Annotated in this window: 47 protein-coding genes and 1 tRNA gene; 22 read left to right on the forward strand and 26 right to left on the reverse strand. The window is 73.2% G+C overall.

Annotated features, from left to right (window positions below; all coding sequences use genetic code 11):
• The 3 genes from E2C05_RS04830 to E2C05_RS04840 form a co-directional block, all read right to left on the reverse strand.
• Window positions 1-431: NADH-quinone oxidoreductase subunit NuoE family protein (locus tag E2C05_RS04830; protein ID WP_192912414.1), on the reverse strand; the 431-nt coding region annotated here is incomplete at its 3' end.
• 119 nt (window positions 432-550) lie between these two features.
• Window positions 551-883 (reverse strand): hypothetical protein, encoded by a 333-nt coding sequence (locus E2C05_RS04835; protein ID WP_133218475.1) that lies wholly within the window; start codon window positions 881-883, stop codon window positions 551-553.
• A complete protein-coding gene (locus E2C05_RS04840; protein ID WP_133218476.1) occupies window positions 880-1,548 on the reverse strand; it encodes a hypothetical protein in 669 nt (222 codons plus the stop codon). Before E2C05_RS04840 ends, E2C05_RS04835 begins: the two co-directional genes overlap by 4 nt.
• A gap of 326 nt (window positions 1,549-1,874) precedes the next feature.
• Between E2C05_RS04840 and E2C05_RS04845 the strand changes: the two genes are divergently transcribed.
• Genes E2C05_RS04845 through E2C05_RS04860 form a run of 4 tightly spaced genes read left to right on the forward strand, consistent with a single transcriptional unit; the run spans window position 1,875 to window position 5,453 of the window.
• Window positions 1,875-3,662 (forward strand): methanol/ethanol family PQQ-dependent dehydrogenase, encoded by a 1,788-nt coding sequence (locus E2C05_RS04845; protein WP_133218477.1) that lies wholly within the window; start codon window positions 1,875-1,877, stop codon window positions 3,660-3,662.
• A gap of 59 nt (window positions 3,663-3,721) precedes the next feature.
• Window positions 3,722-4,132 (forward strand): c-type cytochrome, encoded by a 411-nt coding sequence (locus E2C05_RS04850; RefSeq protein ID WP_133218478.1) that lies wholly within the window; start codon window positions 3,722-3,724, stop codon window positions 4,130-4,132.
• On the forward strand, window positions 4,129-4,971 hold the full coding sequence (locus E2C05_RS04855) for a substrate-binding domain-containing protein (RefSeq protein ID WP_133218479.1): 843 nt from the start codon (window positions 4,129-4,131) through the stop codon (window positions 4,969-4,971). The genes E2C05_RS04850 and E2C05_RS04855 overlap by 4 nt, the downstream gene beginning before the upstream one ends.
• Window positions 4,968-5,453 carry a rhodanese-like domain-containing protein gene (locus tag E2C05_RS04860; RefSeq protein WP_158291956.1) on the forward strand — a complete coding sequence of 162 codons (486 nt, stop codon included), beginning with the start codon at window positions 4,968-4,970 and terminating at the stop codon, window positions 5,451-5,453. The genes E2C05_RS04855 and E2C05_RS04860 overlap by 4 nt, the downstream gene beginning before the upstream one ends.
• Here E2C05_RS04860 and E2C05_RS04865 read toward each other — a convergent pair whose 3' ends face one another.
• From E2C05_RS04865 to E2C05_RS04875, 3 genes are read right to left on the reverse strand one after another with little or no spacing between them, the layout of a single operon-like run.
• Window positions 5,454-6,032, reverse strand: a complete 579-nt coding sequence (locus E2C05_RS04865; RefSeq protein ID WP_133218481.1) for a hypothetical protein — start codon at window positions 6,030-6,032, stop codon at window positions 5,454-5,456. It abuts the gene before it with no gap.
• The gene (locus E2C05_RS04870; RefSeq protein ID WP_133218482.1) at window positions 6,029-6,988 is read right to left on the reverse strand and encodes a PQQ-dependent catabolism-associated beta-propeller protein; all 960 of its coding nucleotides are present in this window, start codon (window positions 6,986-6,988) and stop codon (window positions 6,029-6,031) included. Before E2C05_RS04870 ends, E2C05_RS04865 begins: the two co-directional genes overlap by 4 nt.
• A complete protein-coding gene (locus E2C05_RS04875; RefSeq protein WP_133218483.1) occupies window positions 6,973-8,163 on the reverse strand; it encodes an ABC transporter substrate-binding protein in 1,191 nt (396 codons plus the stop codon). Before E2C05_RS04875 ends, E2C05_RS04870 begins: the two co-directional genes overlap by 16 nt.
• Window positions 8,164-8,243: 80 nt before the next feature.
• Here E2C05_RS04875 and E2C05_RS04880 point away from each other — a divergent pair, with 80 nt between their 5' ends.
• Window positions 8,244-8,771, forward strand: a complete 528-nt coding sequence (locus E2C05_RS04880) for a DUF3280 domain-containing protein (protein ID WP_133218484.1) — start codon at window positions 8,244-8,246, stop codon at window positions 8,769-8,771.
• Here the strand turns inward: E2C05_RS04880 and E2C05_RS04885 are convergent.
• Window positions 8,743-9,081 (reverse strand): c-type cytochrome, encoded by a 339-nt coding sequence (locus tag E2C05_RS04885; RefSeq protein WP_456306477.1) that lies wholly within the window; start codon window positions 9,079-9,081, stop codon window positions 8,743-8,745. The genes E2C05_RS04880 and E2C05_RS04885 overlap by 29 nt on opposite strands.
• Window positions 9,082-9,290: 209 nt before the next feature.
• Between E2C05_RS04885 and cysK the strand changes: the two genes are divergently transcribed.
• On the forward strand, window positions 9,291-10,205 hold the full coding sequence (gene cysK / locus E2C05_RS04890) for a cysteine synthase A (RefSeq protein ID WP_133218486.1): 915 nt from the start codon (window positions 9,291-9,293) through the stop codon (window positions 10,203-10,205).
• Between the two features lie 138 nt (window positions 10,206-10,343).
• Here cysK and E2C05_RS04895 read toward each other — a convergent pair whose 3' ends face one another.
• The 3 genes from E2C05_RS04895 to E2C05_RS04905 form a co-directional block, all read right to left on the reverse strand.
• Window positions 10,344-10,643: a DUF2312 domain-containing protein gene (locus tag E2C05_RS04895; RefSeq protein WP_133218487.1), complete on the reverse strand. Its 300-nt coding sequence runs from the start codon at window positions 10,641-10,643 to the stop codon at window positions 10,344-10,346.
• A gap of 209 nt (window positions 10,644-10,852) precedes the next feature.
• On the reverse strand, window positions 10,853-11,164 hold the full coding sequence (locus tag E2C05_RS04900) for a DUF1244 domain-containing protein (protein WP_133218488.1): 312 nt from the start codon (window positions 11,162-11,164) through the stop codon (window positions 10,853-10,855).
• A 163-nt stretch (window positions 11,165-11,327) separates the two neighbouring features.
• A complete protein-coding gene (locus E2C05_RS04905; RefSeq protein WP_240046574.1) occupies window positions 11,328-12,668 on the reverse strand; it encodes a nucleotide sugar dehydrogenase in 1,341 nt (446 codons plus the stop codon).
• A gap of 227 nt (window positions 12,669-12,895) precedes the next feature.
• Between E2C05_RS04905 and E2C05_RS04910 the strand changes: the two genes are divergently transcribed.
• The 7 genes from E2C05_RS04910 to E2C05_RS04940 all read left to right on the forward strand — a co-directional run bounded on the left by E2C05_RS04910 (window position 12,896) and on the right by E2C05_RS04940 (window position 23,213).
• Window positions 12,896-13,897 carry an NAD-dependent epimerase/dehydratase family protein gene (locus E2C05_RS04910; RefSeq protein ID WP_133218490.1) on the forward strand — a complete coding sequence of 334 codons (1,002 nt, stop codon included), beginning with the start codon at window positions 12,896-12,898 and terminating at the stop codon, window positions 13,895-13,897.
• A 238-nt stretch (window positions 13,898-14,135) separates the two neighbouring features.
• Window positions 14,136-16,367, forward strand: coding sequence for a glycosyltransferase (locus E2C05_RS04915; protein WP_133218491.1), 2,232 nt, complete (start codon window positions 14,136-14,138; stop codon window positions 16,365-16,367).
• A complete protein-coding gene (locus E2C05_RS04920; RefSeq protein ID WP_133218492.1) occupies window positions 16,367-17,623 on the forward strand; it encodes a glycosyltransferase family 4 protein in 1,257 nt (418 codons plus the stop codon). The genes E2C05_RS04915 and E2C05_RS04920 overlap by 1 nt, the downstream gene beginning before the upstream one ends.
• A 40-nt stretch (window positions 17,624-17,663) precedes the next feature.
• Window positions 17,664-18,371 (forward strand): hypothetical protein, encoded by a 708-nt coding sequence (locus E2C05_RS04925; RefSeq protein WP_158291957.1) that lies wholly within the window; start codon window positions 17,664-17,666, stop codon window positions 18,369-18,371.
• Between the two features lie 5 nt (window positions 18,372-18,376).
• Window positions 18,377-20,107 carry an ATP-binding cassette domain-containing protein gene (locus tag E2C05_RS04930; protein WP_133218494.1) on the forward strand — a complete coding sequence of 577 codons (1,731 nt, stop codon included), beginning with the start codon at window positions 18,377-18,379 and terminating at the stop codon, window positions 20,105-20,107.
• Complete coding sequence (locus E2C05_RS04935; RefSeq protein ID WP_133218495.1) at window positions 20,104-21,828, forward strand: ATP-binding cassette domain-containing protein; 1,725 nt, start codon at window positions 20,104-20,106, stop codon at window positions 21,826-21,828. Before E2C05_RS04930 ends, E2C05_RS04935 begins: the two co-directional genes overlap by 4 nt.
• Window positions 21,816-23,213, forward strand: coding sequence for an HlyD family type I secretion periplasmic adaptor subunit (locus E2C05_RS04940; protein ID WP_133218496.1), 1,398 nt, complete (start codon window positions 21,816-21,818; stop codon window positions 23,211-23,213). Before E2C05_RS04935 ends, E2C05_RS04940 begins: the two co-directional genes overlap by 13 nt.
• A 224-nt stretch (window positions 23,214-23,437) precedes the next feature.
• On the opposite strand, the gene E2C05_RS04945 is transcribed toward E2C05_RS04940, so the two are convergent.
• The gene (locus E2C05_RS04945; RefSeq protein ID WP_133218497.1) at window positions 23,438-24,526 is read right to left on the reverse strand and encodes a TRAP transporter substrate-binding protein; all 1,089 of its coding nucleotides are present in this window, start codon (window positions 24,524-24,526) and stop codon (window positions 23,438-23,440) included.
• A 161-nt stretch (window positions 24,527-24,687) separates the two neighbouring features.
• On the opposite strand from E2C05_RS04945, the gene E2C05_RS04950 reads away from it, so the two are divergent.
• Window positions 24,688-24,778, forward strand: a tRNA-Ser gene (locus E2C05_RS04950).
• 747 nt (window positions 24,779-25,525) lie between these two features.
• Here E2C05_RS04950 and E2C05_RS04955 read toward each other — a convergent pair.
• The 13 genes from E2C05_RS04955 to E2C05_RS05015 form a co-directional block, all read right to left on the reverse strand.
• On the reverse strand, window positions 25,526-27,502 hold the full coding sequence (locus tag E2C05_RS04955; RefSeq protein WP_133218498.1) for an alpha/beta fold hydrolase: 1,977 nt from the start codon (window positions 27,500-27,502) through the stop codon (window positions 25,526-25,528).
• 206 nt (window positions 27,503-27,708) lie between these two features.
• Complete coding sequence (locus E2C05_RS04960; RefSeq protein WP_133218499.1) at window positions 27,709-28,686, reverse strand: Bug family tripartite tricarboxylate transporter substrate binding protein; 978 nt, start codon at window positions 28,684-28,686, stop codon at window positions 27,709-27,711.
• A gap of 175 nt (window positions 28,687-28,861) precedes the next feature.
• On the reverse strand, window positions 28,862-30,634 hold the full coding sequence (locus E2C05_RS04965) for an ABC transporter substrate-binding protein (RefSeq protein WP_133218500.1): 1,773 nt from the start codon (window positions 30,632-30,634) through the stop codon (window positions 28,862-28,864).
• 51 nt (window positions 30,635-30,685) lie between these two features.
• Window positions 30,686-30,967 (reverse strand): DUF2160 domain-containing protein, encoded by a 282-nt coding sequence (locus E2C05_RS04970; RefSeq protein ID WP_133218501.1) that lies wholly within the window; start codon window positions 30,965-30,967, stop codon window positions 30,686-30,688.
• Window positions 30,968-31,075: 108 nt separating this feature from the next.
• Entirely contained in the window at window positions 31,076-31,942 is an 867-nt protein-coding gene (locus E2C05_RS04975; protein ID WP_133218502.1) for a carbohydrate ABC transporter permease, read from the reverse strand.
• Complete coding sequence (locus E2C05_RS04980) at window positions 31,939-32,826, reverse strand: carbohydrate ABC transporter permease (protein WP_133218503.1); 888 nt, start codon at window positions 32,824-32,826, stop codon at window positions 31,939-31,941. The genes E2C05_RS04975 and E2C05_RS04980 overlap by 4 nt, the downstream gene beginning before the upstream one ends.
• A gap of 5 nt (window positions 32,827-32,831) precedes the next feature.
• Window positions 32,832-33,887 carry an ABC transporter ATP-binding protein gene (locus E2C05_RS04985; protein ID WP_133218504.1) on the reverse strand — a complete coding sequence of 352 codons (1,056 nt, stop codon included), beginning with the start codon at window positions 33,885-33,887 and terminating at the stop codon, window positions 32,832-32,834.
• Window positions 33,887-34,966, reverse strand: coding sequence for an ABC transporter ATP-binding protein (locus E2C05_RS04990; RefSeq protein WP_192912417.1), 1,080 nt, complete (start codon window positions 34,964-34,966; stop codon window positions 33,887-33,889). The genes E2C05_RS04985 and E2C05_RS04990 overlap by 1 nt, the downstream gene beginning before the upstream one ends.
• Window positions 34,963-36,492 carry a glycerol-3-phosphate dehydrogenase gene (gene glpD / locus E2C05_RS04995; protein WP_133218506.1) on the reverse strand — a complete coding sequence of 510 codons (1,530 nt, stop codon included), beginning with the start codon at window positions 36,490-36,492 and terminating at the stop codon, window positions 34,963-34,965. The genes E2C05_RS04990 and glpD overlap by 4 nt, the downstream gene beginning before the upstream one ends.
• Window positions 36,493-36,744: 252 nt before the next feature.
• A complete protein-coding gene (locus tag E2C05_RS05000; RefSeq protein ID WP_133218507.1) occupies window positions 36,745-37,584 on the reverse strand; it encodes a DeoR/GlpR family DNA-binding transcription regulator in 840 nt (279 codons plus the stop codon).
• Between the two features lie 78 nt (window positions 37,585-37,662).
• The gene (locus E2C05_RS05005; RefSeq protein ID WP_158291958.1) at window positions 37,663-38,769 is read right to left on the reverse strand and encodes an HlyD family secretion protein; all 1,107 of its coding nucleotides are present in this window, start codon (window positions 38,767-38,769) and stop codon (window positions 37,663-37,665) included.
• A 22-nt stretch (window positions 38,770-38,791) separates the two neighbouring features.
• Window positions 38,792-40,075: a glycosyltransferase family 2 protein gene (locus E2C05_RS05010; protein ID WP_133218509.1), complete on the reverse strand. Its 1,284-nt coding sequence runs from the start codon at window positions 40,073-40,075 to the stop codon at window positions 38,792-38,794.
• Complete coding sequence (locus E2C05_RS05015; protein WP_133218510.1) at window positions 40,072-41,484, reverse strand: TackOD1 domain-containing metal-binding protein; 1,413 nt, start codon at window positions 41,482-41,484, stop codon at window positions 40,072-40,074. The genes E2C05_RS05010 and E2C05_RS05015 overlap by 4 nt, the downstream gene beginning before the upstream one ends.
• Window positions 41,485-41,770: 286 nt before the next feature.
• Between E2C05_RS05015 and E2C05_RS35100 the strand changes: the two genes are divergently transcribed.
• Window positions 41,771-43,531, forward strand: coding sequence for a flavin-containing monooxygenase (locus tag E2C05_RS35100; protein ID WP_133218520.1), 1,761 nt, complete (start codon window positions 41,771-41,773; stop codon window positions 43,529-43,531).
• Between the two features lie 23 nt (window positions 43,532-43,554).
• Here the strand turns inward: E2C05_RS35100 and E2C05_RS05025 are convergent, their stop codons facing one another.
• A complete protein-coding gene (locus E2C05_RS05025) occupies window positions 43,555-44,694 on the reverse strand; it encodes an NAD(P)H-dependent flavin oxidoreductase (protein WP_133218511.1) in 1,140 nt (379 codons plus the stop codon).
• A 286-nt stretch (window positions 44,695-44,980) separates the two neighbouring features.
• On the opposite strand from E2C05_RS05025, the gene E2C05_RS05030 reads away from it, so the two are divergent.
• Entirely contained in the window at window positions 44,981-45,931 is a 951-nt protein-coding gene (locus E2C05_RS05030) for an aspartate carbamoyltransferase catalytic subunit (RefSeq protein WP_133218512.1), read from the forward strand.
• Here the strand turns inward: E2C05_RS05030 and E2C05_RS05035 are convergent, their stop codons facing one another.
• Entirely contained in the window at window positions 45,932-47,050 is a 1,119-nt protein-coding gene (locus E2C05_RS05035; protein WP_133218513.1) for a hypothetical protein, read from the reverse strand.
• Between the two features lie 106 nt (window positions 47,051-47,156).
• On the opposite strand from E2C05_RS05035, the gene pyrC reads away from it, so the two are divergent.
• The 6 genes from pyrC to E2C05_RS05065 form a co-directional block, all read left to right on the forward strand.
• The gene (pyrC, locus tag E2C05_RS05040; RefSeq protein WP_133218514.1) at window positions 47,157-48,443 is read left to right on the forward strand and encodes a dihydroorotase; all 1,287 of its coding nucleotides are present in this window, start codon (window positions 47,157-47,159) and stop codon (window positions 48,441-48,443) included.
• Window positions 48,440-49,024 (forward strand): glycerol-3-phosphate 1-O-acyltransferase PlsY, encoded by a 585-nt coding sequence (plsY, locus tag E2C05_RS05045; RefSeq protein ID WP_133218515.1) that lies wholly within the window; start codon window positions 48,440-48,442, stop codon window positions 49,022-49,024. Before pyrC ends, plsY begins: the two co-directional genes overlap by 4 nt.
• 154 nt (window positions 49,025-49,178) lie before the next feature.
• Window positions 49,179-50,351: a DNA-processing protein DprA gene (dprA, locus tag E2C05_RS05050; protein WP_133218516.1), complete on the forward strand. Its 1,173-nt coding sequence runs from the start codon at window positions 49,179-49,181 to the stop codon at window positions 50,349-50,351.
• 78 nt (window positions 50,352-50,429) lie between these two features.
• Window positions 50,430-53,201 (forward strand): type I DNA topoisomerase, encoded by a 2,772-nt coding sequence (gene topA / locus E2C05_RS05055; RefSeq protein WP_133218517.1) that lies wholly within the window; start codon window positions 50,430-50,432, stop codon window positions 53,199-53,201.
• Between the two features lies 1 nt (window position 53,202).
• Complete coding sequence (gene rnr, locus E2C05_RS05060; RefSeq protein WP_133218518.1) at window positions 53,203-55,443, forward strand: ribonuclease R; 2,241 nt, start codon at window positions 53,203-53,205, stop codon at window positions 55,441-55,443.
• Between the two features lie 32 nt (window positions 55,444-55,475).
• On the forward strand, window positions 55,476-56,841 hold a 1,366-nt coding region (locus E2C05_RS05065), incomplete at its 3' end, for a S41 family peptidase (protein WP_133218519.1).

Raw genomic sequence — 56,841 nt, forward strand, 5'->3', positions numbered from 1 at the left:
CAGGCGCCCAGGCAGGGCGCCGCGACGACCCGCGCGCCGCCGGGCGGCGCGGCGCGCAGGGCATCCAGCAGACCCTGCGCGCCGGCCAGGGCACAGGGCAGGCTGCCGCAGACCCGGATGGTGGTCGGCGGCGCCGGCACCGCATCCTCCAGCACCTCGAAATGGTGGTAGAAGCTCGCCACCTCGAAGACCTCGACCGGGGCAAGCCGCAGCCACTCCGCCAGTGCCACCAGATGCCCCTTGCGCAGGCCGCCATGGCGGTCCTGCAGCGCGTGCAGATGCTCGATCAGCAGGTCGCGCCGCGGTTCCAGGCCGCCGAGCGCGTCCCGGATCGCCGCCCGCGCCGCCGGCTCCGTCCCGCGGCCGCGCGGCCCGGTCCGTGGGTGCCGCCGCCCCTGCCCCGGTCGTTCCGGCGCGAACCCGTCTGCCATCCGGCGTTTCCCCTGCCGCGCCCCTGCTTCCGGGCGGCCTTGCCGGCCCAGAGTGGCGACAAACCACGGCCGGCGAAAGCCGGCGCGACGGCCGGCCGCCGGTCAGGCCCGCGCCCGCCTCACGGGAAGCATTGCAGCGTCGCCTCGGCCTGGGCGCGCCGCAGGGCCTCCACCTCCGCCCGCACCTGCGGCGGGTCGCGGAAGGCCGCGCCGCGCTCGCCGAGATTGCCGGCCAGCATGCGCAGCGCGGTGTCCGCGGCCTCGTATCGCTCATAGGGCAACTGCGCCGCGATGGCGTCGATGGCGCAGGCGCAGCGTTCCAGCGCCAGCCGGGTGTTGCCGTTGGCGGCCATGCAACCCAACACGTAGTCGGCCCGCGCGACGGTCGGGTAGTCATGCGCCAGGGCCGCCGGGGCCGCGAGCAGCAGGGACAAGGCCAGCACCCGCCTCATCCCGCGCCCTCCGCCGCCGGCGACGCGCCGGCGAAGCGGATCTCCTCCCGCAGCCGGCCGCCCGCATCGTCCGCCGGCATGTCGGTGGCGATGCCCTGGATCCAGCCCGGCACCGCCTCGGCCAGCACGAAGCGGTAGCGGCGCTGGCGGAACAGCCGCGCCCGCGGCTCGTCGGCGAAAGGCTCCAGCAGGATCTCGCTGGCCGGCACCGCCCGCCCCGCCAGGTCCAGCATGACGCGGCGCGGCGGCGCCGCCTCGGCGAAGGCGCGGCGGAGATGGTTGCGGAACCAGCCAATGCTGCCGCCGGTCGCCGCGCTCATCTCCCGGGCGTCGCGGTCGAGGGCGAAGAGCAGCAGCGGGTTGCCGCGGAAGCCATGCGCCACCGGGTAGCGGATGGCGCGGGCGCCGGTGAGGAATTCCGGGCTCACGTCGAAGCGGCCCTCCGCCTCGCCCGCCGTGACCTGCAGGCGGATGCGGTCCCGCACCGGCTCGCGTCCCGGCTCGTCGCGGGTGAAGCCGTAGTCGAGGCGCAGCGGCGGCTGCAGGCCGGCGAGATGCGGCGTCTCGAACAGCAGGATCTGCGCCTCGGACAGCGGCGGCGGCGCATCCGCCGCGACCAGCAGCGGGGGTGTGGCCGCGAGGCCGAGCAGCGCACGGCGCCTCATGCACCCGGTTCCTTCCCTTGCCCACAGCGCGGCCACGCGCCGCGCCGCGATGCGCCGCTGCCGCTTGCGGTCGGCACTGCGCGGCGCGGCGCGGCGCGGCGCATGCCATGTGCGGCGCGGCGGGGCGGTCGCGCAATGCGTGTTGTCGAACTCGTGCGGCCGGCCCTGGTCGCGCTTGCTTGTGCCTGCGGCGCGCATGCCAATAGCTTCTTGCGGGCGAGTGCGGCTTCGTCGCAAGCCGGCTTCGCCGATCCGGCGGCGCGCGCCACCGGCACGAAGACCGATGCGAGGGCCTGCGGCCGCAAGGCCGATGGAGGAACGACAAGATGCTGAAACGCGCCGCCCTGGCGTTGACCCTGGCCGTCGCGGCCACGGGTGCCTCCGCCAATCCGGAATTGCTCCGCCTGCAGCGCGACCCGAACCAATGGGTCATCCCGAACGGCAATTACGCATCGCAACGCTACAGCGAGCTGAACCAGATCAACCGGGAGAACGTGAACCAGCTCCGCCCGGCCTGGCAGTTCTCCACCGGCGTGCTGCGCGGGCACGAAGGCGGGCCGCTGGTGGTCGGGGAGGTGATGTACATCCACACGCCCTTCCCCAACCGCGTCTTCGCGCTCGACCTCAACACCCCCGGCCGGGTGCTCTGGCGCTACGAGCCGACGCAGGATCCTTCCGTCATCGGCGTGATGTGCTGCGACACGGTGAACCGCGGCCCGGCCTATGCCGACGGCAAGATCATCCTCAGCCAGGCCGATACGACGCTGGTCGCGCTCGACGCCAGGACGGGCCGCGAGGTCTGGAAGGTGAAGAACGGCGATGCCGGCAAGGGCGAGACCTCGACCATGTCGCCGCTGGTGGTGGGCGACAAGGTGCTGGTCGGCATCTCCGGCGGCGAGTTCGGCATCCGCGGCCACATCACCGCCTACAACCTGGCGGATGGCAAGCAGGCCTGGCGCGCCTATTCCGTCGGCCCGGACAACGAGATCCTGTTCGACCCGCAGAAGACCACGGCCATGGGCCAGCCGGTCGGCGAGAACAGCTCGCTGCGGACCTGGGAAGGCGACCAGTGGAAGATCGGCGGCGGCGCCACCTGGGGCTGGATCAGCTACGACCCGGAGCTGAACCTGATCTACTACGGCTCCGGCAACCCCGGCACCTGGAACCCGGTGCAGCGGCCGGGCGACAACAAGTGGTCCATGACCATCTTCGCCCGCGACGCCAATACCGGCATGGCCCGCTGGGTCTACCAGATGACGCCGCATGACGAGTGGGACTACGACGGCGTCAACGAGATGATCCTGGCCGACAACATCCAAGTCGGCAACCAGCGCGTCGCCAAGGCCCTGGTGCATTTCGACCGGAACGGCTTCGGCTACACGCTGAACCGGGAAAATGGCCAGCTGCTGGTGGCGCAGAAATTCGACCCGGCGGTGAACTGGGCGACGCATGTGGACATGGAGACCGGCCGGCCGCAGGTGGTGCGCGAATTCTCCACGCGGCAGGGCGGCGAGGACCAGAACACCCAGAACATCTGCCCGGCCGCGCTGGGCAGCAAGGACCAGCAGCCGGCGGCCTATTCGCCGCGCAGCGGCATGTTCTACGTGCCGACCAACCATGTCTGCATGGACTACGAGCCCTTCCGCGTCTCCTACACCGCGGGGCAGCCCTATATCGGCGCGACGCTGTCCATGTATCCGCCCAAGGGGTCGGACCACATGGGCAATTTCATCGCCTGGGATGCCGGCCAGGGCCGGATCGTCTGGTCGAAGCCGGAACGCTTCTCCGTCTGGTCGGGGGCGCTGGCGACGGCGGGCGACATCGTCTTCTACGGCACGCTGGAAGGCTACCTGAAGGCGGTGGACCTGAAGGACGGCAAGGAGCTGTTCAGCTACCGCACGCCGTCCGGCATCATCGGCAACGTCAACACCTTCACCCACAAGGGCAAGCAGTATGTGGCGGTGCTGTCCGGCGTCGGCGGCTGGGCCGGCATCGGCATGGCGGCCGGCCTGCAGGGGGAAAGCGAGGGGCTGGGCGCGGTCGGCGCCTACAAGTCGCTGTCCGACTACACCCAGCTCGGCGGCGTGCTGACCGTCTTCGCCCTGCCGAACTGACCACCCGTCAACGGCGGACCGGCGCCAGGCGGCGCCGGTCCTGCGGGAGCTTTCGCCCGATGAAGATGCTGATGGCTTCGGCCCTGGTGCTCGCCGCATTGGGCGGCGCCGCCCTGGCCGAGGACAAGGACGAAAAACCCTACAAGGTCGTGGACGGCAAGGTGGACCAGGCGACCTTCAACGGCTATCGCCGCTACGGCAATTCCTGCCTGCAATGCCATGGCCCCGACGGCGCCGGCAGCAGCTACGCGCCGAACCTGACGGACTCGCTGAAGCACCTCAGCCAGGAGCAATTCGCCGAGACGGTGATCAACGGCCGGCAGAATGTCAGCAGCTCGCAGCAGAACGTCATGCCGTCCTTCGGCCATGTCGAGGATGTGGTGACCTATCTCGACGACATCTACGCCTATCTCAAGGCGCGCTCCGACGGCGCGCTGGGCCGCGGCCGGCCGGAGCGGATCGGGCGGTGAGGCGGCGCGCCGCCCTCGCCACGTCGCTGGCCGTGCTGCTGCTGGCGCTGCCGGTTGCGGCGCTGCTGCCGGCTCCGCCGGCGGGGGCGCAGACCGGCGACCTGGTGGCGACGGATGCGCTGCGCGTCTGCGCCGACCCGGCCAACCTGCCCTTCTCCAACGAGCGGCAGGAGGGGTTCGAGAACCGCATCGCCGCGCTGGTGGCGAAGGCACTGGACCGGCGGCTGGACTACGTGTTCTTCCCGCAGGTGCAGGGCTTCGTGCGCAACACCCTGCGCGCCGGCCGCTGCGACCTGGTGATGGGGACGGTGGCCGGCGACGAGCTGATGCAGAACACCAACCCCTACTACCACACCGCCTATGTCCTGGCGCACCGGACGGACCATCCGGTGCCGGAGAGCCTGGACGACCCGGCGATGAAGGCGCTGAAGCTCGGCGCCATCGCCCGCACGCCGCCGACCGACCTGCTGCTGCGGCACGGGCTGGTGGGCAACACCCGCTTCTTCCCGCTGGCGGTGGACACGCGGCATGACAGCCCCGGGGCGGAATTGCTGCAGGCGGTGGCCGACGGCACGCTGGACGCGGCGATGGTCTGGGGCCCGATCGCCGGCTACCAGGCCCGGGTGAAGGGCCTGCCGCTCGCGCTGCGGGCGCTGCCGAGCGAGCCGGGCGCGGCGCGCATGGATTTCCGCATCACCATGGGCGTGCGCGGGCAGGAAGCCGACTGGCGCCGCCGGATCAATGCGGTGATCCGCGAGCACCAGGCGGAGATCGACGGCATCCTGCGCGACTACGGCGTGCCGCTGCTGGACGCGGAAGGCCGGCTGCAGGCGCCGTGAGGCGGCGTGCCCTGCTGCTGGCCGCGCCGCTGCTGGCGGCGGCGGGGGAAGCCGCCGCCCCCGGCATCGGGACCATCGACACGGCGGCGGCCTGGCGGCTCTTCCAGGCCGGCGGCGCCGCCTGGATCGACGTGCTGGACGCGCCGCGACGGCCGGCGGGGCTGCCCGCCGACACGCTCTGGCGTCCCGCCCCGCGCTTCGGCATTCCCGGCAGCCTCTGGCTGCCCGGGGCGGGGCACGAGGTGCTCCCGCCGGAGGCGGAGGCGCGGTTCCTCGCGGCGCTGGAGCAGGCGACCGGCGGCGACCGCGACCGGCCCCTGGTCGTCTACTGCCTGATGGATTGCCGGCTGAGCCGGACCGCGGCGCAGCGCGCGGCCGGCTGGGGCTGGCGCCGCGTGCTGTGGTACCGCGAAGGCACGGATGGCTGGGAAGCCGCCGGCCTGCCGCTGGCGGCGGCGCAGCCGGCCGCGGGCTGGCGGTAGCTATTCGCCCGGCAGCGCCGCCCGCAGCGCCCGGGTCCAGGCGCCGAGGCGCGCCTCCAGCCTGACCGGCGCCTCGCAGGCATAGCGCAGCGTGCGCTCGGCATCCGAATAGGCCTTGGCGGCGAAGAAGTGGCGTTGGGTCAGCTCCTCCTGCGCCGCGGTCGGGGCGGCGCGCTGCTCCGCCTCCAGCCCGCGCACCCGCTCGGCCAGGTCGCGCTGGCGGCGGGCGAAGCGGCGCAGCTGCTCGATCACCTGGCCGCGCTGCGCATTGGTCTCCTCCAGCAGGCCGGCAAAGGCCAGCGGCAGCAGGCGCCGCCGCTGGTCCGGGCCGAGCGGCGCGGCGAAGCCCTCGATGGCGGCAAGGCCTTCGGCCTCCGCCACCCCGCGCGGCGCCAGGCGCCGCGCCAGCGCCGCGACCTCCGGCTCCGCGTGCCAGTCGCCCTCCCCCGCCTCGGGCCAGAGCGCGCCGGCGGCCACCACCGGCACCAGGCGCTGCACGCAGGGCCAGTCGGGGTCGCCCTTGGGCTGCGCCAGGGCGGCGGCGGGCAGCAGCGCGGCCAGCGCCAGCCAGGGCCTCATGGCTTCACCACCACGCCCCAGGGCGCCTGCCCCACCGGCACGCTGCGCGTCACCCGCATGGCGGCGATGTCCACCACCGACATGTCGTTGCTGACGCCGTTGGTGGTGTAGAGCCGCCCGCCATCGGCCGAGAGCGCCAGGTTCCAGACCCGCTGGCCGACCAGCAGCAGGCGCTCCACCCGCCGCGTCGCCACGTCGACCACCGCCACGCGGTTGGCCGGGCCCAGCGCGACGAAGAGCTTCGTGGCGTCGCGGGAGAACACCATGCCGACGGGCTGCACCGCCTCCGGCGGCACGCCGGGGATGGCGAAGGACACCTGCCCCAGCACCTTCCAGTCGTCGGCGCCGATCAGGGTCAGCGTGCCGCCGATCTCGGCCGAGACCCAGAAGCGCCGCCCGTCCGGCTCCCACAGCGCATAGCGCGGCCGGGCGCCGACCAGGACATTGGCCAGGATCCTCCCGCTATCGGCCTCGATCACATGCGCCATGTTCGTGGTCTCGGAGGTGTTGACCACGAAGCGGCCATCGGGGCTGAGCCCCATGCCCTCCGGCTCCACCCCCACCGGGATCTCCTGCAGCACCACCCCGCGCTCCACATCGACGACCGTCACCATGTTGTCGTCCTCGTTGGCGACGAAGAGGCGGCGGCCATCCGGGTGCAGCGCGGCGCGCTCGGGGTCCGACCCGCTCGGCAGGTGGCGCACGACGCGCCAGCTTTCCGTGTCCAGCACGTCGATGCGGTCGCTGTCGCCGGCGCAGACGAAGAGCAGGCGCCGGTCGCGCGAGAGCACGATGCCGCGCGGCCGCTCCCCCACCCGGACGGTGCGCAGCACCTGCAGCGTCCCGCCATCCAGGACGGTGACGGTGTTGTCCTTCTCGTTGGAGACCATGATGGTCTCCGCCCGCGCGAGCGTGGGCAGGAGGAGCGCGAGGAGGAGTGTCAGGAGGGTCGGCATGCGGTCTCCGGCCGGTCGGTGCCGAGGGTGTCGAGCTCCGAGACGCGGTGCTGGAAGCCCGGCTGCGGCGAGACGGCGACCAGCGCCCGCGGCCCGGCCAGCAGGATGGGCTGGCGCAACTGCCCGTCCCAGTCGCGGAAGGAGAGCCGGGCGCCCTTGAAGCCGGCCAGCTCGAATTCCGGGCTGCGGAGGTAGTTTATGACGCGGGCCGGGTCGGTGGACTGGCTGCGCGTCGCGCCTTCCCCGATCGCCCGCAGCGCCAGCCAGGCAGCGTGGTCCAGCGGCGTCATGGCGCGGCCGGCCTGGGCGCGGAAGCGGCGCTGCAGCTGCGTCGCGCCCCACTGCTCGTGCACCGGCGACCAGATCGTCGGCGTCAGGCCCTGGGTGCCGGCCACCGGACGCGGGTCGGTGGTCCGCCAGGCCAGGCTCTCCCCCCAGCCGCCGGCCTCGTCGCAGACCAGCAGGATGTCGTAGCCGGGCGCCCCCTGGGTGAAGCGCGCCGCTTCCGCCGCGATGGACATGTGGCCGGTATCGGTGCGCTGCGCCCCGGGCTCATGGGTCCAGGTCTTGTCCAGCACGACGCGAAGGCCGAATTTGCGCGCGGCGCGGCGCATCGCCTCGGCCAGCAGCTGGTCGCCCGGCGCCGGCCCGACCGCGAGGAAGAGGCTGCGCCACCGCTTCACCGCCAGGTACTGCGCCAGGGCATCGGCCAGCATGGCGCGGCTGGGCAGCACATGCAGGATGTTGCGGCGGCAATCGGCGTTGCGCAGCGCGTCGTCCGGCGCGCCGATGTTCAGCAGCAGCGCCCCCGGCTCGGCGGCGGCGGGCAGCAGCAGCTCGGCAGGCAGGTCCGCCACCACCAGGCGGAGGCCGGCGGCCAGCAACCCGCGCAACGCCTCCAGCGCCGCCTGCGGCTGCTCGGCGCGGCGCTCCTCCAATGCGAAGGCCTGGCCGGTGAAGCGGCCGGTGGTGGCGTTGTCCCGCAGGCCCAGCCGGGCGCCCTGCGCGCCCTCGTCGGCCGGCGGCGGCTCCAGCAGGGTCGCGGCCAGGGGCCGCGGCGGCCGCAGCGACAGGTAGCCGATGACGAGCGGGGACGCCTGCGCCCGCGCGGCCGAAGGCAGCAGCGCCGCGGCGGCGACCAGGGCGCGCCGGCTAAGAGCGGGCGATCCTGCCAAGCCGTCTCCTCCCGCGCACCGGCATCCTGCCGACGCGTCCCGTGTATCCTGTCCCGGGATCGGGGAGGTGCGGAGACGCGATGCGCTCAACACGCCGTGCGGCCTGGCTGCCGCTGCTGCTCGCGCTGGCGGCCCTGCCGGTCCGCGCTGCCGACCGCGTCGCCGTCTTCGACGCGGAATTGCTGGACAGTTCCGGCGAAGGCCCGAAGCCGGAGCAGCAGCAGCGCCTGGCGATGATCGCGGCGCAGCTGCGCGAGGCGCTCGCCGCCTCCGGCCGCTACGAGGTGGTGGAGGTCGAGCCGCAGCGCGCCCGCCTCGCCGAGGGGCCGGCGCTGCGGAACTGCGCCGGCTGCGCGGCGGAGGCGGCTGCTTCGCTCGGCGCCTCGCTCGCCCTGGTCACCACCGTGCAGAAGGTCAGCAACCTCATCCTCAACATCACCGTGGTGGTGCTGGAGGCGCCTTCGGCCCGGCCGCGCGCCACCTGGAGCGTCGACATCCGCGGCAACACCGACGAAAGCTGGCGGCACGGCATGCGCTGGCTGCTGCGCCACCGGCTGCTCGCGGCGCCGGAGCCCGGCGCTACTTCTGCGTCTCCAGATAGGCGATGATGTTCTGCCGCTCCGCCTCGTCCTTGATGCCAGCCAGGATCATGCGGTTGCCGGGCACATAGGCCTTGGGATCGTCGAGATAGGCGCTCAGCGCGGCCTCGTCCCAGGTCTTGCCGGAACCCTTCATGGCCGGCGAGTAGTTGAAATTCGCTACCTGCCCGGCCGGCCGGCCGACCACGCCATGCAGGCTGGGGCCGACCTTGTTCTGCCCCTCCGCCACCGCGTGGCAGACGCCGCAGCGGCGGCCGAAGGCGGTCTTCCCCGCCTCGGCGTCGCCGGCGGCCTGGCCGGCGACGGGCAGCAGCGGCACGGCAGCCATGATGACCGCAGCCATGATCAACCCTGGGCGCATCCGATTCCTCCCCTGTCCCGGCCGGGAGGACTGAGGCGGGACACCGCCAGCGGGTTCCCCGCGGTCACGCGAAGCTGTCCACGGCCCCGCCGCCGCCGCGTCGCCCTTCCCTGGAGGATGCGGGTGGATTATCCGTAAGGGATGCAAATTCCACGGAGCGACGTCGCATGAAGGCGAACAGCGTCCTCGATACCATCGGCGGCACGCCGCATATCCGCCTGTCCCGCCTTTTCCCAGATGCGGAAGTCTGGGTGAAGTCGGAGCGCGCCAATCCCGGCGGGTCCATCAAGGACCGCATCGGCCTGGCGATGATCGAGGCGGCGGAGCGCGACGGCAAGCTCAAGCCGGGCGGAACGATCATCGAACCGACCTCGGGCAATACCGGCATCGGCCTGGCCATGGCGGCGGCGGTGAAGGGCTACCGGCTGGTGCTGGTGATGCCGGAGAGCATGTCGATCGAGCGGCGCCGCCTGATGCAGGCCTATGGCGCAACCTTCGACCTGACGCCGCGGGAGAAGGGCATGAAGGGCGCCATCGCCCGGGCCGAGGAACTCGCCGCGCAGACGCCGGGCGCCTGGATCCCGCAGCAATTCGAGAACCCGGCGAATATCGAGGTGCATGTCCGCACCACGGCGCAGGAGATCCTGCAGGATTTCCCCGAGGGCGTGGACGTGCTGATCACCGGCGTCGGCACCGGCGGCCACATCACCGGCTGCGCCCAGGTGCTGAAGGAGGCCTGGCCGACGCTGCGGGTCTTCGCGGTGGAGCCCGCGGCCTCCCCGGTCATCTCCGGCGGCCAGCCCTCCCCGCATCCCATCCAGGGCATCGGCGCCGGCTTCGTGCCGGCCAACCTGCATACCGGGCTGCTGGACGGGGTGATCCAGGTCTCGGCCGACGACGCCCGTGAATTCGCCCGGCAATCGGCGACGAAGGAAGGGCTGCTGGTCGGCATCTCCTCCGGCGCCACGCTGGCGGCCATCGCGCAGAAGCTGCCGGACCTGCCGAAGGGCGCGCGGGTGCTGGGCTTCAACTACGACACCGGGGAGCGCTACCTCTCGGTGCCGGACTTCCTGCCGCAGTGACGCAGGGCTGCGGGCACGGCGACGCCTGCTCGCCGGTGCCGCGCGCCGGGCAGGATGACCGGGCCGGCCGGCGGCGATGCCGGCCGGCCTGAGGGGGCGGCCGGGGGCCAGGGCCCCCGGCCCGCTCCCCCGGCCAGGCTACATGCCGAGCGCGCGGCGATAGAGCTCGAGCAGGGTCTCCTGCTCCTCCACCTCCGCCGGTTCCTTGCGGCGGATGGAGATGAGCTGGCGAACGACCTTCACGTCGAAGCCAGCGCTCTTGGCCTCGGCGAAGATGTCCTTGATGTCGCTGGCGAGGGCCTTGCGCTCCTCCTCCAGCCGCTCGATCCGCTCGATGATGCTGCGCAGCCGGTCGGCGGCGATGCCACCCACCTCCGGGTCCGGGTCCGCCGCCTGGCGTGCCCGGCTCTCCCGGGCTTCCTCGTCCACGTCGCTCATGCTGACCGGTCCCCCAACCGAAGGGGGGCGGGTGTACCCGCCCCCCGGTCCCGGGGCAACGCCAAACTCCGGCCGGCGTGGATCGTGGCGCGGCGCGAAGGCCACGGCGCGTGACGCCGCCCGAGGATCCAGGTCCACCGGCGCCGCCGGGGGGTTCGCCTTGCCGCCCAACGGGCGCGGCCCGGAATGGCCAGCGCCCTCTCCGGCGGTCAGTGGCCCGGGTTGGCCGCGGCGAATTTCGCCTTCTGCTCGGCCGAGGCTTCCTTCTGGTGCTTCGCCTGCCAGTCCTTGTAGGGCATGCCGTAGACGATCTCCCGCGCGTCGGTATCGGCCAGCGGGATGCCGCGCTCCTCCGCGCCCTCGCGGTACCAGCGGCTGAGGCAGTTCCGGCAGAAGCCGGCCAGGTTCATCATGTCGATGTTCTGCACGTCGGTGCGGCCGCGCAGATGCTCGACCAGCTTGCGGAAGGCGGCCGCCTCCAGCGCGGTGCGCGTCGCCTCGTCCATCTCCGGGATCGCCATGCGGGGTCCTCCTCTCCGTCCCCCGGCATGTGGGGCCGCCGGGGGCGGAACGGCAAGGCGGGCCGGGCTGAGCGACGCCATCGACCCCGCGAAAGCAGGCGCCTTGCCGCCACGCGGCCGGTGCGGCCCCGGGGCGCGCCGACGGGCATTCGCCCGCGGGCCGTCAGGCGGCGACGATGTTCCGCCCGCGCAGGCCGCGCCTGGCGCAGGCATTGCGCGTGTCCAGCACCAGGGGCGCGGCGGCGCAGACGGCGTCGTAGTCCACCCCGTCATGGTCGGTGACGATCACCACCGCATGGCAGCGGGCCAGCGCCTTCGCCAGCGGCTGCGACCGGCGGCCTTCCAGCGTCGGGTGGTCCGCCAGGGCGGGCAGCACCGGCACATGCGGGTCGTGGTACAGGGCGCGGCCGCGGCGCGCCTCGATCAGCTCCATGATCCGCAGCGCCGGGCTTTCCCGCACATCCTCGATCCCCGGCTTGTAGGCGGCGCCGAGCACCAGCACGCGGCTGCCGGCCAGCTTGCGGCCATGGCATTGCAGCGCCGCGTCCAGGCTGCGGACGGTATGCGCCGGCATGGCGGCGTTGATCTCGCAGGCGAGTTCGACGAAGCGGGCCGGGGCGCCGGCATGGCGGGCGCGCCAGGTGAGGTAGACGGGGTCCACCGGGATGCAGTGGCCGCCGACGCCCGGGCCGGGGAAGAAGGGCATGTAGCCGAAGGGCTTGCTGCCGGCGGCGGCCGTCACTTCCCAGGCATCGAGGCCCATGGCGCCGTAGGCGAGCTTCAATTCGTTGGCGAGGGCGATGTTGACGGCGCGGAAGACGTTCTCGGTCAGCTTCACCGCCTCGGCCGCTTCCAGGCTGCTGACCGGCACGGTCTGCCGGACGACGGCGCCGTACAGCGCCTCGGCCAGGTGCAGCGATGCGGCATCGGCGCCGCCGACCACGCGGGGGATGTCGGCGGTGCGGAAGCCGGCATTGCCGGGATCCTCGCGCTCCGGCGAATAGGCCAGCCAGAAATCCTCGCCGCAGCGCAGGCCGGCGGCTTCCAGGATGGGCTGCACCACTTCCCGCGTCGTGCCGGGCCAGGTGGTCGATTCCAGCACGACGAGCTGCCCGGGATGCAGATGCCAGGCAACCGAGCGGGCGGCGGCCTCGACCGCCGACAAATCGGGCTCCCCGTGCGGCCCGAGTGGCGTCGGGACGCAGATCAGGATGGCATCCATGGCCGAGAGCCGGCGCCAGTCGCCGGTGGTCGCGAAGCGGCCGCTGCGCTGGGCCGCGCGCAGCGGCGGCTGCGGCACGTGGCGCATGCCGCTGTCCCCGGCGGCGAGGCGGCGCAGGCGGGTGGGACAGGCATCGATGCCGAGGGTGGCGAAACCGGCCTCCGCCAGGGCCAGCGCCATCGGCAGCCCGGCATAGCCCAGGCCGACCACGGCGATGCGGGCGCTGCGCGATGCCAGCCGGTCCCGCAGCGCGGCAACCCGGTCCGGTGCCGTACCGGACAAGTCCGGCGGCAACGGATGCTTCATTGGTAGAAAGTATGATTGTCCACGCGAATCGGGCATACGATGCCAATTCAGTACATCCACGGGAGATTCAATCCCTGGTCGATGAAAACGTGGATAACTTCTTTCCCGAGTCGCCACCGGGCCACGGCGCCGCCTACCAGGGCATTTCCGCCGGCGCCCGAACTGCCCTATCTCCCGCCCCTCCCAGGTGGATGTCCGGTCTCATGAAGGTTCTTGTCACCGGCAGCGCCGGGTTCATCGGGTTCCACGTCGCCCGCCGGCTGCTGGCGGCGGGCCATGCCGTCGCCGGCATCGACGCGATGGTTCCCTATTACGATGTCAGGCTGAAGGAGGCGCGGCATGCCCGGCTGGCCGAGCAGCCCGGCTTCACGCCGCATCTCTTCGACCTCGTGGAGGCCGACCGGCTGGCCGCGGTGATGGCCGCCGAGGCGCCGGAGGTGGTCATCCACCTCGCCGCCCAGGCCGGCGTGCGCTACGCCCTGGAACACCCGGAAAGCTACATCCACAACAACGTCCAGGCGACCTACACCCTGCTGGAGGCGGTGAAGGCCCGGCCGGTGCGGCACCTGCTGATGGCCTCCACCAGCTCCGCCTACGGCGCCAACACCGCCATGCCGTTCAAGGAGACGGACGCGGTCGCCACGCCGCTGAACATCTACGCCGCCACCAAGCTGGCGACCGAGCAGATCGGCCATTCCTACGCGGCGCTGTGGCAGCAGCCGATCACCATGTTCCGCTTCTTCACGGTCTACGGCCCCTGGGGAAGGCCGGACATGGCCTTCTTCAAGTTCACCGACGCCATCCTGAAGGGCCGGACCATCGACGTGTACAACCACGGCCGGATGGAGCGCGACTTCACCTATGTGGACGACCTGGTGGAGTCGATCCTGCGGCTGGTGGAGTGCCGGCCGGAGGTGGGGCGCAAGGTGGCGGAATGCGACAGCATCAGCGCCATCGCGCCCTTCCGCATCGTCAACATCGGCAATGCGCAGCCGGTGCAGCTGCTGGACTTCATCGCGGCGATCGAGCGCGCCTGCGGCCGGGAGGCGATCCGCAACTACATGGACATGCAGCCGGGCGAGGTGCTGAAGACCTGGGCCGATGCCAGCCTGCTGCGGGCGCTGACCGGCTACGGCCCTTCCACCGATGTGGCGACCGGCGTCGCCGAGTTCGTCGCCTGGTATCGCGGGCATTACGGCATCTGACGCCTGCGACCATGCGCCATGCCCACCGGCCCGGCCGCCGTGCCTGCGGGCGCCGGCCGGCGCCCCGGGTGCCCGGTCGCGCCGCGTGACGGTCGGCGATCGGCGCAGCGGCGCCGATGGGCCCGGATCGGTCGCCCGCGGCGTCTTCCATGCCGCCCCGCGCCTGGCGCGCCGGTCCTGCAACCGGGGACCGTACACGATCCAGAGACTGGCAAGGAGTGATCCCTAGCAGACCTGCATGACCGCGGGTCTCCTCATCGGCACGGGCGAGCCGTCGCTCGCCCTGCCGGCCGTCGGCGCCGCCCCGGACGGGGCCGGGCTGCTGGCGCTGTCGCCGCACCTGGCCCTGCTGGCGCTGCCCGGCCTGCCCGCGGGGATCCGCCCGGCCGAGGCCAGCCTGGCCGGCGCCGCCGGTCCGCTCCGCCCCCCCTTCTCCTGGCAGGCGACCGAGGCCGAGGGCCGCCGCCTGCACCTGCTGCTGCTGCGCGCCCAGCCGGGGCTGGAGGATGCCGCGACGCTCCGCCTCGGCCTGCCTGGCGGCGAGTCGCGCCGTCTCGCCCTGGCCGCGCGCATGGATGCCGCGACGCTGCTCGGCAGCGACGACCCGGCGGCGCTGCTGGCGCTGCTGCGCTTCGTCGCCGGCCGGGCGCTCGGCAGTTTCCGCGCCGCCGAGGATGCGGCGCTGGCCGCCACCTGCCGCGGCATCGCCGCGCTGCTCCGGCCGCTGGCCCTGCCGGCCCGCCCCCTCGCCCGCTGCGGCGGCGACCTGCTGGCCTGGGCGCTGCCCGCCGGCACCCTGCCCGGGCCGCATCTGCTGCTGGGCCCCGGCCGGCTGCAGCGCGTGGCGATGGCCGGCGAGACCGCCCTGCTGCCCGACCCCGGCGGCGCCGAGACCTGGCTGCTGCCGCCCGGCGCCGAGGACCCGATCCTGCTGCCGGCGCCGCCGCGGCGCCTGCCGGTGCTGTCCGCCCTGGCGCGGGACAAGGCCCCGGCCGCGCGGGCGCTGCACCGCCGCGTGCAGGCGGAACTGCTGCGCCGCGCCGGGGAGGAGCCTGCCCTGGCCCGGCTGCTGCGCGACCAGCAGCTGCTGGCGCCGACCGCCCGGGTGCGCCAGCACGCCGCCCCGGGCCTGCCCTTCGGCGCCGGGCTGGACCTGGCGGTGCCCGACCATGCCGGCGGCGTCTTCCTGCGGGGCTGGCTGCGCGACCCGCTCGGCCTCGTCGCCGGCCTGACCCTGTGCAGCCCCTTCGGCGAGCGGCGGCTGCCGCGCGACGCGCTGCTGCGCTTCCCCCGCCCCGACCTGGTAAAGGAGTTCGCCGGCGCGCCGCATGGCGGGCCGGAGGCGATGGCCGGCTTCGCCCTGCACCTGCCGGACGCCGCCCCCTCCCCCGCCGCGCAATGGCGACTGCGCCTGACGCTGACCACCGGCGAGCCGGTGATGCTGGTCGCGCCGCCCGGCCTGCTGCACCCGCAGGCGGCGCGGGAAGCGGTGCTGGCCGCCATCGCCCCGCCGCATGCCTCGGCCGAGATCATGGCCGGCGCCATCGCCCCGGCGGTGGCGCGGCTGCACGCCCTGGTCATGGCCGGCCGCGGCGCGCCGGAAGTGGTGCGGCTGGGCCCGCCGCTGCGGGACCCCGCCTGCGCCGTCATCGTCCCGCTGTACCGCAACCTGCGCTTCCTGCGGCACCAGCTCGGCGCCTTCGCGCGCGACAGGCTGCTGCGCCGCTGCGAGATCATCTACGTGCTGGACAGCCCGGAGCAGCGCGACGAGGTCGAGCATGCGCTGCGCGGCCTGCACCGGCTGTTCGACCTGCCGCTGACCCTGGTGGTGCAGCCGCGCAACCATGGCTATGGCGCCGCCTGCCATGCCGGGGCGGAGCAGGCGCGGGCGCCGGTGCTGCTGCTGCTGAACTCGGACGTCATCCCGGCCGCCGATGGCTGGCTGGCGCCCATGCTGGCGGCGCTGCGCCGCAACCCCCGCCTCGCGGCCGTCGGGCCGAAGCTGCTGTTCGAGGACGGGTCGCTGCAGCATGCCGGCCTCTACTTCCTGCGCCTGGGCGGCGAGGCGGATTGGTTCAACGACCACTACTGGAAGGGCCATCCCCGCGCCTGGCCGGCGGCGAACCGCGCCCGCCCCGTGCCGGGCGTCACCGGCGCTGCGCTCTGCCTCCGCCGCGCCGCCTGGGATGCGGTCGGCGGCATCAGCACCGACTACGTCATCGGCGACTACGAGGACAGCGACCTCTGCCTGCGGCTGCGCGCCGCCGGCGGCGAGATCGGCTATGTCCCCGCCGCCGAGCTGTATCATTTCGAGCGGCAGTCCATCCGCGGTCACGAGGGCTATGCCAAGAGCCTGGCCGCCACCTACAACCGCGGCCTGCACCACCGCCGCTGGGCCGCCGACATCGCGGCGCTGATGGCACGGCCGGCCTTCCGCATCGGCCTGCCGCCGGGCGCGGAGCGCGGCTGATGCGCGTGCTCTTCCTCTGCCACAACCATCCCTCGCTGCAGGCGGGCGGCACCGAGGCCTTCGCCCGCAGCCTGTTCCGGGAGCTGCGCGACCGGCATGGCGTGGAGGGCATGTTCCTCGCCGCCGTCACCGCCGCGCACCGCGAGCGCCGGCCGGGCACGCTGCTGCAGGCCATCGGCGACGCGGCGGACGAGGCGCTGCTCTGGCTCGGCCATTTCGACCGCTTCAACCTCTCCCAGCCCGACAGCTACGGCCTCGCGTCCCTGGCGCCGATGATCGCCGCGCTGAAGCCGGACGTGGTGCATGTGCATCACCTGCTGCAGCTGGGCGTGGAGATGGTGGACCTGGTCCGCCGCGCCGCGCCGCGCGCCCGGCTGGTCTTCACCGCGCATGACTTCTTCCCGATCTGCGCCCAGGAAGGTCAGCTGCTGACCACCGACCGCCGGCTCTGCCCCGGCCCCTCGCTCGACCGCTGCCTGGCCTGCCTGCCCGGCCGCAGCGGCGCCGACCTGGTCATGCGCGACCTGCAGCTCCGCCAGGTGCTGGCCGGCTTCGACCGCATCCTGACGCCCGGCGAATTCGCCCGTGGCCGCTACATCGCCGCCGGCCTGCCGCCCGCCCAGCTGCAGGTGATGCGCAACGGCATCGCCGCGGTGCCGGCAGCGCCGCCCCGGCCGGCGCCGGATGGCCGCCGCGACCGCTTCGGCGTCTTCGGCAACCTCAACCGCTTCAAGGGCACGCTGGGGCTGCTGGACGCCTCGCGCCGGCTCTCGGCGCAGGGCGTCGCGCATGGCGTCGCGCTGCATGGCGGGCTCGCCTACCAGTCCGAGGATTTCCTCGGCGAGTTCCGCGCCGCGCTGGATGTTGCGCCGGACGCCCGCCACCACGGCCCCTATGCCGCCGCCGACCTGCCGGCGCGGATGGCCGCCGTGGACTGGGTCGTCGTCCCCTCCATCTGGTGGGAGAACGCGCCGCTGGTCATCCAGGAAGCCTTCCTGCATGGCCGGCCCGTCCTCTGCGGCGATGCCGGCGGCATGGCGGAGATGGTGCGCGACGGCGTGGACGGGCTGCATGCCCCGATCGGCGATCCCGCCGGCCTCGCCGCCGCCATGCGGCGCGCCGCCGCCACGCCCGGGCTGTGGGACGCGCTCGCCGGCAACATCCGCCCGCCGGTGACCATCGCCGCCGCCGCCGTCGCGCATCTCGCGCTCTACCGCGACCTGCTGGCGCGCCTGCCCGCGCGCCGCGTCGCCTGACCTTACCCCGCGCGCCCATCCGCCGCTGCAAGGGACCCCGATGACGATGATGATGCTGAAGCCCGATGCCGCCGCGGCCACGCCGGAGCAGGCGACCGGGACGCAGGGTGCCCGCTCCTCCGACGTGCGCGGCGTGATCGACAACCTGACGCCCGATGCGCTGTATGGCTGGGCCTGGGATTTCGGCCACCCCGAGCACCGCGTGCGCGTCGTGCTGCGGATCGGCGGCCGCACCCTGGCGGAGGCCATGGCGGATTCGCTGCGGCCGGACCTGGCCAAGGCCGGCATCGGCGATGGCCGGCATGCCTTCACCCTGCCGCTCGGCGCCGAGGCGCGGGAGCGGCTGGGCGAGGCCGTCATCCTCGGCTTCGGGGCGGATGGCCGCGAATTCCAGATCCCCGCCCGCCTGCCGCGGCGGGAGGAGCCGGCACCCGGCGGCGGCATGCAGCGGGTGCTGGAAGGCGTGATCGCCGAGCAGCGGGAGATGCGCCAGGCGCTGGCGGCGCTGCAGGCGGCGCCGGGCGGCGCCGAGGCGGCGGCGCGGGCGACCGAGCCGCTGGCCACCCGGATCGAGGAGCTTGAGCTCTGGCTCAGCCGGCTGGACGACCGCCTGGCCGGGCTGGACGCGCCCGCGGCGCCGGAGGCGAAGGCCGGCGGCATCGATCCCTGGCAGGCGGGGCTCTATGCGCTGCTCGCCAGCCTGTCGGTCGGCGCGCTGGCCGCCGCCTTCGCCCGCTGGGCCTTCTGACCGGCATGGCGGCGAACGACAACCCGGCCTCGGCCGAGGCGCTGCTGCGCGGCGCCATCGAGGACACGCTGCGCGCGGTCGGCGGCTGGGCCTGGGCGATGGTCGGGCTCGGCATCGCCGGCCTGCTCGCCTCCTACGCCATCCTGGCGAACAAGATGAGCCTCTTCGTGCTGATGCCGCAGAGCCTCAGCGCCGACACGCTGTTCTCCGTCGCCGTCTTCTGGGTGATGGCGCTGGTGGTCGCCGCCGTCGTCAAGCTGGCGCAGGCGGCGCTGGTCGGCGGCGTCGCCCGCTACGTCGCCGAACGCCTGTCGGTGCCGGCCGCGCTCTGCACCGCGCAGCGGGCCGGCCGGCCGGAAGCCCTCGCGGGGGAGGCGATGCAGGCCATCGAGACCATCCGCAAGGCGCTGGGCGGGCCGCTGCCGATGGTGGCGGTGCAATTCGCCACCGCGCCGGTGCTGCTGGCGCTGGTCTTCGCCCTGCACTGGGCGGCCTTCGCCATGGCGGTCGCCTTCTGCCTCGCCGGCGCGGTGCTGAGCCTGCTGATGACCCGGGCGGCGCACCGCGCCGCGACGGTCGGCGGCGCCGCGCGCGGCCGCGCCTTCGCCCTGGCGGCGGATGCCATGCGGGCGGGCGAGGCGGTGCTGGCCATGGGCATGCTGCCGCGCCTGGTACGGCAATGGACTGCGGCGGCGGCCGAGGGCGGCGGCGAGGCCTGGGCCTGCGAGCGGCGCGCCGAGCGGCTGCGCACCGCGCTCGAGATCCTGACCGGCATCTTCCGCGGCGCGACGCTGTTCGTCATGGCGGTGCTGACGCTGACGGGCGCCAGCATGCATGCCGCCTTCGCCGGCTCCCTCCTCGTCATCGGGATGGTGGTCAGCCCCTTCCTCGGCATCGGCCTGCACCTGCGCAGCATGACCGAGGCGCTGGCCGCCTGGCAGGGGCTGCGCGCGATGGTCCGCGCCACCGCCCGGGTGCCGGAGGGAATCGCCTTCCCGCCGCCGGCCATCCGCCTGACCGCCGAGCACCTGTCCTTCGGCTTCCGCGGCCCGCAGCCGCCGCTGTTCCGCAACCTCAACCTAGTGGTGGAGGCCGGGGAGGTGGTGGCGATCGTCGGACCCTCCGGCAGCGGCAAGTCCACGCTGCTGCGGCTGCTGGCCGGCATCCTGCGGCCGGGCGGCGGCGGCGTGTACCTGGACGGCCATGCCACCAGCCAGTGGGACCGGCCCGACCTGGCGCGGCATCTCGGCTACCTGCCGCAGGACCCGCTGCTGTCCCGCGCCACGGTGGCCGAGGCGATCGCCCGGCTGGAGGCGCCCGACATGCCGCAGGTGATCGCCGCCGCGCGGCGCGCCGGCGCGCATCGCACCATCATCGGCCTGCCCGCCGGCTATGCCACGCCGCTGGCCGGGATGTGGCAGCTCTCCATGGGCCAGCGGCACCGCATCGCCCTGGCCCGCGCCCTGTATGGGGGGCCGCGCCTGCTGGTGCTGGACGAGCTGGCCGGGTCGCTGGACGCGGAGGGCGAGGCGCAGGTCGGCCGCCTGCTGGCCACCCTGCGGGCGGAAGGCAAGGCGGTGGTCTTCACCACCCACCGTCCCGGCCTGCTGGCCGCCGCCGACCGCGTGCTGACCATCCGCCAGGGCGCGCTGGTGCCGGCGGGCGAGGAGGCGCCGCGGCTGGAAGGCCGCACGCCGCGCCTGGGGCGCGCCCGCCGCCCGGCGGTGGCACGATGAGCGGCGCCGTGGGCAGCGCGCCGCGCGGCGTGACGCTCCGCCGGGCCGCGCCGGCCCGGGCCGGGCTTCGCCTGCGGGACATCGGCGTGACGCCCGCCTTGGCCGCCACGCTGGTGGCGCTGACGCTGGCGGCGCAGCTCTCCTTCCTCGCCTTCGTCCTGGTGCTGAAGCACATCAGCGACGGCATCATGGATACGCGGAACGGCGTCACCCTGGCCGGCTTCGCCATCGCCTTCGCGCTGATGACCGTGCTGTCCGCCGGCTATGCGCATCTGCGGTCCGCCATGCTGGGGGCGGTGGCGGAACGCCTGTCGGTCGGGCTGCGGGCGGAGGCGCTGTCGGCCGCGCTGCGCAACGCCGTCCGCACCGACACCGCGCGCGGCGCCACCGTGCTGCGGGAGATCGCCCGGGTGCAGGCGCTGTTCGCCGGCCGCGCCGCGCTGCTGGCGCTGGAGCTGATCGGCGCCCTGGTCGCGCTGGCGGTGCTGTTCTGCCTGGATGCCGGCCTCGGCCTCATCGGCCTGGCCGGCTGCATCCTGGTCACCGCGCTGGGCCTGGCGCTGCACCATGCCCTGGCGCCACGCCTCAAGGCGACCGCCGAGGCGCTGTCGGAGACGACGACCGAGCTCACCAGCCAGCTCTCCCACCCCGACCTCGTGCGCGGGCTCGGCATCCTGCCCGCCACGCTCGGCCGCTGGCAGCGCCGCTACGCTGCCGCGCTGGGGCGGGAGGAGGCGACGCAGCGCCGCGCCCAGGCCATGCACGAGATCGAGGCGACCGCATCGCATCTCGTGCAGCTGCTGAGCTTCGTCTATGCCGCCAGCCTGATGTTCGACCATTCGGCGACGGTCGGCCTGCTGCTCAGCGTCTCCCTGCTCAGCGCCCAGCTGCTGAAGCCCTTCAGCGCCCTCGTCTCCTCCTGGGAGAGCTGGGCGGGCGGCATCGCCGCCTGGCAGCGGCTGCGGGAGGTGATGCGGCAGGAGGCGCCGCCCGCCATCCTGCCGCCCGACCCGGCGGCGCCGGCCGGCCTGGTGATCGAGGGCCTGGAGTTCCACCCGCCGAAGCGCCCGGCGCCGATCATCGGCGGCATCGCCCTGCATCTGCCGCCCGGCGCGGTCTGCACCGTGGAAGGGCCGAACGGCGTCGGCAAGAGCACGCTGCTCCGCCTCGTCCTCGGCCTGCTGCCGCCGACCGCCGGCCGCGTGCTGCTGGACGGGCAGGACAGCTTCCATGCCGACCGCGAGGCCTTCGGCCATCGCATCGGCTACCTGCCGCAGGACGTGCAGCTGCTGGAAGGCGACGTCTTCGCCAATATCGGCCGCGGCACGGAGGCGGCGCCGGAGGCGGTGGTGGCGGCGGCGCGCGCCGCCGGCGCGCATGACATGATCGGCCACCTGCCGCTGGGCTACCAGACGCCGGCCGGGCCGACCGCCGGGCTTTCAGCCGGGCAGCGCCGTCTGGTCGGGCTGGCGCGGGCGCTGTTCGGCGCGCCGGCGCTGCTGGTGCTGGACGAGCCCGAGGTGGGCCTGGACGGCGCCGCCCGCGCCGAGCTGCGCGATGCGGTGGAGCGCCTGCGCGCCCGCGGCGGCATTGCCCTGGTCGTCACCCACGAACCCCATACCTGGGCGGACCTGGCGGAGACGCGCCTGATCCTCGGCCCCGGCGGCGCCTGGCAGGCGGAGGCCCGGCGCCCCGCAGGAGAACCCGCATGCAAGACCTGATCGAACGCCCCGCTTCCGGCGGCGACCGCGCGCCGGCGATTCCCCTGCCCTCCCCGACGCCGCGCCCGTCGCTGGAGGCGCAGCTCGAGGCCGGGATCCGCACGCCGCCCGTCGCGCAGCTGACCCGCCGGGCGCTGCTGGTCCTCGGCCTCACGCTGCTGCCCCTGGCCGGTTGGGCCAGCCTGACCACCATCGAGCAGGCGGTGCTGGGCCAGGGCCAGCTGATCCCGGAAGGGAAGCGCAAGACCATCACCATGCTGGAGCCCGGCATCCTGCGCCGGCTGGAGGTGCGCGAGGGCAGCCTGGTCGCCGCTGGCCAGGTGATCGCCCAGCTGGACGTGACCCAGGCCGAGGCCGCCGCCGACCAGGCGCGGGCCGCCTATTGGAGCGGCCGCGCCCGCATCGCCCGGCTGCGGGCCGAGCAGGCGGACAGGCGCAACCTGGACGTCCCCGAGGACGTGGCGAAGGCGGCCGCCACCGACCGCGCCGTCGCGGTCTTCCTGCAGGCCGAGCGGGCGCTGTTCGCCGCGCGCTGGGCGAATTTCGACGGGCAGGTGGCGGTGCAGGAACGCGCCATCGCCCAGGCGCGGGAGCAGATCGGCGGCGCCCGCGCCCAGAAGGAGGGCGCGGAGCGGCAGCTGCGGTCGGTGCGGGAGCAGATCGCCGGCTACAGCCGCCTGCTGGCGCAGGGCTTCGCCTCCCGCTTCACGGTGCTGGAGCTGCAGCGGGACGAGGCGAATTTCGCCGCCAACCACGGCGCCGCCGCGGCGCAGGAGGCGCAGCTGCGCGAGGCGATGCTGCAGGCGGAGCGGCAGCTCGCCGCCATCCGGCTCGGCCGGCTGTCGGACATCGCCAACGACCTGGGCACCACCGAGGCGAGTGCCGCCGCGGCGGAAGGCCAGCTGCGCGCGGCGCAGGACGTGCTGGCCCGGCGGGAGGTGCTGGCGCCCGAGGCCGGGCGGGTGACCAACATCCAGATGTTCTCGCCCGGCAGCGCCATCGGCGCCGGCCAGCCGCTGCTGGACCTGGTGCCGGCCGACGACCGGCTGATCGTTGAGGGCCAGGTGCTGCCGACGGATATCGAGCAGGTCGCGGTCGGGCAGCGCGCCAACCTGCGGCTGACCGCCTACCGCATGCGGGAGCTGCCGCTGCTTCCCGGGCGCGTCAGCCATGTGGCGCCGGACGTCACCGCGCCGCCGAGCGGCGCGCCGCCCTACTACCTGGTGCGGGTCGAGCTGGACCGCGCCGAGCTGGCGCGCTTTGCCGAGGTGCATCTCTTCGCCGGCATGCCGGTGGAGATGTACATCCTGGGCGAGCAGCGCACGCCGCTGAGCTATTTCTGGACGCCGGTGCGGCATGCGGCGCGGCGGGCCTTCCGCGACTGACCGGGCTTCGCCGGGGGGCCTTGCCCCCGCGCTTCGCCCCCCGCCCGAAGCCCCGTCGACGATGCGCCGCATCGCCGACGGGCCCCGCATTGGCCGAGAGGCCTTCGGCAACGCCCGGGTCTAGAGCAGATCCCGATCAGGTGGACTCACCTGATCGGGCGAAGATGCTCGTCGAGCCAAAAGACTGGAGCGGTTGCCGTGAGCCATGGCGAACGGAAACCGCTCTAGCGCCGGGCGGCCTGCGCCAGGTAGCTGTCGAAGGAGAGTTCCGCGACGCGGAACCAGGCGCGCATGTCGTCGCGCGACTTCGACCAGGCTTCGTGGATCTTCCGGTATTCCGGGCTGCGGCCGGCCAGTTCCTGCTCCAGCGCCAGGGCCTCGCGGTAGCAGGCATCCATCGCCTCCCGCGGGAAGGGACGAAGCTGGGTGCCGCCGGCGATCAGCCGGCGCAGCGCATCCGGGTTGCGCGTGTCGTAGCGCGCCACCATCCAGTGCGTCGCCTCGGCGCAGGCGGTCCGGATGGCGGCCTGGTAGGACCGGGGCAGGCCGCTCCACTGCTCGAGATTGGCGACGAAGCTCGTGGTCGCCGCGCCTTCCCACCAGGCGGGGTAGTAGTAGAAGGGGGCGACCTTGTTCAGGCCGAGCTTCTCGTCGTCATAGGGGCCGAGCCATTCCACCGCGTCGATCGTCCCGCGTTCCAGCGCCGGGTAGATGTCGCCGCCCGCCAGCTGCTGCGGCACGCCGCCCAGCCGCTGCAGGACCGTGCCGCCGAGCCCGGCGATGCGCATCTTCAGGCCCTTCAGGTCCTCCGTCCCGCGGATCTCCTTGCGGAACCAGCCGCCCATCTGCGCGCCGGTGGTGCCGAGCGGCAGGCTATAGCAGTTGTATTGCCGGAACAGCTCATTCAGCAGGTCGATCCCGCCGCCCTCATACAGCCAGGCATTCTGCTGCCGCGTGTTGAGCCCGAAGGGCACGCCGGTGGCGAAGGCGAAGGCCGGGTTCTTGCCGATGTAGAAGGAGGAGGTGGTATGCGCGCACTCCACCGTGCCGGCCTGCACCGCGTCCAGCGCCTGCAGCGCCGGCACCACCTCCCCCGGGCCGAAGACGCGGATCTGGAAGCGATCATCCGTCATCTCCGCCACCGTGCGGGCGAAGACCTGCGCGGCGCCATGGATGGCGTCGAGGCTGGTGGGATAGCTGCTGGTCAGCCGCCAGCGCAGCACTGGCGCCTGGGGCTGGGCGATGGCCGGGGCCGCAAGGGGGACGGCCGCCGCGGCGACGGCGCTGCGGCGGAGGATGGCGCGGCGATTCATGAAATGGGGCTTCCTTCCGGGTTGGTCCGGCGGCGGCAGGAACCACGGAAGCGGGCAGGCGAAAAGACCCCCGACGGCGGTGCCGCCGGGGTTGCCCTGGGCGGGCCGGGACACTATGGTCCGCGCCCTCGCGGGCGGCCGGAAGGGTCGTCCGCGGCGCGGGACAGGTGGCCGAGCGGTCGAAGGCGCGCGCCTGGAAAGTGCGTATACGTCAAAAGCGTATCGTGGGTTCGAATCCCACCCTGTCCGCCAGCCCCTCGATTCTTTTGGCGTCAACGCCAAGCCGCTGACTTGACGGGGCGTTCCGGGGCTTTCGGTGCTCGAAGGTGCGGCTCGTGGCAAACGTCCGAGTCCAACCGAAGACGGGCATCTGCTGGTATCGCCGGGCGGCGCCCAAGCTGCCGCGCCACATCCTGCCCGACCTGGACGGGTATCCTAGCAGACAGCGCCAGACTGAGTTCCCCAAGACGCTTGGAACCCCGATCGAGGCAGAGCCCGACTGGGAGGCGGCCCGGCCCGACCAGCAGATCGAGGCAACCTTTGCTGCTGCTGAGGCGCGATTGGCGGCACTGGACGCCGCCCCGCCTCGGGGAGCGACGGCTCCGACCGGCGGGCCACCCCCACCAATCCATCCCCGCAAAGCCTTCGCCGCCCCCCTCCTGGGAGGCAAAGGCGATCCGTGCGGCAGCACCGCGGCTGTTCCATGCTCCGCTGGCAGACCGACGTACGGACGAGGACGTAGGCCGGGGTGATCTGGCGATGCCTCTCGATGCACGGCCCGTGCGGCTCATCAAGGCATCGACACGCATCCCGCAATTCGCTGAGCGATTCGCCGGGGCCCTCTGTTCGGAGGGAGCCCGCCTCTCAGTCAGGTCTGCGAAGACCTGCTCGGCCTGATGGATTCGGGATGCACTGGTACCAGGCCCGCTGGGTGCCGTGGCCGTCCGAGCCTCGGGTCGAGCCGGTCACACCCGATCTCCGCGACAGCCAGCGCCGGCCTCAGCGCGATCGACGGCCGTCTGGTAGGACGAAGGACGGAACCAGCGCCGCGGTGCAGCGGGTGTCGATAACGGCCTCCGGGTTCTCCAGGAAGGCGACGCCGATGTCGCGGGCGCATTTCGAGAAGGCCAGCGTTCCATGGCCGGTCTCGGGGAAGAACACCAGCCGCCCGCGTGGCAGCGACCGCGCCGCCAGCGCGCCCCAGCTCGGCGCGGTCTGAACGTCCATCGCGCCTTGCAGGACCAGCGTCGGGATGGCCGCCGTGACCGGATCGTGGAAGCCCGGCCGGGGATGCCGCGTGAACTCCTCGCACGGCGCGTAGAAGGCCGTCTCCAGCATCTGCTCGAACGTCGCCGTCAGGCTCTCCGGCCAGCCATACTCGGCGCGGATCCGGGCGTTCACCGCCGCCGCACCCGGCCGGGAGTTGATGTCCAGATCCTCCTGGCAGGCGAACATCTGGGTCTGGAAGCCCGCCAGCAGCACGTGGTCCAGGCCGGCATTGTCGCGGCTGATGCGGGCGAAGACCTGCGCGAGCTGGCCGGCGTCCAGCATGCCCGCGAGCACGGCCAGGCGCTGTTGCGTCTCGCCGTCGAAATGCCGCGCGAGCAGCGCTGCCAGCGCCTCGCGCGTCGGCACGGCGGCGCGCAGGCGCAGGTAGTCGCTGGCGAAGGCCAGGCGCCGCGGCCGGGCGGGCAATGCCTGTGCCGCCCCGCGAAGCGCGGCCTCGAAGGTATCGACCAGCCTGGTGCCGGCAGCCGCGGCGGCGCGGCTGGCCTCCAGCCGCTCCAGCAGCAGCGCGACGGCCTGGTCGTTCAGCCGGCCCATCTGCGCCAGCCGCAACGCGGCCTCGGCCAGGGCACGCGCCTCGGCATCGAGGCCCGACAGCCCGGCCAGCGCCGCCTCCGGCGTCGGATGCAGCGGCAGGCGGCCATGTGCGGCCGCCACGAAGGTCGCGGGATTCCCCTGCTCGAGCTCGGCGACGATTCTTGGGATGTAGCCGGTCAGGCCCTGCAGGTTTCGCCGGTAGTTGTTCCGGTCCTCGAAGAGCTGGAACAGCGCGTCCGGCGTCACCCGGCCCTCGGGCGTTTCGATCGGGGCGGCCGTCAGCTGCGGCCAGAGCGCCCAGAAGCGCCGCCGCAGGTCGGGATAGGCGGCGTCGCATCCGGCATCGGCCCGACAGGCGTCGAAGACCGACTGGATCGATTCGGCAAAGGGCAACGCCAGCGTATCGTAGATCGCCGCCTGCACCGGCGCGACGCTGTCCAGCACCACGGCGCGCAGGCCCTCCGGCGCGGCGCGCATCACCTCCTGCGCGAGCTTGGTGCCGTAGGAGAGGCCGTAGATGTTGTAGGCGGGATAGCCGAGTGTCCGCATGACGGCGCCGACGTCGCGCGCGTTCTGCCCGGTGTTGATCATGGAGATGTCTGCGCCCGAGGCCCTGATCTCGGCCAGGCAGTCCCGCGTCATCGCCCGCGTCAGGGCCAACCGGTCGCCGAGGCCGCGGCTGGCCTGCACCAGCCCATCGGCATTCGCCGCGAGCGTCGCGAAGCAGCGCGAGCCCGCCGCCGCCGACGCATCCACCCCGCGCTGATCGAAGGCGACCACGTCCCGGCGCGCGCGCAGCTCCTCGAAATAGGTCGAGGTCTGCGCGACATTGGCGACGACGCCGATGCCCGGGCCGCCATGCAGCTGCACCACCGCGTCCGGCGCCGGCGCCAGCGACCGCGACCGGAAGATCATGAAGGTCAGGTCGATCCGCCGGCCTGACGGTGCCGCATGGTTCTCCGGCACGCTGACCTTGCCGCAGGCGACGGTCACGCCCTCGACCTCGAAGGGGGCGAGCGGGCGCGGGCAGGCCGCGGCGACGACGGGGTAGCGCGGATCGGCCCCGCCGGCGGCGATGACGGGAAACAGCGGCTCGGCGGGCGGCGGCGCGGTCAGCGCGAGGACCAGGGCAAGGATCCGGTCGGGCGTCATGGGGCAATCCGTCCTGCAACCGCGCGGCAGTCTCGGGCAATCGCGGGCGGCTCGCCAGCCGTCGCGCATGGGGAGGATGGCGGGCACCCGGTTCGCCCGGAGGATTTCGTTCCCCGCGTCCCACCGCTGCGGCACCGCACCTCAGTTGTCCGGGCAGGAGGTCGGCGAGGATTCGGGTCCGCTCGCCCTTCCTCCGCCATCCCGCCCTATTCCGGCACGATCCCCGCCTTCCGCATCAGCCCTTCGTTCATCGCCAGGTCGCGGCGGGTCCGCGCCCGCATGGCCTCGGCGCCAAGGGGCAGCGGCAGCAGGCCGAATTCCTGCGACAGCCGCGCCGCCAGGGGCCGGGTCGTCGCGGTTCGCACCGCCGCGTCCAGCGCCGTGGCCAGCGGCTGCGGCAGGCCGGCCGGCGCCGCCAGGCACCACCAGGCGCTGACCAGGAATTCCGCCAGCCCCTGCTCGATCATCGTCGGCACGGCCGGCACCGCCGCCAGCCGCTGCTCATGCGGCGCGCCCAGCGCCCGCAGCCGCCCTTCCAGCACATGCGCCCGCGCCGGGGCGAAGGTGGTGAACATCATGTCCACCCGCCCGGCCAGGATCTCCGTCAGCGCCGGCGCCGGGCCGTTGAAGGGGACATGCAACAGGTCGATACCGGTGCGCTCCGCCATGTCCAGCATCAGCAGATGCGCGGTGGAGCCGACGCCCCAGCTGCCATAGGACAGCCGCCCGTGCGCACGCCGCGCCGCCTCCAGCATCTCGGCGAAGCTGCCCCAGCGCGGATGCGCCACCAGCAGATAGGCCGAGGCGTAGAGCAGGCTGACATGGGTGAAATCCGCCAGCGGGTCATAGCCCAGGTTGCGGTAGGCGAAGGGCGCCTGGGCGAAGGCGGAATTGCTGCCGACCAGCAGCGTGAGACCGTCCGGCCGCGCCCGCGCGACATGCCGGGCGCCGACCGTGGTGGTGGCGCCCGGCTTGTGCTCCATGACGAAATTGCCGCCGAAGGTCTCGGCGAAGCCGTCCTGCAGGATGCGGGCGACGACATCGGTGCCGCCGCCCGGCGTGAAGGGAATGACCAGGCTGACGCTGCGGCCGTTCGGCCAGCCCTCCGGCCCGCGGCCCTGGGCGCGCGCCAGGGATGGAACGGCGAACGCGGCCGCGAGCGCGCGGCGCGGGAAGCGGAGCATGCACGTCCTCCCTTGGTCTCGTTGGGAGGAAGCCTACGCCGCACCGGCCCGCGGACTCAAACCCGGGCGGGCGTCCGGGGGGGTACGCTTCCCCCCCGGCGGAAATCCGGGACCCCATCGAAGGCGCGCGGCGCACGCGATGGGCTCCGTCAGGGGCAGCGCCCTAGCTTCGGCGTCACGCCCGGCGCGGCGGGCTCGCCGGCCAGGACCGGATCAGCGTGTCGTAGTCCACCGTCTCGCCCTGCGGCTTCTCGTTCGCCAGCTTGCGCTGCGGCGCGATGTTGCCGTCCTTCTTCGACTGCTCGTACCAGTGCTCGGCGGTCTGCCGCGGGTTGAGCCGCGGGCCGCACTCGCCCTGGACATTGGCGCGCTGCAGCCGTTCCAGCACGCTGTCTTGCGCCGCCGCCAGCGCGTCCATCGCCGCCTGCGGCGTCTTCGCGCCGGACGAGGCGTCGCCGATATTCTGCCACCACAGCTGCGCTAGCCGCGGATAATCCGGGATGTTCACGCCCGTCGGCGTCCACTGCACCCGGGCCGGGGACCGGTAGAACTCCACCAGGCCGCCCAGCGACTTCGCCCGCTCGGTGAAGCTCTGGTGCCAGATGTCGCTCTCGCGGATGAAGGTCAGGCCGACATGGCTCTTCTTCAGCGAGGTGGACTTGGCGACGCAGAACTGCGCGTAGAGCCAGGCGGCGCGGCGGCGATCCACCGGCGTGGATTTCAGCAGCGTCCAAGACCCGGCATCCTGGTAGCCGAGCTTCATCCCGTCCTTCCAGTAGGCACCCTTGGGCGAGGGCGCCATGCGCCAGCGCGGCGAGCCGTCCGGGCTCACCACCGGCAGGCCGGGCTTCACCATGTCGGCGGTGAAGGCGGTGTACCAGAACATCTGCTGCGCGATGGCGCCCTGCGCCGGCACCGGCCCGGATTCGGAGAAGGTCATGCCGGCCGCCTCGGGCGGGGCATATTTCTTCAGCCACTCGACATACTTGCTCACGGCATAGACGGCGGCCGGGCCGTTGGTGTCGCCGCCGCGCTCGATGGAGGAGCCGACCGGGCGGCAGCCCTCCATGCGGATGCCCCATTCGTCGACGGGCTTGCCGTTCGGGATGCCGCGGTCGCCATTGCCGGCCATGGACAGCCAGGCATCGGTGAAGCGCCAGCCGAGCGAGGGGTCCTTCTTGCCGTAGTCCATATGGCCATAGACCTTGACCCCGTCGATCTCCTTCACCGTGTTGGTGAAGAACTCGGCGATGTCCTCATAGGCCGACCAGTTCACCGGCACGCCCAGGTCGTAGCCGAACTGGCGCTTGAAAGCCTCCTTGATCGCCGGCCGGGTGAACCAGTCGTAGCGGAACCAGTAGAGGTTCGCGAATTGCTGGTCCGGCAACTGGTACAGCTTGCCGTCCGGGCCGGTGCCGAAGCTGCGGCCGATGAAATCCTCCAGGTCCAGCGTCGGCAGGGTCTGGTCCTTGCCCTCCCCCACCATCCAGTCGGTCAGCGGCACCGCCTGCTGGTAGCGGAAATGCGTGCCGATCAGGTCGCTGTCGTTGACCCAGGCGTCGTAGACGTTGCGGCCCGACTGCATCTGGGTCTGGATCTTCTCGACCACGTCGCCTTCCTGCAGCAGGTCGTGCCGCAGGCGGATGCCGGTGATCTCGGAGAAGGCGCGGGCCAGGGTCCGCGCCTCGTATTCGTGCGTGGTGATCGTCTCCGACACCACGTTGATCTCCTGGCCGCGGAAAGGCTGCGCCGCGCGGGCGAACCACTCCATCTCCTGCATCTGCTGCTCGCGCGTCAGCGTGCTGGGCTGGAATTCCTGCTCCACCCAGCGGCGCGCGGCATCCACGCCCTGCGCCACGCTGTGGCACGGCGCCAGGATCACCGGCGCGGCGAGCACCGCGGCGCTGCCGAGCAGCAGCCTGCGGCGGTTGACGGTCCCATCCTTCATGACGGTTTCCTCCCTCCTGGTTGGCGGCGCCCGGCGCCTCGGGCGCGGTGGTCAGGCCCAGCGGAACATGGCTGCGCCGAAAAGTACGGAGACGATGCTGGCACCCCAGAGCGGAGCATCGCCCGCCAGCGCCAGCCAGCCCAGATGGATGAAAGCACTACCCAGCAACGTCAGGAAAAGCCGGTCGCCGCGGGTGGTCGGCAGGCCGAGGATGCCGATGCGGTCGGCTTCCGGCCGCCAGATCGCCAGCGCGGTCATGACGCCGAGCGTGGCGAAGAGGGTGGCGAAGAAAAGGGCCGTCTCGGTGGTCCAGGCCATCCAGTCCAGGGCCATCAGGCGGACTCCCACAAGCGGGTGTTGAGGAGGGCTCTGCCCTCCTCAAACTCCACCCGCCAAAGGCCGAAGGGCCTTTGGAAACCTCGAGTCAAAGAAAACCCCATCTCACACCCGCCCCAGCGCAAAGCCGCGCGCGATGTGGTTGCGGACGAACCAGATGACGATGGCGCCAGGGATGATGGTCAGCGTCCCCGCAGCCGCCAGCAGCCCCCAGTCCATCCCGGCGGCCGAGACCGTGCGGGTCATGGTGGCAACGATCGGCTTGGCATCCACCGTGGTCAGGGTTCGCGCCAGCAGCAGTTCCACCCAGGAGAACATGAAGCAGAAGAAGGCCGCGACGCCGATGCCGCCGGCCACCAGCGGCATGAAGATGCGCACGAAGAAGGCCGGGAAGGACCAGCCATCGATCGCCGCGGTCTCGTCGATCTCCCGCGGCACGCCGGACATGAAGCCTTCTAGGATCCAGACCGCGAGCGGGATGTTGAACACGCAATGCGCCAGCGCGACGGCCCAGGGCGTGTCGAACAGGCCCACAGCGGAATAAAGCTGGAAGAAGGGCAGCGCGAAGACCGCCGGCGGCGCCATGCGGTTCGACAGCAGCCAGAAGAACAGGTGCTTGTCGCCCAGGAACCGGTAGCGGCTGAAGGCATAGGCCGCCGGCAGCGCCACCGCCAGGGAGATCGCGCTGTTCAGCAGCACGAAGGTCAGGCTGTTGATGTAGCCGCTGTACCAGGAGGCGTCGGTGAAGATGCGGCGGTAATTCTCCAGCGTCGGGTTCTGCGGCCAGAGCGTCATGCCCGTGCTGATCTCGAGATTCGTCTTCAGGCTCATGTTCACCAGCCAGTAGATCGGCGTGAGTAGGAACAGGATGTAGAGCCCGAGGACGACCCGCGGCGCGAGAGCGCTGGCCGCCAGCCGGCGTGCCGGCGCGCGCGCGGCGGGGATGGCGGCCGGGACGGCGAGGTCGCTCATCGGCTGGCCTCGCTCTGGCCGCGGGTGGTGGTGGCGTAGAACACCCAGCAGACCGTCAGGATGATCAGGTTGTAGACGATGGACATGGCCGCCGCCTTGCCCAGGTCGAACTGGCCGAGCGCAATCTTCACCAGGTCGATGGACAGGAAGGTGGTGGCATTGCCCGGCCCCCCGCCCGTCACCACGAAGGGCTCGGTGTAGATCATGAAGCTGTCCATGAAGCGCAGCAGCACGGCGATGGTCAGCACGCGCTGCATTTTCGGGAGTTGGATCGCGCGGAAGACGGCCCAGGCGCCCGCTCCGTCCACCTTCGCCGCTTGGTAATAGGCATCGGGGATGGCGCGCAGCCCGGCATAGCACAGCAGGACCACCAGGGACGTCCAGTGCCAGACATCCATCGCCACCACGGTGATCCAGGCGGCCAGTGGGTCGCGGGCATAGTTGTAGTCGATGCCGAGGCCGTTCACCGCCGCGCCCAGCAGGCCGATATCGCCGCGGGCGAAGACCTGCCAGATGGTGCCCACCACGTTCCAGGGGATCAGCAGAGGCAGGGCCAGCGTGACGAGGGAGGCCGCGACGCCCCAGCCCTTGCGCGGCAGGCAGAGCGCGACGGCGATGCCGAGCGGGATCTCGATCAGCAGGCAGAGCCCGCTGAACAGCAGCGTCCGCCACAGCGCGTCGAAGAACCGCCCGCCGAGATCGGTGGAGGGATCCAGCAACTCCTTGAACCAGGCGGTGCCGTTCCAGAAGAACTGGTTGTTCCCGAAGGTGTCCTGCACCGAGTAATTCACCACCGTCATCACAGGGATGAGGGCGGAGAAGGCGACCAGCGCCAGCACCGGCAGCACCAGCAGCCAGGCACGGTCGTCGCGCGGCTTGGCCATGCGCGTCAGGCCTCCCCTTCGGCCAGCCGGCCATCGGCATAGACATGCAGCCGCGCGAGGTCGAGCGCGAGGCAAGGCTCGGCCGGCACCGGCATCCCTTCCGGCAAGGTCGCGGCGAAAGGCCGGCCGGCCAGTTCCACGCGGGCGATGCGGCGGCGGCCGAGATCCTCCACGCGACGCAGCGAGACCGGCAACCCCTCCCGCGCCAGGGTGGCGAATTCCGGCCGGATGCCAAGCTCGACCTTGCCCGCCAGCGCGGGATAGGCGCGCGGCAGGGCGATGCGCGCGCCGCCCTCCAGCACCGCCTCCCGCCCCGCCACCGCGCAGGGCAGCAGGTTCATGCCGGGCGAGCCGATGAAATGGCCGACGAAGGTATGCGCCGGGCGATCGAACAGCGCCTCCGGCGTGCCGACCTGCACCACCTCGCCCTCGCTCATCACCACCACGCGGTCGGCGAAGGTCAGCGCCTCGGTCTGGTCATGCGTGACATAGATCATCGTCACCGGCACCTGCCGGTGCAGCTCCTTCAGCCGCGACCGCAGCTCCCACTTCAGATGCGGGTCGATGACTGTCAGCGGCTCGTCGAACAGGATGACGGCGACGTCGTCCCGCACCAGGCCGCGGCCCAGGCTGATCTTCTGCTTGTCGTCGGCGCCCAGGTTCCGTGCCCGCCGGTCCAGCATCGCCGTCAGGCCCAGCAACGCCGCGACATGCTCGACACGCGCATTGGCGGCCTTGGCCGGTACGCCGCGGTTGCGCAGCGGGAAGGCCAGGTTCTCCCGCACCGTCATGGTGTCGTAGACCACCGGGAACTGGAAGACCTGCGCGACATTGCGCCGCTCCGGCGGCAGGTCCGTCACCTCGGCGCCGTCGAAGACCACGCGCCCCTCGCTCGGCCGCAGCAGGCCGGAGACGATGTTGAGCAGGGTCGTTTTGCCGCAGCCGGAGGGACCCAGCAGCGCATAGGCCCCGGCATCCTCCCAGACCATGTCCATCGGCTTCAACGCATAGCCGCCGGTGCCGTAGCCATGCGCCAGGCGCTCGAAGCCGATGCGGGCCATCAGGCGGCCTCCGCCAGCGCCGCTTCGGCGGCCAGGCGACCGTCGGCGCCGAAGACCAGGCAGCGGCGCGGGTCCAGCCACACCGTCGCCGCCTCATGCGGCTCCGGCCGCCGCACGCCGGGCGCCAGCACCACCCAGTTCATCCCGCCGACATCCAGGTGGACATAGCTTTCCGACCCGGTGACCTCGGCGACGCGCACCTCGGCGGCCAGCGGCACGGCGCCCGGCAACGGTTCCAGCGAGAGCTGGTGCGCGCGGATGCCGATGGTGCAGGGCCCTTCCGGCAGGCCAGACACCGCCACCGGCAGCGCCACCTCGCCGGCCAGCAGCACGCGCCCGCCCTGGACCCGCGCCGGCGCCTCGTTCAGCGGCGGGTCGGAGAAGACGCGGGCCGTGGCGAGGTCGGCGGGATGGCGGAACACCTCCCCCGCCATGCCGAATTGCGTGACGCGCCCTTCGGACAGGGTGGCGACGCGGCCGCCCAGCAGCAGCGCCTCCGCCGGCTCGGTCGTCGCATAGACGAAGACCGTGCCGCTCTCGGCAAACAGCTTGGGCAGTTCCTCCCGCAGCTCCTCCCGCAGCTTGTAGTCCAGATTGGCCAGCGGCTCGTCCATCAGGACCAGGGCGGCGCGCTTGACCAGGGCGCGGGCGATGGCGGTGCGCTGCTGCTGCCCGCCGGAGAGTTCGAGTGGCCGCCGCTGCAGGTAGGGGCCAAGGCGCAGCAGCCGCGCCGCCTCCTGCACCCGCGCCTCGATCTCCGCCTTCGGCAGCCGGGCGACGCGCAGCGGCGAGGCGATGTTCTCGTACACGGTGAAGGACGGGTAGTTGATGAATTGCTGGTACACCATGGCGACGCTGCGCCGCCGCGGCGGCAGGCCCGTCACCTCCGTCCCCTCGGCGAAGATCCGCCCCTCGGTCGGGCGGTCCAGCCCGGCCAGCAGTCGCAGCAGCGTGGTCTTGCCCGCGCCGGTCGGGCCCAGCAGCACATTCGGCAGGCCGGGCGGAAGCTCCACCGTCACGGGGTGCAGCACCGCCTGCCCGCCGGCCGAAAGGCCAAGCCCGTCCAGACGCAAGCTCACTCGGCCGCCCTCCGCGCCGGCATGGCGTCCATATGCGCGGCCAGCGCCGCCTGCCCCTCGGCACCGATGCGCAGGCCCAGCTTGCTGCGACGCCAAAGGATGTCCGCCGGGGCGCGCGCCCATTCCTCGCGGATCTGCCAGTCCACCTCGCGCGCCGTCAGCCCGGCGCCGAATTCCTGGCCCAGATCGGCCGCGCTGCGCGCATCGCCCAGCATGGCGGGCGCGCGGGTGCCGTATTGCCGCACGAGGCGGCGCGCCGTCCGCGCCTCCAGGAAGGGGTAGCGGGCGCGCAGATCCTCCGCCACCCGCGCCGCGCCGTCCCAGGGGAAGTCGCCGCCCGGCAGATGGGCGCGCGCCGTCCAGGGCGCCCCCATGCCGGGCAGATGCGGGCCGAGCTTGGCGAGCGCCGCCTCAGCGAGCCGCCGATAGGTCGTGATCTTCCCGCCGAAGATCGAGAGCAGTGGCGCCTCCCCATGGGCGGCGTCCAGGGTCAGGACATAGTCCCGCGTCGCTTCCTGCGCGCGGCTGGCGCCGTCGTCATAGAGTGGCCGCACGCCCGCATAGCTCCAGATCACGTCGTCGCGGGTGACCGGCTGGCGGAAATAGCCGCTGACCGCCTCCAGCAGGTAGTCGGTCTCGGCATCGGAGATCGCCGCCTCGCCGGGGTCGCCATGGAACTCCTCGTCGGTGGTGCCGATGAGGGTGAAATCCTCCTCGTAGGGGATGGCGAAGCAGATCCGGCCATCGGCGTTCTGGAAGATGTAGCAGCGGTCATGGCCGTAGAGCCGGCGGGTGACGAGGTGGCTGCCTTTCACCAGCCGGACCTTCGCCGGGGTGTTCAGCCCGGCGACGCCGCCCAGCACCTCCGCCGCCCAGGGGCCGGCGGCATTCACCAGCACCCGCGCCGCCACCTCCCGCACCGTGCCGCCCGGCTCCTCGCGCAGCGTCACCCGCCACAGCCCGCCATCCCGCCGGGCGGAGGCGACGCGGGTGCGCACCAGCACCTCCGCGCCGCGATCGGCGGCGTCGCGGGCGTTCAGCACGACGAGGCGCGCATCCTCCACCCAGCAATCGGAATACTCGAAGCCGCGGGTGAAGGCCGGGCGCAGCGGCTCGCCCACCGGGTCATGCCGCAGATCCAGCCCGCGCGTCGGCGGCAGGATGCGACGGCCGCCGAGATGGTCGTAGAGGAAGAGGCCGAGGCGCAGCAGCGGCCAGGGCCGCAGCCCCTTGTGGTGCGGCAGCACGAAGCGCAGCGGCCAGACGATATGCGGCGCCGCCTGCAGCAGCACCTCCCGCTCGACCAGCGCCTCCCGCACCAAGCGGAACTCGTAATGCTCCAGGTAGCGCAGACCGCCATGGATAAGCTTGGTCGAGGCGGAGGAGGTGGCGCCGGCGAGGTCGCCCTTTTCGGCCAGGGTCACCGACAGACCGCGGCCCGCCGCGTCGCGCGCGATGCCGCAGCCATTCACCCCGCCACCGATGACGAGAAGATCCCGCACTTGGTCCGTGCTGCTGCTCGACACGTTGCCTCCTGCCCTTGGGCGGTATCCTGCCGGCCCCAATCCGAAAGCTCAAGCGAAGATATCGCGTCATAAGCGCGCCTCGGAGGGTTTCGGTTTCCTGGACGCGAATGCGCATCAAAGCGGCCGGACGGGCCGTCGAAAAAATGCGAAAGCGGTACGGATCAGTGATCGCCCGGGCTCGTCTTACGCAGAGTTTCTATTGGAAAACAAGGACTTGGAGAGACCGGCGCGCTCCACGCCCTGGCGCCTAGGCTAGGCCGCAGTGCCCGCAGCCGCCGCGCCGATGTCACTTTCGGTGCTCTCGGGCGGCGTCTCTTCCGCCAGCAGCAGCCGCGTCCCGGCCGCCCGGCAGGCCTCGGCGAAGCGGGCCGGCGGCCGCCGGTCCAGCACCACGGCCTGCAATTGCGCCACATGGCCGATGCGCACGGGGGCGGAGCGGTCGAATTTCCCGGCATCCGCCACCAGCACCGCCTGGCGCGCATTGGCCAGGATGGCGCGCGCCACCCGCACCTCTCGGTAGTCGAAATCCAGCAGGCTGCCATCCTCGTCCAGCGCCGAGGCGCCGATGACGGCGAAGTCCAGCTTGAACTGGGAGACGAGATCGACCGTCGCCTCCCCCACGATGCCGCCATCGGCGCGGCGCACCGGCCCGCCGGCGACCACCACCTCCACCCCCTCCGCCGGCAGCAGGATGCCGACGACATGGATGTTGTTGGTCACCACCAGAAGGTCGCGGTGGTTGGCCAGCGCCCGCGCCACCTCCTCGGTGGTCGTGCCGATATTGATGAAGAGCGAGGAGCCGTCGGGGATCAGCGCGGCGCAGCGGGCCGCGATCCGCCTCTTCTCCTCATGCGCCAGCGCGCGGCGGGCGGCATAGGCCAGGTTCTCGGTGCCGGAGGACAGGATGGCGCCGCCATGCTGGCGCGCCAGCAGGCGGCGGTCGCAGAGGGTGTTGAGGTCCTTGCGGATGGTCTGCGGGCTGACCCCGAAGCGCCCCGCCAACTCCTCCACCCCGACGCGGCCGGCGCCGCGGGCCAGGGCGAGGATCGCCTGCTGCCGGTCCGACAGCGCATCGGGAAACGGCCCGCTCATGCCGGGCTCACGGCGCGTCGCGGCGCGCCATGCCGCGGATGCCGGCGCGGCCGCGAGCGGGTGCTGGGTGGATGCGTCTCACAGCACCGGAGGATGCGCCTCCGCGACCGCCGAGGGAAGCCGCACGCCGATGGCGGCACGGATGCGGGTCAGCGCGCGGTCCCAGCGATCGGCGACCATCGCCTCGAAGGGTTCCGACTTCCAGCACCAGCCGAAGGCGCAGCCGCGCACCTGCACCTTCTGCGACAGGGCGAAGGGACTGCCCTCGGTCATGCGCACCCGCACCAGCCGGCTGCGGTCGCGCGGGCGGAACATGCTCTGGAATTCCTGCGGCAGCGCGTCGGAGACGGGCAGCAGCGCCTCCACCACCCCTTCCGCCGCCTGGGTGCCGCCGGTGATGACCACGCGCTCCCCCGGCTCCAGCCCGAACAGGTAGATGTCGGGCAGGTAGGCCAGGATCGCCGGGGTGTCGGCATGGATCTGCAGCAGCTCCTCGCCCAGCCGCACCACCTGGCCGGGCAGCGGCACCCGGGCGCCGACCACGCCGGCGCGGCCGGCGCGGACGCGGCCGTTGTCGTAGAAGGCCTGCAGCTGCGCCAGCGACTCCGCCGCCTTCTCCCGCGTGCGGATCACCATCGGCAGCTCCGTGGTCAGCACCGTCGCCTCCGACCGCAGCCCGGCCAGGCGCGCCGCCGCCTCGTACTGGCTGCCCAGCGCCTCGCCCTTGCGCTGCAGGGAGACCCAGCCCTCGCTCGACATGCCGTCGAGCTTCGCCACCGCCTCCACGCTCTGCCGGGCATGCCGGTCGGCCATCGGCAGCAGGGACTGCAGGCCGGCGGCGCGGATCCGCAGCTGCAGCTCCTTCGTCGTCAGCTCGGCGTTCTGCGCCGAGACCTGGGCGATGTCGCGCAGCATCTCGGCCGACTCGACCTCGGCCACCACCTCGCCGGCCTGCACCCGCTGGCCTTCCCGCACCAGCACGCGGGCGACGCGCGCCGGGTAGGTGGCGGCGGCGACGCTGCGGTCGGTCACCACCAGGCCATCGGCCTGCAGCATCACCGCATCGCCCATCGCCCAGTTCAGCCCGGCCAGGCTGAGCCCGAGCAGCAGGAGCAGGTAGACGCCCTTGGCCCACTGCACGGGGGAGCGCCGCTGCTCCGCCCGCAATTGATCGATCCTGGTCACCGGTCGGATGCGCTGCATCGGATCACCACTTTCGGATGCGCCGGACCTCGGCCGGGACGTAGTCGTCCCGCCGCGATCCGAAGAGGAACCATTCCTGGATGAAGGCGAAGAGCCGGACCGGGCGCATGACCCAGGCCGAGAAGACCGCGTGGCCCGGCGCGTAGAGCAGCAGGGACAGCGGCACGCGCCGCGGCACGGCCAGCGCCGCGGCCGCCAGCATGGCGGTGTCGAGCAGCAGCAGCCCGGCCTGCATGGCCAGCAGGATCGGCACCGCCATGTCGCCATACATGGCGAAGAGCCAGGCGAGGTAGAGCGGGAAGGCGACGGTCGCGCCGAACTCGAACACCAGGAAGTCCCACTGGTGCACCGCCTCGGCCATGCCCATCGCCGGGTCGCCGCCGAACAGGATGCGGCGGTGCTTGCGGAAGCGCAGGCGGATCGCGTCGCGCTCCCACCGCAGGCGCTGCCGCACCAGGCCGCGGAACCGCGCCGGGACATCGGTATAGCAGGTGGCGTCAGGGGCGAAGGCGACGCGCCAGCCGGCGGCCCGCACCCGCAGCGTGAGGTCCAGGTCCTCACCGCCGCCGACATCGCAGCCGCCCACCTGCAGCAGCGCCTCCCGCCGGAAGGCGCCGAAGGCGCCCGAGACGCAGGTGACCTGGTTCAGCGCATGCCCGACCCGCCGGCCGACGGAGATGGAGAGCAGGTATTCGACCTCCTGCAGCTTGGCGACGAGGCTGTGCCCCCCGTTGCGCGGCGCGATGTCGCCGGAGACGGCGCCGACCAACGGGTCGGCGAAGGGCGCCAGGATGCGTTCCAGCGCATCCGCTCCGAAGGAACAGTCGCAATCGACATTCACCACTAGGTCGCCGGTGGCGGCGTGCAGCGCCAGGTTCAGCCCGGCCGACTTGCCGCTGCGCAGGTCGGTCGCCAGCGCATGGTCGGCGAGGCCGAGCCGGACCATCCGCGCCGCGACGCCCGCCATGGCGTCGGTGGAGCCGTCGCTGACCACCACCACCTCGGACGGCCTTAGGGTCTGTTCCTGCAGGCTGCGCAGGCAGCGCTCCAGCGCCTCCGCCTCATTGTGGCCGACGACGACGACGCTGACGCGCGGCAGGACCGTGGGCGGCGGCGGGACGCGGCGGCGCGCCCGCCTCTCCCGCCAGCCGGCCAGCATGCCCAGCATCAGGAAGGCCAGGCCGTAGCGCGGGATCTCCAGCGCGACGGTGTACCAGAACAGGTTCAGTAGGCCGAGCGTGGACTGGGACGCGATGTAGTCCAGCGCGACCGCGAAGCCGCCCGTCATGCCATGGCCCGCAGCAGCAGCGGGTCATGCGTCTGCAGCGAAGCCTCCAGCGGCTCCGCCAGCGGCGCCTCGCAGCCGCGCAGCAGCCGCGGCGTCAGCGCCGCCAGCAGGCCGGGCGCGGCATCCTGCAGCAGCAGCCAGTCAGCCTCCGGCGTCGCCACATGCAGGCTGTCCGCCTCCAGCGTGCTGGCGAGGTTGGCCAGGAAGAGCCGGCGCATGGCGTCGAAGCCGTGCTGGCCGCGGCGGCGCAGCAGCTTCTCCCGCGCGGCGTAGCGCAGCGCCAGCAGGACGGTGCCCGGGCCGGCGCCGGCCAGCGCGGCGCGGATCTCGGCCGGCAGCCGGCCGGGCTCGGCGGCCGCCGCCTCGGTCCCCACGGTGCCCTGGCGCAGCGCCGCCTCGCCGTCCGCCGTCAGCGCATAGCCGAAGATGTCCTGCCGCGCCGCGGCGGCCCCTTCGGTATGGCCGCCACAATCCAGGCAGGCGAAGCCGATGCTGGGCTCCGGGCTCAGCATGCCGCAGGCAAGGCAGTTCTGCACCGTGCCGGACCGCGTGTGGTCGCTGCCGTAGTGCCGCAGCTGGGCGCTGCATTTCGGGCAGACCAGCTTGGTACCGCGGGCGAAGTGGGATGCGGGGGCCTGGTGGGCGCAGCGGAAGTGGTGGATCAGCTCGACCGACTCGAGGCGCGGGGAGCGGCAGCTGCCGCATTCCTCGCGCACGTTCAGCCGGAAGGACCCGCAATCGCCGCAGGCATGGAACCGGTCGAAGAAATGCCGGCGCAGCAGGCCGCGCCCGGCCAGGCGTTCGGCGGCCAGCCGCGTCTCCAGCTGCGGGAAGCAGCCGGGATAGCGGACGCAGGCGCGGCTGCCGGGGTCGTGCCGCGGCTGCAGCGCGCGGTCGGCGATGAAGGTCCAGGCCAGCAGCCTGGTGTCCAGGTCGGCCGCCTGCAGCACGCGCGGCGGCAGGCTGCGGCGGCGCTCGGCGAAGCCGGCCAGGGTGCCGGCGACCGCCGCCCAGCTGGCACGGTCGCCGACGGCGAAGCTGGCATCGGCTTCCGGGCAGCGGCCGGACAGGTCGATCACCGGCAGGAGCGCATGGGCGGAGGCGAGGCGCGCCTCGGCCGCCTCCTCGAGCGCCTCGGGCCCCGGCAGCAGGATGGCCTCGGCCGGCCGCCGGCCCGACAGGTCGAAGCAGCCGCGCAGCATCCGCACGGGGGGCGGTTCCGTGCCGCGCAACACCAGGGCGGCCGGGCGGTCGGCCAGGCCCAGCTCCTGCCACGCGGCGTCGGCCTTGAAGAAGACGCCCTCGATCGCCGGCAGGGCGGGCGGGCGCGGCGGCCGGCCGAGCACGATGTCGGGGCTGGCCGTCTCCAGCTCGTTCCAGCCGAAGCCGGCCGGCGCGGCTTCGCGCACGGGGGCGAGGTCCCGGGCCGGCGGGGCTGTGGTGTCCGTTCCGACTCCCGCATTGGTCAGCATGGCGAATCGGTCTCCCTAGCGAGGTCAGGCGCCCGGGAATGTCCCGGTCCGGCCCGGGCCGGGCCCGGATGCGCTAGCGGCTCACTAGGCCGTGAAGCTTTCCGGCTTTTGAACGTACTCTGTATGCAATTGCTGGTTGGGGGGGGTGGCGGGGCGGCGGTTGCCGGCCCCTCCGCCCCGCCGCATGCTCCGCTGCATGGGACGGGAGCGGGGCGAAGGCCGCATGGCCGAGGACAACGGAATGCCGGAAGCCCGGGTGGTCCGGGACTGGCTCGACCGGTTCGGGGCGGCGCTGGGGGCCGGCGACGCGGCCGCGCTCGCGGCGTGCTTCGCCGCGGACGGCCATTGGCGCGACGTCGTCGGGTTGGGCTGGCGGATCGCCAGCGTCAGCGGCGCCGGGGCGGTGGCCGCGGCGCTGCTGCCCGCCGCCACGGCCCGCGGCGCGCAGGGCTTCGCCCTGGACCCGGACCGCGTCCCGCCCCGCCGGGTGGAGCGCGCCGGCACCCCCTGCATCGAGGCCATCCTGCGCTTCGACACCGCGGTCGGCCCCGGGCATGGCGTGCTGCGCCTGCGCCAGGGGCAGGACGAAGGCGCATCAGCCGCCTGGACGCTGATGACCGGCCTGGCCGATATCGCCGGGCATGACGAGGAGTCCGTCAGGCTGCGGCGGGAGGAGCCGGCCTTCGAGCGCGACTGGCACGGCCCCAACTGGCTGGACCGCCGCCGCGCCGCCGCGCGCTACGCGGACCGCGAGCCCGCCGTGCTGGTGGTCGGCGGCGGCCATGCCGGGCTGACCTGCGCCGCCACGCTGAAGGCGCTGGGCGTCGAGGCCCTGGTGGTCGACCGCTACGAGCGCATCGGCGACAATTGGCGCAGGCGCTACCACGGGCTGAAGCTGCACAACACGCTGCCCAGCAACCACCTGCCCTACCTGCCCTTTCCGCGCACCTGGCCGAACTACATCCCGAAGGACAAGATCGCCGACTGGCTCGAATTCTACGCCGAGGCGATGGAGATCGATGTCTGGACCCGCACCGGCTTCGAGGGCGCGGAGCAGGATGCCGCGTCAGGCCGCTGGACGGCCCGGCTGCGCCTGGCGGACGGGTCGGAGCGCGTGGTGCGGCCGCGGCACATCGTCATGGCCACCTCGGTCAGCGGCACGCCGAAACTACCGGAGATCCCGACGCTCGACCGCTTCGGCGGCGCCGTGGTGCATTCCAGCGGCTTCGCCAGCGGCGCCGCCTGGCGCGGCCGGCCCGTGCTGGTCTTCGGCACCGGCACCAGCGCGCATGACATCGCCCAGGACCTGCACGGCAACGGCGCGCAGGTCACCATGGTGCAGCGCAGCCCGACCCTGGTGGTGAATGTCGAGCCCAGCGCGCAGCTCTATGACGGGATCTATTCCGGCCCCGGCCCCAGCCAGGCCGACCGCGATCTGCTGAACCAGTCCTTCCCGCTGCCCGTGATGAAGCAGGCGCACCGGCTGCTGACCGACCGCGCCCGGGCGCTGGATGCCGAGCTGCTGGCGGGGCTGGAGCGCGCCGGCTTCCGGCTGGAGTTCGGCGAGGACGGGACGGGCTGGCCGCTGAAGTACCGCACCCGCGGCGGCGGCTACTATTTCAATGTTGGCTGCTCCGAGCTGATCGTCCGCGGCGAGATCGGGCTGGTGCAGTATGCCGATATCGAGGGCTTCGAGGCCGCCGGCCCGCGGCTGAAGGATGGGCGGCTGCTGCCGGCGGACCTCGCCGTGCTGGCCACCGGCTACCAGGGGCATGGCCACCTGCTGCCGGCGCTGTTCGGGCCGGCGGTGGCGGCGCGGGTCGGCCGGGTCTGGGGCTTCGACGAGAACCAGGAGCTGCGCAACATGTGGATGCGCACGCCGCAGCGCGGGCTGTGGTTCACCGGCGGCTCCTTCTCCCAGTGCCGGATGTATTCCAAGCCGCTGGCGCTGCAGATCCTGGCGGAGGAGTTGGGGCTGGCCTGACCGGCCCGCCCCCCTCCCCTCCCTCAGCCGCGCAGGAAGCCGCCGGCGCGGCCGAGCACCTGCTCCGCCCCGGCGACCAGGTCGGCCAGCACGTCGGCCGCCGGGCGCACGGCGCGGACTAGGCCGAGCCCCTGGCCGGCGAAGCCGCCCCAGACATCGGCGCGGCCGGCCGCCAGCGCCGCCACCGTGACCTGGCTGGAGACCATGCCCTGGTACGGCATGGGCAGCGGCTCGATCCCCGCCTCGGCATAGGCGGCCGCCCAGCGGTTGCGCACCATCCGCGCCGGCTTGCCGGTGACGGAGCGGGAGACGGTGGTGCCCTCGTCATTGCCCTCCACCAGCGCCTGCTTCTGCGCCGGGCTGATCCCGGCCTCCTCCGTCGCCAGGAAGGCGGTCCCGATCCAGGCGCCCTCGGCGCCCAGCAGCAGCGCGGCGGCGATGCCGCGGCCGTCGCCCAGCCCGCCGGCGCCGACCACCGGCACCCGGCCGCCGACCGCGTCGACCACCTGCGGGATCAACGCCATGGTGCCGATCGGCGAGTTGTGGCCGCCGCCGTCATGACCCTGCGCCACGATGACATCGACGCCCGATTCGACCACCTGGCGCGCGTGGCGGGTGGTGCCCACCACCGCCATCACCGTCGTGCCGTTGGCGTGCAGCCGGTCCAGCCAAGGGGCGGGATTGCCCAGGCCGGCCGCATAGACCGGCACCCGCTCCTCGATCACCACCTCCATCTGCGCCTCGAAGAAGGCGCGGCTGAGCGGCGCCGGGCCGTCGCGGTCGGCGGGATGCCGGTCCAGCGCGCGGTCGAGCGCCGCGGCCTCCAGCGGCGCGAGCCCCTCCCTGGCCAGGAAATCCTCGGCGAAGCGGCGATGCTGCGGGACCATCTCCTCGGCGGCGGGGCCGCCGGCATTGCCGCCGCCGCGGCGGACCGAGGCCGGCAGCAGCGTGTCCACGCCGAAGGGCCGGTCGGTGAGGGCACGGGTGCGGCGGATCCAGTCGCGGAGCTGGTTCGGCCCGCAGCTCGCGGCGCCCAGCACGCCGAGGCCGCCGGCATTGGAGACCGCCGCCGCCAGCTCCGGCGTGCTGGCGCGGCCCATGCCGGCCAGCAGGATGGGGTAGCGGATGCCGAGCAGGTCGCAGAGCCTGGTGTGCAGGGCCATGACGTCGTTCCTCCGGGGGCGCCTCTGGCGGGCGCCCGGGCAGTCTAGCCGAGCTTCCGGGAAGGCGCTGCGGGGTCCCGGGGGTGGCCTGCAGCACGGGGTGTCCCAGTGGGGTGTCCCTTTGGGGTGACCTTGTGGGGTGACCCTGCGGGGCGTCCCAATGGGGTGCCCCCGTCGCCCCCCGGGCCCACCCCGCCGAAGGCCGTGGGGCCGGCCGGGGCCCCTGCCGCTTGGCCGGGCAGGCTGCCGCCGCTAGCCTGCCGGCCGCCGCAGCGCGCGAGTCCCGATGTCCTTCTCCTACCGTATCCTGCCGGCCGGGCACCTGCTGGCCATCGAGGGGCTGGAGCCGCCGCATATCGGCGCGCTGCTCGACCTGGCCGAGAGCTATGCGCTGCTGAACCGGTCCGGGAAGACCCAGCGCGACCTGCTGAAGGGCCGCACCCTGATCAACCTGTTCTTCGAGGACAGCACCCGCACCCGCACCTCCTTCGAGCTGGCGGGCAAGCGGCTGGGGGCGGATGTCATCAACATGTCCGTCTCCACCAGCAGCGTGAACAAGGGCGAGACGCTGATCGACACGGCGACGACGCTGAACGCCATGCATTGCGACCTGCTGGTGGTGCGGCACGCCCAGTCCGGGGCGCCGGCGCTGCTCTCGCAGAAGGTCTCGGCCAGCGTCATCAATGCCGGCGACGGCACGCATGAGCACCCGACCCAGGCGCTGCTGGACGCGCTGACCATCCGCCGCCGCAAGGGAAGGCTCGAAGGCCTGGTGGTGGCGATCTGCGGCGACGTGCTGCACAGCCGCGTGGCGCGGTCCAACATCCACCTGCTGACGGCGATGAATGCCCGGGTGCGCATCGTCGGCCCGCCCACCCTGATCCCCGCCGATGCGGCGCGGCTCGGCGTCGAGGTGTTCCACGACATGCGCGCCGGCCTGCAGGGCGCCGACGTGGTGATGATGCTGCGGCTGCAGAAGGAACGGATGACCGGCGGGCTGGTCCCCTCCTCGCGTGAGTTCTTCCGCTTCTACGGGCTGGACCGGGAGAAGCTGGCGCATGCGAAGCCGGACGCCATCGTCATGCATCCCGGCCCGATGAACCGCGGCATCGAGATCGACAGCGCCATCGCCGACGACCCGGAGCGCAGCGTTATCGGCGAGCAGGTGGAGATGGGCGTCGCCTGCCGGATGGCGGTGCTGGACGTGCTGGCGCGGGACCTGCGCCGCAACGCCTGATCAGGGCAGCGTGCCGCCGATCGCCCGGTACACCTCCGCCAGCCGCTCGTATTCCGGCCGGCCGGGAATCAGGTCCCTGGTCAACCCTGCGGCCGGCGTCCCCGGCAGCGGCCCGGGGGACGGGCCGGCCAGCCGCCGCATGACGTCGAAGACCGTGCGGATGCCGTCGCGCTGCAGCGCCTGGAATGCCTCGGACTGCGCCAGCACCAGCAATTGCGCCTGGGCGATCCAGTCGACGATCTCGCTCATCTGGTAGCCGGAGGAGTCGTAGAGCAGAAAGGGGTTGGCATGCGCGAGGTCCACCGCGTCGTCGATGCCGACCTCCTGCAGCCGGAAGGTGACGCCGCGCGAGATGCCCTGCACGAGTTCCAGGGCGAAGGCCTCGGACCGCTGCTCGGCCTGGATCAGCCGGTTGAAGGCGCCTTCCAGCCAGGCGATCCCGCGCTGCGGGAACATGCCCACGCCGAAGCCGATGAGGGCGACCGAGACATCCGGCAGCCCGTGCCGCAGCGTGACCGCGACCAGCACCGCGAGCGCGAGGCGGATGGTGATCTTGCGGAAGGTGCTCGGCAGGATCTGCAGGGACGTCGAGCGGTCGAAGATGGTCACCAGCGCCCAGCAGATCCAGCCCAGGAAGGCGAACCCCACCACCACCAGCGTCCCGGTCTGGTATTGCCGGAAGGCCAGGACATCGGCCGGGGTCACGCCCTCGCCCTGGGCCGGCAGGATGCAGCGCGGGCCGCAGAGCATCAGGTAGTGCTTGGCGTCCACCAGCCCTTCCGGCGTCGGGGCATCCGCCACCAGGATCACCACCAGGAAGAAGTTGAGCGCGAAGAGGAACAGCAGCGGCGCGACATAGTCGAAGGGCCGCGCCTTCACCCGCGACCCGTCGAACAGGCGCCGGTAGGTGCTGCCCGCCAGGTCCGGGTAGCAGGCATCCAGCGCCTTCTGCCGGTTGGCCACCAGCGTCCGCACGCCGACCACCGCCAGCAGGGAGAACAGCGGCACGACCAGCAGCAGCAGCCAGAAGGCGACCACCTGCAGCGAATTGTCGGCCGTGGCGCGCAGCCCGGGCATGAGCCCGAGCATGACGTTGAGACCGGTCAGGATGCGATCCATGGTCGTCTGGCTTTTCACAACGAATACGGAACGATGCGGCGATCCGCGCGGCCCGTCAACGTCGCGCCGGTAGCCAGCCCCGCGGCGAATGCGTAAACCCTGTCCCATGCCTGACACGCTGTACGCCGGCGCACGCCTCCTCGACCCCGCCACCGGTCTCGACGGCATCGGCGACCTGCTCGTCCGCGACGGCGTCATCCTGGACCATGGGGCGGGACTCGGCCGCCCGGACAGCGCCGGGGTGGTGGACTGCGCCGGCCTCTGCCTCCTCCCCGGCCTCGTCGACCTGCGCGCCGATATCGGCGAGCCGGGGCATGAGCACCGCGAGACCATCGCCAGCGTCGCCCAGGCCGCGGCGGCCGGCGGCATCACCACGCTCTGCGTCCTGCCGGACACCGATCCGGCGCTGGACGACCCGGCGCTGGTGCAGTTCGTCCTCCGCCGCGGCGAGGCGACCGGGTCGCTGACCCTGCTGCCCTACGGCGCAGCGACCAAGGCCTGCGGCGGCAAGGAGCTGGCGGAGTACGGGCTGCTGAAGGAGGCCGGGGCCGTCGCCTTCACCGATGGCCGCCGCGCCATCGCCTCGGCGCGGACCATGCGCCTCGCCCTGTCCTATGCCCGCGGCTTCGGCAGCTTCATCGTGCAGCACCCGGAGGAACCCAGCCTCGCCGCCGGCGGCGCCGCGACGGAGGGCGAGCTGGCGACGCGGCTGGGCCTGCCCGGCATCCCGCCGGCGGCCGAGGCCATCATGGTCCAGCGCGACATCGCGCTCGCCCGCATCACCGGCGGGCATGTGCATTTCGCGCATGTCAGCACGGCCGCGGCGCTGGACCTGATCCGCGCCGCGAAGGCCGAGGCGCTGCCCGGGGGCTTTCGTGTCACCTGCGACACCGCGCCGCCCTATTTCGACCTGAACGAGACGGCGATCGGCGACTGGCGCACCTATGCCAAGCTCTCCCCGCCGCTGCGGCCGGAGGCCGACCGGCTGGCGGTGGTGGCGGCGCTGCAGGACGGCACGATCGACGCCATCGCTTCCGACCACCAGCCGCGGGATGCCGACGACAAGCGGCTGCCCTTCGCCCAGGCGGAGGCCGGGGGCGCCGGCCTCGCCACGCTGCTCGGCGTGACCCTGGCGCGGGTGCATGGCGGCGACCTGCCGCTGCTGCAGGCGCTGGACCTGCTGACGGCGCGGCCGGCCCGGCTGCTCGGCCTGCCGGCCGGGCGGCTGGCCAAGGGCGCGCCGGCCGACCTGCTGCTGCTCGACCTCGAGCGCGGCTGGCAGGTGAAGGACGGGCAGTTGCCCGGCAAGGCGCAGAACTCGCCCTTCGACGGAAGGGCCCTGGAAGGCCGCGTGGTCGGCACCTGGAAGGCCGGCCGGAGGGTGTTCGGATGATCCTGCTGCTCGCGCTCGCGCTTGGCTATGCGCTGGGATCCATCCCCTTCGGCCTGGTGCTGACCCGGGCGGCCGGCCTGGGCGACATCCGGCAGATCGGGTCGGGCAATATCGGCGCGACCAATGTGCTGCGCACAGGCAGCAAGGCGCTGGCGGCGGCGACGCTGCTGCTCGACCTGCTGAAGGGCGTCGCGGCGCTGCTGGCGGCCGGCGCGCTGTGGGGCGAGACGGCCGGGCTGGTCGCCGGCTTCGGCGCCATGCTCGGCCATGCCTTCCCCGCCTGGCTGGGCTTCAAGGGCGGCAAGGGCGTGGCGACCGGCGGCGGCGTGCTGCTGGCGGCCGCCTGGTGGCTGGGGCTGGGGGCCGCGCTGGCCTGGCTGGCGACCGCGGTCGTCACCCGCATCTCCTCGGCCGCCGCCATCGCCGCCTGCGTGGCGGCGCCGGTCATCGCGCTCCTCGCCGGCCGGACCGACCTCGCGGTCTTCGCCGCCGGCATCGCCGCCCTGGTGGTCTGGCGCCACCGGCCGAACATCGAACGCCTGCTGGCCGGCACCGAGCCGCGGATCGGCCGCAAGGCCTGACCCCCGCGCGGCCGGCGCCGCGGCCAAGGGCGCCCGCCACTGGCCGCCCGCCGCAGGCCGCCCGCCACACGCGGCGCGCCACGCGCCGGCATGCGACGCTGGCGGAACGGTCCGGCCGGCCGCTATCCTGGCCGCCCCCTGGTCCGCGGCCGCCATGCCCGATTCGACGCCCCCCGTCGCCGATCACAGTCCCGCCGATCCCAGCCCCGCCGAGGCGCTGGCCCGCCTCCGCCTCGCCCGCACCGACGGCATCGGGCCGCTGACCTTCCGCCGCCTGCTGGACCGGCATGGCAGCGCCGGCGCCGCCCTGGCCGCCCTGCCGGCCCACGCCGCCCGCCGCGGCGCCCGGCTGCTGCTGGCGCCCGAGGATGCGGCCCGGCGGGAGATGGAGGCGCTGCAGCGCGCCGGCGCCCGGCTGCTCTTCGCCGGGCTGCCGCCCTACCCGCCCCTGCTGGCGATGCAGGAAGACGCGCCGCCGGTCCTCGCGCTGCAGGGCGACCCGCAGGCGCTGCTGCCCCGCGCCGTCGCACTGGTCGGCGCCCGCAACGCCTCCGCCGCCGGCCGGCGGATGGCCGAGGACCTGGCCGAGGGGCTGGCGGCCGCCGGCATCGCCGTGGTCTCCGGCCTCGCGCGTGGGATCGACGCGGCGGCGCATCTCGGCGCGCTGCGGCGCGGCCGCACCATCGCCTGCGTCGCCGGCGGCCTCGACCAGCCCTACCCACCCGAGCACGCCCGGCTGCAGGCCCGCATCGCCGATGAGGGCGGCGCGGTGCTGGCCGAGGCGCCCTGGGGCGTCGCCCCCCTGGCCCGGCATTTCCCGCGGCGGAACCGGATCGTCGCCGCCCTCTCCTTCGGCGTGGTGGTGGTGGAGGCGGCGCCGCGCTCCGGCAGCCTGATCACCGCCCGGCTGGCGCTGGAGGCGGGGCGGGAGCTGTTCGCCGTGCCGGGCAGCCCGCTTGACCCCCGCTGCCGCGGCTCGAACGACCTGATCCGCCAGGGCGCCCACCTGACCGAATCGGCCGATGACGTGCTGGACCACCTGCCCGAGGCCCCCCGCCCGACCCGGTTGTTCGAGCCGCCGCCGGCCTGGGAGGCGGAGGATCCGGCCGAGGATCTCTTCGCCGCGCCGGCCCCTGCCCCCCTGCATGGCCCGGGCGACAGCACGGAAGTGCTTGATCTGATTGGTGCGGGTCCGATGCCGGTTGACGAGGTGATGCGGCGCTGCCACCTCTCGCCCTCCGCGATCCAGGCGATCCTGCTTGATCTCGAACTGGCCGGACGGGTGGAGTTGCTGCCGGGCAACCGGGTGGCGCTCACCGGACGCTAGACCGGGACCCCTCGGCCCGCCCGCTCGCCGCCCGCCTCCCCCTCCGCCCGGGGGCGGCCACAGGATGTGTTGGAGTCCATGCCGGACGTCGTCGTCGTCGAGAGCCCCGCCAAGGCCAAGACCATCAACAAGTATCTCGGCCGGGACTTCACGGTGCTGGCGAGCTTCGGCCATGTCCGCGACCTGCCCCCGAAGGACGGCTCCGTCCGGCCGGAGGAGGATTTCGCCATGGACTGGGAGTCCGAGGACCGTGGCGAGCGGCAGGTGAACGAGATCGCCCGCGCGCTGAAGGGCGCCCGGCGCCTCTACCTCGCCACCGACCCGGACCGGGAGGGCGAGGCGATCTCCTGGCATGTGAAGGACATGCTGGGCCGCAAGGGCGCGCTGAAGGGCGTGCAGGTCCAGCGCATCACCTTCAACGAGATCACCAAGCGCGCGATCCAGCACGCCATCGCCCATCCGCGCGACCTCGACGCGCCGCTGATCGATGCCTACCTGGCGCGGCGGGCGCTGGACTATCTGGTCGGCTTCAACCTCTCCCCCGTGCTGTGGCGCAAGCTGCCGGGCAGCCGCTCGGCCGGGCGGGTGCAGTCGGTCGCGCTGCGGCTGATCTGCGAGCGCGAGGCCGAGATCGAGGCCTTCCGCGCCCGGGAATACTGGACGGTCGAGGCCAAGTTCACCACGCCGGCCGGCGCGCCCTTCACCGCCCGCCTCACCCATTTGGATGGGAAGAAGCTCGACCAGTTCGACCTGCCGGACGAGGCCAGCGCCCTGCGGGCCCGCGCCGCGGTGGAGGCCGGGACCTTCAGCGTCCTGTCGGTCGAGAAGCGCCGCGTCCGGCGCAACCCGCCGCCGCCCTTCACCACCTCCACCCTGCAGATGGAGGCCAGCCGCAAGCTGGGCATGGGCGCGCAGCAGGCCATGCGGACGGCGCAGCAGCTCTACGAAGGCGTCGACATCTCGGGCGAGACGGTCGGCCTGATCACCTATATGCGGACCGACGGCGTGCAGATGGCGCGGGAAGCCATCACCGCCATCCGCGACCATGTGAAGGGGGAATTCGGCGCCGACTACCTGCCCGGCGCGCCGCGCGAATACACCTCCAAGGCCAAGAACGCGCAGGAAGCGCATGAGGCGATCCGCCCGACCGATGTGCGCAACACGCCGGACAAGGTCGCGCGCTACCTCGATGACCGGCAGCGCCGCCTCTACGAGCTGATCTGGAAGCGCGCCGTCGCGTCGCAGATGCAGTCGGCCGAGCTGGACCAGACCACGGTCGAGATCGCCGATGCGGCGCGCAAGGTGGTCCTGCGCGCCACCGGCTCGGTCATCGCCTTCGACGGCTTCCTGAAGCTGTACCGGGAGGATGAGGACGACCGCGCCGCCGATGCCCGCGCCGGCATCACCGGCGTCACGGCCGGCGAGGACGAGGACAGCCGCACCCTGCCGCCGATGCGGGAGAAGGACCCGCTGAGGCGCGGCGAGGTCACCGCCAGCCAGCACTTCACCCAGCCGCCGCCGCGCTATTCCGAGGCGACGCTGGTCAAGAAGCTGGAGGAGCTGGGGATCGGCCGGCCCTCGACCTATGCCTCGATCCTGCAGACCCTGCAGGACCGGGACTATGTGAAGCTGGAGAAGCGCCGCTTCATCCCGGAGGATCGCGGCCGCCTCGTCACCACCTTCCTGGTGCATTTCTTCGAGCGCTACGTGGACACCGGCTTCACCGCCGGCCTGGAGGAGCAGCTCGACGACATCTCCGGCGGCCGGGCCGACTGGCGGGCGGTGATGCATGCCTTCTGGGACGAGTTCAAGCGGGCGGTCGACGCCACCAAGGACCTGAAGATCAGCGACGTCATCGACGCGCTGGACGACGACCTGGCGCCGCATTTCTTCCCCGACCGCGGCGACGGCGTGGACCCGCGCGTCTGCCCGGCCTGCTCGGGCGGGCGGCTCGGCCTGCGGCTCGGCCGCACCGGCGCCTTCATCGGCTGCTCCAACTACCCGGAATGCCGCTACACCCGGCCGCTGATCGCCCCGGGCGCTGAGGGCGAGGGCGCCACCGGCCTCACGGACGGCCCCCGCTCGCTCGGCCGCGACCCCGCCAGCGGCGAGGAGGTGACGGTCCGCCGTGGGCCCTATGGCGTCTATGTCCAGCTCGGCGAGGGCGGCACCGACGACAAGGGCAAGCCGACCAAGCCGCGCCGGGCCAGCCTGACCAAGGACATGGACCCCGACACGCTGGACCTGGACCGGGCGCTGCGCCTGCTGTCGCTGCCGCGCATGATCGGCCGCGACCCCGAGAGCGGCGAGGAGATCCAGGCCGGGCTCGGCCGCTTCGGCCCCTACATCAAGGTCGGCAGCATCTTCCAGTCGCTGGAGCCGGGGGATGACGTCCTCTCCCTCGGCATGAACCGGGCGATGGAGCTGCTGGCCAAGGCGCGGGCCAAGGTGCGCTTCGTCGGGCTGCATCCGAAGGACGGCGCCCCGGTCGAGATCCGCAAGGGCCGCTTCGGCCCCTATGCCCAGCACGGCAAGACGGTGGCCAACCTGCCCCGCAACCTCGCCATGGAGGATGCGACGCTGGACGAGACTGTCGCGTTGCTCGCCGAGAAGGGCAAGGAGCTGGTGCCGAAGGGCAAGCCGGGCGCCAAGGGCAAGGCGAAGGCGGCGCCGAAGCGCGCCGAGGCGGGGGATGCGCCGGCGCCGCGCAAGGCGCCGGCCCGCAAGGCGGCGGGGACCGCCGCGCCGGCCAAGGCCCCGGCCCGCAAGACGGCGGGAGCCGCCGCGCGCAAGCCGGCCGCGGCGAAGACACCCGCCGCGCGGAAGGCCGCCCCGAAGAAGAAGGCCTGAGATGGCCCGCCGCCCGCCCGGCGGCCCCGGACTGCCGCCTGATCTCCCCCCTGATCTCCCCCCTGGCCGCCCCCGGCCGGCGGAGGGCGAGGCGCCGCTGCCCTCGAAGGACGAGTTGCGGCGCTTCCTGCAGGCCAGCCCCGGCCGGGTGGGCAAGACCGGGATCAGCCGGCATTTCGGCCTCGGCCCCGACCAGCGCCCGGCGCTGCGCGCCCTGCTGAAGGACCTGCTGGCCGAGGGCGACGCCCAGCCTGCCGGGCGTCGCGGCGTCGCGGCCCCCGGCAGGCTGCCGGAGATGGCGGTCATCGAGGTGACCGGCACCGACCCGGATGGCGACCCCATCGCCCGCCCGCTCGGCTGGAAGCCCGAGCGGCAGGGGCCGATGCCGGTCATCTTCATGGCGCCCGAGCGTGCCGGGCAGCCCGCCCTGGCCCCTGGGGAGAAGGTGCTGGCCCGCCTCAAGCCGATCGGCGCCGGCAAGTACCAGGGCAGCACCGTCAAGCGCATCGGCGGCGCCAGCCCGGCGCGCATCCTCGGCGTCTACGAGGAGGGCCGGATCACGCCGACCGATCGCCGCCACCGCTCCGACTGGGCGGTGCCGCCGGGCGAGCATGGCGGCGCCGAGCCGGGCGAGATCGTCCTGGCCGAGCCGCTGCCGGGCCGGCCGCTCGGCCTCCGCCCCGCCCGCATCGTCGAGCGGCTCGGCCGCATGGGGGAGGCGCGGTCGGTCTCCCTCATCTGCATCCATGCCCATGGCATCCCGGAGCTCTTCCCGGCCGAGGCGGTGCGGGAGGCGGAGCGCGCCCGCGGGGTCGGCGCCGAGGGAAGGGAGGATCTGCGCGACATCCCGCTGGTCACCATCGACGGCGAGGATGCCCGCGACTTCGACGATGCGGTCTGGGCGGAACCCGACGGGACCGGCTGGCGCGTGATCGTCGCCATCGCCGATGTCGCCCACTACGTCACGCCCGGCAGCGCGCTCGACCGGGAAGCCTGGGCGCGCGGCAACAGCGTCTATTTCCCCGACCGCGTCGTGCCGATGCTGCCGGAGGCGCTGTCCAATGGCTGGTGCAGCCTGAAGCCGGGCGAGCCGCGCGGCTGCCTCTTCGCCGAGCTGCGCTTCGATGCCGGCGGCGCCAAGACCGCGCATCGCTTCGGCCGCGGGATCATGCGCAGCGCCGCGCGGCTGACCTATGAGCAGGTGCAGGCCGCGCGGGCGGCGGGCGAGGACCCGACCGGCACCCTCCGTCCCCTGTACGGCGCCTATGCCGCGCTGCAGGCGGCGCGGGACCGCCGCGGCACGCTCGACCTCGAATTGCCGGAACGGCGGGTGCGTCTCGACGACCAGGGGCGGGTGCTGGGGGTCGAGCCGCGCGCCCGCCTTGCCAGCCACCGGCTGATCGAGGAGTTCATGGTCGCGGCCAATGTCGCGGCGGCGGAGGAGCTGGAACGGCTGCGGCAGCCCTGCCTCTACCGCATCCATGACCGCCCGGCCGACCGCAAGCTGGAAGGGCTGCGGCAATTCCTGGAAAGCTTCGGGATCGACCTGCCGGCCTCCGACCGCCTGCATCCGCGCGACTTCGCCCGGGTGCTGGACCGCGTGCGGGGCCAGCCGGAGGAGCGGCTGGTCCACGAGACGGTGCTGCGGGCGCAGTCCCAGGCGGAATATGCGCCGGACAACATCGGCCATTTCGGCCTCGGCCTGTCGCGCTACGCGCATTTCACCAGCCCGATCCGGCGCTATGCCGACCTGCTGGTGCACCGCGCCCTGATCCGCGGCCTCGGGCTGGGCGGCGACGGGCTGGCGGAAGCGGAAGCGGCGCGCCTGCCCGACACCGGCGAGCATGTGACGCAGACCGAGCGGCGCGCCGCTGCCGCCGAGCGCGATGCGGTCGAGCGCTACCTTGCGGCATTCATGTCGCAGCACGTGGGAGAGGTGTTCGAGGCGCGCATTAGTGGCGTGACACGCTTCGGCCTGTTCGTCACCCTGGAGGCGAATGGCGCGAGCGGAATCGTCCCCATCGCGTCTCTGCCGGACGATCGATGGACCGAGGACCAGGCCAGGCAAGCCCGGCACGGGCGGATGCTGTCGGGCCAGCGGACCGGGCTCACCTTCACCCTGGGCCAGGCGGTGGAGGCGCGGCTGGTCGAGGCGACGCCCCGCACCGGCGGCCTGGTCTTCCACCTGATGCAGGGGGTGCCGCCGCGCCGGCCCGCGAAGGGCGGCGCCCGGCGCGGCTGATCCTGCTGCTGCTCCTGCTGCTGGTCCCCGCCATGGCGCAGGCGCAGGAGGCGCTGTTCCCGCGCGAGCAGGTGCAGGCGGTGCTGGCGACCGCCATGGGCGCGGTGCTGGAGCGGCATATCGAGCGCGCCACGCCGGCCGAGCTCGGCCTCTGGAGCATGCGCGGCCTGGAGGTGATCGAGCCCGGCTTCCGCACCGAATTGCAGAGCGGCACGCTGCTCCTCTCGGCGCCCGACCGGCTGCTCTCGGCCCGACCGATGCCGGCGCTGCCCGCCTCCGGCCCGCCGGACCTGGCGGCGGCGCCGCTGGCGGTGGCGCTGTCCGGCATGTTCGACGCGGCCTGGCGCGCCTCCCCCGCCATCCGCCGGGCGGGGCCAGAACGGATGCTGCGCAGCGCCTTCGAGGAGCTGTTCAACCACCTCGACCCCTACAGCCGCTACCTGACGCCGGAGGAGGCGCAGGCCGCCCGCGCCCGGCGCGTCGGGCAGAGCGGGCTGGGCCTGCGGCTGGCGGCCGGGCGCGGCGCGGAGGTGCGGGTGGCGGTGGTCGCGCCGGACTCGCCCGCGGCGGCGGGCGGGCTCCGCGTCGGCGACCGGGTGCTGGAGGTGGATGGCGAGGCGGTCTCGGCGCGCGACCTTTCCGCCGCCGCGGCGCTGCTGGAAGGCCCGGCCGGCACCGAGGTGAGCCTGCGGGTGGAGCGCGGGCGGCGGCGCTTCAACCTGCTGCTGCTGCGCAGCCTGGTGGCGCCGGAGACGGTGCAGGCGCAGGCGCGGGACGAGATCCTCTGGCTGCGGCTGGACGGCTTCTCCGCCGCCACCGACCTGCGGCTGGCCGAGGCGCTGGCGGAGGGGCTGCGCCCCGGCGGCCCGCGCGGCGTGGTGCTGGACCTGCGCGGCAACCGCGGTGGCCTGCTGGGCCAGGCCGTGGCGGTCGCCGGCGCCTTCCTGCCGGACGGCGTGGTGGCGCTGACCAGCGGCCGCCATCCGGATGCGGCGCGCACCTACGTCTCGGCCGGGCCGGACCTGGCGCGCAACCTGCCGCTGGTGGTGCTGGTGGATGGCCGCACCGCCTCGGCGGCCGAGATCGTCGCGGCGGCGCTGGCCGATCGCGGCCGCGGCGTGGTTGTGGGCAGCGCCACCACCGGCAAGGGGCTGATCCAGGCGGTGGTGCCGCTGCCGAATGGCGGCGACCTGCTGGTCACCTGGTCGCGCGTGCTGGCGCCGCGCGGCTGGCCGATCCAGGGGCTGGGCGTGATCCCGGCCGTCTGCACCTCCCTCGGTCCCGAAGCGACGGCGGCGGCGCTGGGCCGGCTGCGGCTGGGGGAGGCCCCGATGGCGCGGGTGCTGGCGCGGCAGCGCGCGGCGCGGGCGCCGGTGCCCGCCAGCGAGGTGGCGGCGC

It is taken from the genome of Paracraurococcus ruber, from assembly GCF_004353985.1.
Taxonomy (GTDB): domain Bacteria; phylum Pseudomonadota; class Alphaproteobacteria; order Acetobacterales; family Acetobacteraceae; genus Paracraurococcus; species Paracraurococcus ruber.

What these genes read in the sequence shown, in the direction of transcription:
- E2C05_RS04910 (WP_133218490.1), top strand. Translation starts at nt 12,896, where the DNA reads ATGAAGGTTCTTGTCACCGGCAGCGCCGGGTTCATCGGGTTCCACGTC.
- E2C05_RS04895 (WP_133218487.1), bottom strand. Translation starts at nt 10,643, where the DNA reads ATGAGCGACGTGGACGAGGAAGCCCGGGAGAGCCGGGCACGCCAGGCG.
- E2C05_RS05000 (WP_133218507.1), bottom strand. Translation starts at nt 37,584, where the DNA reads ATGAGCGGGCCGTTTCCCGATGCGCTGTCGGACCGGCAGCAGGCGATC.
- E2C05_RS04935 (WP_133218495.1), top strand. Translation starts at nt 20,104, where the DNA reads ATGAGCGGCGCCGTGGGCAGCGCGCCGCGCGGCGTGACGCTCCGCCGG.
- E2C05_RS05035 (WP_133218513.1), bottom strand. Translation starts at nt 47,050, where the DNA reads ATGGATCGCATCCTGACCGGTCTCAACGTCATGCTCGGGCTCATGCCC.
- E2C05_RS04960 (WP_133218499.1), bottom strand. Translation starts at nt 28,686, where the DNA reads ATGCTCCGCTTCCCGCGCCGCGCGCTCGCGGCCGCGTTCGCCGTTCCA.
- E2C05_RS04840 (WP_133218476.1), bottom strand. Translation starts at nt 1,548, where the DNA reads ATGAGGCGCCGTGCGCTGCTCGGCCTCGCGGCCACACCCCCGCTGCTG.
- dprA (WP_133218516.1), top strand. Translation starts at nt 49,179, where the DNA reads ATGCCCGATTCGACGCCCCCCGTCGCCGATCACAGTCCCGCCGATCCC.
- E2C05_RS04845 (WP_133218477.1), top strand. Translation starts at nt 1,875, where the DNA reads ATGCTGAAACGCGCCGCCCTGGCGTTGACCCTGGCCGTCGCGGCCACG.
- E2C05_RS35100 (WP_133218520.1), top strand. Translation starts at nt 41,771, where the DNA reads ATGGCCGAGGACAACGGAATGCCGGAAGCCCGGGTGGTCCGGGACTGG.
- E2C05_RS04870 (WP_133218482.1), bottom strand. Translation starts at nt 6,988, where the DNA reads ATGCCGACCCTCCTGACACTCCTCCTCGCGCTCCTCCTGCCCACGCTC.
- E2C05_RS04850 (WP_133218478.1), top strand. Translation starts at nt 3,722, where the DNA reads ATGAAGATGCTGATGGCTTCGGCCCTGGTGCTCGCCGCATTGGGCGGC.
- E2C05_RS04930 (WP_133218494.1), top strand. Translation starts at nt 18,377, where the DNA reads ATGGCGGCGAACGACAACCCGGCCTCGGCCGAGGCGCTGCTGCGCGGC.
- plsY (WP_133218515.1), top strand. Translation starts at nt 48,440, where the DNA reads ATGATCCTGCTGCTCGCGCTCGCGCTTGGCTATGCGCTGGGATCCATC.
- cysK (WP_133218486.1), top strand. Translation starts at nt 9,291, where the DNA reads ATGAAGGCGAACAGCGTCCTCGATACCATCGGCGGCACGCCGCATATC.
- E2C05_RS04865 (WP_133218481.1), bottom strand. Translation starts at nt 6,032, where the DNA reads ATGAGGCCCTGGCTGGCGCTGGCCGCGCTGCTGCCCGCCGCCGCCCTG.
- E2C05_RS05030 (WP_133218512.1), top strand. Translation starts at nt 44,981, where the DNA reads ATGTCCTTCTCCTACCGTATCCTGCCGGCCGGGCACCTGCTGGCCATC.
- E2C05_RS04955 (WP_133218498.1), bottom strand. Translation starts at nt 27,502, where the DNA reads ATGACGCCCGACCGGATCCTTGCCCTGGTCCTCGCGCTGACCGCGCCG.
- rnr (WP_133218518.1), top strand. Translation starts at nt 53,203, where the DNA reads ATGGCCCGCCGCCCGCCCGGCGGCCCCGGACTGCCGCCTGATCTCCCC.
- E2C05_RS04925 (WP_158291957.1), top strand. Translation starts at nt 17,664, where the DNA reads ATGACGATGATGATGCTGAAGCCCGATGCCGCCGCGGCCACGCCGGAG.
- E2C05_RS04900 (WP_133218488.1), bottom strand. Translation starts at nt 11,164, where the DNA reads ATGGCGATCCCGGAGATGGACGAGGCGACGCGCACCGCGCTGGAGGCG.
- pyrC (WP_133218514.1), top strand. Translation starts at nt 47,157, where the DNA reads ATGCCTGACACGCTGTACGCCGGCGCACGCCTCCTCGACCCCGCCACC.
- E2C05_RS04975 (WP_133218502.1), bottom strand. Translation starts at nt 31,942, where the DNA reads ATGAGCGACCTCGCCGTCCCGGCCGCCATCCCCGCCGCGCGCGCGCCG.
- E2C05_RS04980 (WP_133218503.1), bottom strand. Translation starts at nt 32,826, where the DNA reads ATGGCCAAGCCGCGCGACGACCGTGCCTGGCTGCTGGTGCTGCCGGTG.
- E2C05_RS04985 (WP_133218504.1), bottom strand. Translation starts at nt 33,887, where the DNA reads ATGGCCCGCATCGGCTTCGAGCGCCTGGCGCATGGCTACGGCACCGGC.
- E2C05_RS04880 (WP_133218484.1), top strand. Translation starts at nt 8,244, where the DNA reads ATGCGCTCAACACGCCGTGCGGCCTGGCTGCCGCTGCTGCTCGCGCTG.
- E2C05_RS04965 (WP_133218500.1), bottom strand. Translation starts at nt 30,634, where the DNA reads ATGAAGGATGGGACCGTCAACCGCCGCAGGCTGCTGCTCGGCAGCGCC.
- E2C05_RS04940 (WP_133218496.1), top strand. Translation starts at nt 21,816, where the DNA reads ATGCAAGACCTGATCGAACGCCCCGCTTCCGGCGGCGACCGCGCGCCG.
- topA (WP_133218517.1), top strand. Translation starts at nt 50,430, where the DNA reads ATGCCGGACGTCGTCGTCGTCGAGAGCCCCGCCAAGGCCAAGACCATC.
- E2C05_RS04835 (WP_133218475.1), bottom strand. Translation starts at nt 883, where the DNA reads ATGAGGCGGGTGCTGGCCTTGTCCCTGCTGCTCGCGGCCCCGGCGGCC.
- E2C05_RS04920 (WP_133218492.1), top strand. Translation starts at nt 16,367, where the DNA reads ATGCGCGTGCTCTTCCTCTGCCACAACCATCCCTCGCTGCAGGCGGGC.
- E2C05_RS04915 (WP_133218491.1), top strand. Translation starts at nt 14,136, where the DNA reads ATGACCGCGGGTCTCCTCATCGGCACGGGCGAGCCGTCGCTCGCCCTG.
- E2C05_RS04945 (WP_133218497.1), bottom strand. Translation starts at nt 24,526, where the DNA reads ATGAATCGCCGCGCCATCCTCCGCCGCAGCGCCGTCGCCGCGGCGGCC.
- E2C05_RS05025 (WP_133218511.1), bottom strand. Translation starts at nt 44,694, where the DNA reads ATGGCCCTGCACACCAGGCTCTGCGACCTGCTCGGCATCCGCTACCCC.
- E2C05_RS04970 (WP_133218501.1), bottom strand. Translation starts at nt 30,967, where the DNA reads ATGGCCCTGGACTGGATGGCCTGGACCACCGAGACGGCCCTTTTCTTC.
- E2C05_RS05010 (WP_133218509.1), bottom strand. Translation starts at nt 40,075, where the DNA reads ATGACGGGCGGCTTCGCGGTCGCGCTGGACTACATCGCGTCCCAGTCC.